Origin of the sequence: Microbacterium sp., assembly GCF_044340635.1 — a bacterium.
Taxonomy (GTDB): Bacteria; Actinomycetota; Actinomycetes; order Actinomycetales; family Microbacteriaceae; genus Microbacterium.
Map to the genome: position 1 here is coordinate 1 of NZ_JBIITF010000016.1, position 56,378 is coordinate 56,378.

53 protein-coding genes and 3 pseudogenes (1 of these 56 running past the window's edge) are annotated in these 56,378 nt (G+C 69.1%); 37 read left to right on the forward strand and 19 right to left on the reverse strand.

The genetic code is table 11. The features are described 5' to 3' along the window. Positions 1-1,209, forward strand: a 1,209-nt coding sequence (locus ACIQ0W_RS12950) for a DUF222 domain-containing protein (protein WP_396643136.1), incomplete at its 5' end; no start/stop codon positions are given. Positions 1,210-1,281: 72 nt separating this feature from the next. Here ACIQ0W_RS12950 and ACIQ0W_RS12955 read toward each other — a convergent pair. The 3 genes and pseudogenes from ACIQ0W_RS12955 to ACIQ0W_RS12965 all read right to left on the reverse strand — a co-directional run. Further along, positions 1,282-1,527, reverse strand: a pseudogene (locus ACIQ0W_RS12955) (DUF3237 family protein); the annotation flags it as partial. Positions 1,528-1,559: 32 nt separating this feature from the next. Then, positions 1,560-2,144, reverse strand: coding sequence for a nitroreductase family protein (locus ACIQ0W_RS12960; RefSeq protein ID WP_396643137.1), 585 nt, complete (start codon positions 2,142-2,144; stop codon positions 1,560-1,562). A gap of 104 nt (positions 2,145-2,248) precedes the next feature. After that, on the reverse strand, positions 2,249-2,833 hold the full coding sequence (locus ACIQ0W_RS12965) for a low molecular weight phosphatase family protein (RefSeq protein WP_396643138.1): 585 nt from the start codon (positions 2,831-2,833) through the stop codon (positions 2,249-2,251). Positions 2,834-3,200: 367 nt separating this feature from the next. Between ACIQ0W_RS12965 and rplM the strand changes: the two genes are divergently transcribed. Genes rplM through glmM form a run of 3 tightly spaced genes read left to right on the forward strand, consistent with a single transcriptional unit; the run spans position 3,201 to position 5,563 of the window. Continuing rightward, complete coding sequence (gene rplM, locus ACIQ0W_RS12970; protein WP_396643139.1) at positions 3,201-3,647, forward strand: 50S ribosomal protein L13; 447 nt, start codon at positions 3,201-3,203, stop codon at positions 3,645-3,647. A gap of 29 nt (positions 3,648-3,676) precedes the next feature. Then, entirely contained in the window at positions 3,677-4,180 is a 504-nt protein-coding gene (rpsI, locus tag ACIQ0W_RS12975) for a 30S ribosomal protein S9 (protein WP_396643141.1), read from the forward strand. Positions 4,181-4,198: 18 nt separating this feature from the next. Next, a complete protein-coding gene (gene glmM, locus ACIQ0W_RS12980; protein WP_396643142.1) occupies positions 4,199-5,563 on the forward strand; it encodes a phosphoglucosamine mutase in 1,365 nt (454 codons plus the stop codon). A gap of 40 nt (positions 5,564-5,603) precedes the next feature. Here glmM and ACIQ0W_RS12985 read toward each other — a convergent pair whose 3' ends face one another. Beyond that, a complete protein-coding gene (locus ACIQ0W_RS12985) occupies positions 5,604-6,755 on the reverse strand; it encodes a hypothetical protein (RefSeq protein ID WP_396643143.1) in 1,152 nt (383 codons plus the stop codon). 276 nt (positions 6,756-7,031) lie between these two features. Further along, complete coding sequence (locus ACIQ0W_RS12990; RefSeq protein WP_396643144.1) at positions 7,032-7,964, reverse strand: Ppx/GppA phosphatase family protein; 933 nt, start codon at positions 7,962-7,964, stop codon at positions 7,032-7,034. Between the two features lie 74 nt (positions 7,965-8,038). Between ACIQ0W_RS12990 and coaA the strand changes: the two genes are divergently transcribed. The 10 genes and pseudogenes from coaA (at position 8,039) to ACIQ0W_RS13040 (ending at position 16,766) form a co-directional block, all read left to right on the forward strand. Then, a complete protein-coding gene (gene coaA, locus ACIQ0W_RS12995; RefSeq protein ID WP_396643145.1) occupies positions 8,039-8,989 on the forward strand; it encodes a type I pantothenate kinase in 951 nt (316 codons plus the stop codon). Between the two features lie 45 nt (positions 8,990-9,034). Then, positions 9,035-10,885: a glutamine--fructose-6-phosphate transaminase (isomerizing) gene (gene glmS, locus ACIQ0W_RS13000; RefSeq protein WP_396643146.1), complete on the forward strand. Its 1,851-nt coding sequence runs from the start codon at positions 9,035-9,037 to the stop codon at positions 10,883-10,885. A gap of 164 nt (positions 10,886-11,049) precedes the next feature. Further along, a pseudogene (locus ACIQ0W_RS13005) lies at positions 11,050-11,406 on the forward strand (holo-ACP synthase); the annotation flags it as partial. Positions 11,407-11,546: 140 nt separating this feature from the next. Next, on the forward strand, positions 11,547-12,671 hold the full coding sequence (gene alr / locus ACIQ0W_RS13010; protein ID WP_396643148.1) for an alanine racemase: 1,125 nt from the start codon (positions 11,547-11,549) through the stop codon (positions 12,669-12,671). 43 nt (positions 12,672-12,714) lie between these two features. Next, a complete protein-coding gene (gene tsaE / locus ACIQ0W_RS13015) occupies positions 12,715-13,218 on the forward strand; it encodes a tRNA (adenosine(37)-N6)-threonylcarbamoyltransferase complex ATPase subunit type 1 TsaE (RefSeq protein WP_396643149.1) in 504 nt (167 codons plus the stop codon). Positions 13,219-13,268: 50 nt separating this feature from the next. Then, positions 13,269-13,676 carry a DUF6157 family protein gene (locus tag ACIQ0W_RS13020; protein WP_396643150.1) on the forward strand — a complete coding sequence of 136 codons (408 nt, stop codon included), beginning with the start codon at positions 13,269-13,271 and terminating at the stop codon, positions 13,674-13,676. Positions 13,677-13,706: 30 nt separating this feature from the next. Next, positions 13,707-14,372 carry a tRNA (adenosine(37)-N6)-threonylcarbamoyltransferase complex dimerization subunit type 1 TsaB gene (tsaB, locus tag ACIQ0W_RS13025; protein ID WP_396643151.1) on the forward strand — a complete coding sequence of 222 codons (666 nt, stop codon included), beginning with the start codon at positions 13,707-13,709 and terminating at the stop codon, positions 14,370-14,372. After that, positions 14,369-14,824: pseudogene (rimI, locus tag ACIQ0W_RS13030) on the forward strand (ribosomal protein S18-alanine N-acetyltransferase); the annotation flags it as partial. The gene tsaB and the pseudogene rimI, both read left to right, overlap by 4 nt. A gap of 143 nt (positions 14,825-14,967) precedes the next feature. After that, positions 14,968-16,101 (forward strand): tRNA (adenosine(37)-N6)-threonylcarbamoyltransferase complex transferase subunit TsaD, encoded by a 1,134-nt coding sequence (gene tsaD, locus ACIQ0W_RS13035; protein ID WP_396643152.1) that lies wholly within the window; start codon positions 14,968-14,970, stop codon positions 16,099-16,101. Continuing rightward, positions 16,098-16,766: a hypothetical protein gene (locus ACIQ0W_RS13040; protein ID WP_396643153.1), complete on the forward strand. Its 669-nt coding sequence runs from the start codon at positions 16,098-16,100 to the stop codon at positions 16,764-16,766. The genes tsaD and ACIQ0W_RS13040 overlap by 4 nt, the downstream gene beginning before the upstream one ends. A gap of 50 nt (positions 16,767-16,816) precedes the next feature. On the opposite strand, the gene ACIQ0W_RS13045 is transcribed toward ACIQ0W_RS13040, so the two are convergent. Further along, positions 16,817-18,007: an SAM-dependent methyltransferase gene (locus ACIQ0W_RS13045; RefSeq protein ID WP_396643154.1), complete on the reverse strand. Its 1,191-nt coding sequence runs from the start codon at positions 18,005-18,007 to the stop codon at positions 16,817-16,819. 223 nt (positions 18,008-18,230) lie between these two features. Here ACIQ0W_RS13045 and groES point away from each other — a divergent pair, with 223 nt between their 5' ends. From groES to ACIQ0W_RS13065, 4 genes are all read left to right on the forward strand, one after another. Further along, the gene (gene groES, locus ACIQ0W_RS13050) at positions 18,231-18,539 is read left to right on the forward strand and encodes a co-chaperone GroES (RefSeq protein ID WP_396643155.1); all 309 of its coding nucleotides are present in this window, start codon (positions 18,231-18,233) and stop codon (positions 18,537-18,539) included. Between the two features lie 286 nt (positions 18,540-18,825). Continuing rightward, positions 18,826-19,740, forward strand: coding sequence for an EamA family transporter RarD (gene rarD / locus ACIQ0W_RS13055; protein WP_396643195.1), 915 nt, complete (start codon positions 18,826-18,828; stop codon positions 19,738-19,740). Between the two features lie 186 nt (positions 19,741-19,926). After that, on the forward strand, positions 19,927-21,201 hold the full coding sequence (locus ACIQ0W_RS13060; protein WP_396643156.1) for an ABC transporter substrate-binding protein: 1,275 nt from the start codon (positions 19,927-19,929) through the stop codon (positions 21,199-21,201). Between the two features lie 314 nt (positions 21,202-21,515). Further along, positions 21,516-22,397 (forward strand): endonuclease domain-containing protein, encoded by an 882-nt coding sequence (locus ACIQ0W_RS13065; protein WP_396643157.1) that lies wholly within the window; start codon positions 21,516-21,518, stop codon positions 22,395-22,397. Positions 22,398-22,497: 100 nt separating this feature from the next. Here ACIQ0W_RS13065 and ACIQ0W_RS13070 read toward each other — a convergent pair whose 3' ends face one another. From ACIQ0W_RS13070 to ACIQ0W_RS13085, 4 genes are all read right to left on the reverse strand, one after another. Next, on the reverse strand, positions 22,498-23,253 hold the full coding sequence (locus ACIQ0W_RS13070) for an ABC transporter ATP-binding protein (RefSeq protein WP_396643158.1): 756 nt from the start codon (positions 23,251-23,253) through the stop codon (positions 22,498-22,500). Further along, a complete protein-coding gene (locus ACIQ0W_RS13075) occupies positions 23,250-24,167 on the reverse strand; it encodes an ABC transporter ATP-binding protein (RefSeq protein ID WP_396643196.1) in 918 nt (305 codons plus the stop codon). The genes ACIQ0W_RS13070 and ACIQ0W_RS13075 overlap by 4 nt, the downstream gene beginning before the upstream one ends. A 163-nt stretch (positions 24,168-24,330) precedes the next feature. Further along, on the reverse strand, positions 24,331-25,311 hold the full coding sequence (locus tag ACIQ0W_RS13080; protein ID WP_396643160.1) for a branched-chain amino acid ABC transporter permease: 981 nt from the start codon (positions 25,309-25,311) through the stop codon (positions 24,331-24,333). Between the two features lie 7 nt (positions 25,312-25,318). Next, positions 25,319-26,554, reverse strand: a complete 1,236-nt coding sequence (locus ACIQ0W_RS13085) for a branched-chain amino acid ABC transporter permease (protein ID WP_396643197.1) — start codon at positions 26,552-26,554, stop codon at positions 25,319-25,321. A gap of 331 nt (positions 26,555-26,885) precedes the next feature. Here ACIQ0W_RS13085 and guaB point away from each other — a divergent pair, with 331 nt between their 5' ends. From guaB to guaA, 7 genes are all read left to right on the forward strand, one after another. Continuing rightward, entirely contained in the window at positions 26,886-28,388 is a 1,503-nt protein-coding gene (guaB, locus tag ACIQ0W_RS13090) for an IMP dehydrogenase (RefSeq protein ID WP_396643161.1), read from the forward strand. Between the two features lie 30 nt (positions 28,389-28,418). After that, positions 28,419-29,054 (forward strand): TMEM175 family protein, encoded by a 636-nt coding sequence (locus ACIQ0W_RS13095; protein ID WP_396643162.1) that lies wholly within the window; start codon positions 28,419-28,421, stop codon positions 29,052-29,054. Positions 29,055-29,098: 44 nt separating this feature from the next. After that, positions 29,099-29,377, forward strand: a complete 279-nt coding sequence (locus ACIQ0W_RS13100; RefSeq protein ID WP_100809957.1) for a DUF2277 domain-containing protein — start codon at positions 29,099-29,101, stop codon at positions 29,375-29,377. Between the two features lie 132 nt (positions 29,378-29,509). After that, positions 29,510-30,628 carry a GuaB3 family IMP dehydrogenase-related protein gene (locus tag ACIQ0W_RS13105; protein WP_396643198.1) on the forward strand — a complete coding sequence of 373 codons (1,119 nt, stop codon included), beginning with the start codon at positions 29,510-29,512 and terminating at the stop codon, positions 30,626-30,628. Between the two features lie 105 nt (positions 30,629-30,733). Next, positions 30,734-31,528 (forward strand): SURF1 family cytochrome oxidase biogenesis protein, encoded by a 795-nt coding sequence (locus ACIQ0W_RS13110; RefSeq protein ID WP_396643199.1) that lies wholly within the window; start codon positions 30,734-30,736, stop codon positions 31,526-31,528. A gap of 81 nt (positions 31,529-31,609) precedes the next feature. Further along, complete coding sequence (locus tag ACIQ0W_RS13115) at positions 31,610-32,131, forward strand: DUF3817 domain-containing protein (RefSeq protein ID WP_396643164.1); 522 nt, start codon at positions 31,610-31,612, stop codon at positions 32,129-32,131. Next, positions 32,128-33,711 (forward strand): glutamine-hydrolyzing GMP synthase, encoded by a 1,584-nt coding sequence (gene guaA / locus ACIQ0W_RS13120; protein WP_396643165.1) that lies wholly within the window; start codon positions 32,128-32,130, stop codon positions 33,709-33,711. The genes ACIQ0W_RS13115 and guaA overlap by 4 nt, the downstream gene beginning before the upstream one ends. A gap of 36 nt (positions 33,712-33,747) precedes the next feature. Here guaA and ACIQ0W_RS13125 read toward each other — a convergent pair whose 3' ends face one another. From ACIQ0W_RS13125 to ACIQ0W_RS13135, 3 genes are all read right to left on the reverse strand, one after another. After that, a complete protein-coding gene (locus ACIQ0W_RS13125) occupies positions 33,748-35,487 on the reverse strand; it encodes a D-alanyl-D-alanine carboxypeptidase family protein (protein ID WP_396643166.1) in 1,740 nt (579 codons plus the stop codon). Positions 35,488-35,575: 88 nt separating this feature from the next. Continuing rightward, the gene (locus tag ACIQ0W_RS13130; RefSeq protein ID WP_396643167.1) at positions 35,576-36,811 is read right to left on the reverse strand and encodes a DNA polymerase domain-containing protein; all 1,236 of its coding nucleotides are present in this window, start codon (positions 36,809-36,811) and stop codon (positions 35,576-35,578) included. Between the two features lie 133 nt (positions 36,812-36,944). Further along, positions 36,945-37,865 carry a Bax inhibitor-1/YccA family protein gene (locus ACIQ0W_RS13135; protein WP_396643168.1) on the reverse strand — a complete coding sequence of 307 codons (921 nt, stop codon included), beginning with the start codon at positions 37,863-37,865 and terminating at the stop codon, positions 36,945-36,947. Positions 37,866-38,031: 166 nt separating this feature from the next. Here ACIQ0W_RS13135 and ACIQ0W_RS13140 point away from each other — a divergent pair, with 166 nt between their 5' ends. From ACIQ0W_RS13140 to ACIQ0W_RS13150, 3 genes are all read left to right on the forward strand, one after another. Next, positions 38,032-39,051 (forward strand): glycerophosphodiester phosphodiesterase family protein, encoded by a 1,020-nt coding sequence (locus tag ACIQ0W_RS13140; RefSeq protein ID WP_396643169.1) that lies wholly within the window; start codon positions 38,032-38,034, stop codon positions 39,049-39,051. Positions 39,052-39,226: 175 nt separating this feature from the next. Beyond that, on the forward strand, positions 39,227-40,021 hold the full coding sequence (locus tag ACIQ0W_RS13145) for an alpha/beta fold hydrolase (protein ID WP_396643170.1): 795 nt from the start codon (positions 39,227-39,229) through the stop codon (positions 40,019-40,021). Then, positions 40,018-40,698, forward strand: a complete 681-nt coding sequence (locus ACIQ0W_RS13150) for an esterase/lipase family protein (RefSeq protein WP_396643171.1) — start codon at positions 40,018-40,020, stop codon at positions 40,696-40,698. Before ACIQ0W_RS13145 ends, ACIQ0W_RS13150 begins: the two co-directional genes overlap by 4 nt. A 15-nt stretch (positions 40,699-40,713) precedes the next feature. Here the strand turns inward: ACIQ0W_RS13150 and ACIQ0W_RS13155 are convergent, their stop codons facing one another. Together ACIQ0W_RS13155 and ACIQ0W_RS13160 are read right to left on the reverse strand one after the other, a co-directional pair. Then, positions 40,714-41,124 (reverse strand): VOC family protein, encoded by a 411-nt coding sequence (locus ACIQ0W_RS13155; RefSeq protein ID WP_396643200.1) that lies wholly within the window; start codon positions 41,122-41,124, stop codon positions 40,714-40,716. Positions 41,125-41,177: 53 nt separating this feature from the next. Further along, positions 41,178-41,903 (reverse strand): DUF72 domain-containing protein, encoded by a 726-nt coding sequence (locus ACIQ0W_RS13160; RefSeq protein ID WP_396643172.1) that lies wholly within the window; start codon positions 41,901-41,903, stop codon positions 41,178-41,180. A gap of 168 nt (positions 41,904-42,071) precedes the next feature. Here ACIQ0W_RS13160 and ACIQ0W_RS13165 point away from each other — a divergent pair, with 168 nt between their 5' ends. Beyond that, entirely contained in the window at positions 42,072-42,806 is a 735-nt protein-coding gene (locus tag ACIQ0W_RS13165; protein ID WP_396643173.1) for a hypothetical protein, read from the forward strand. Positions 42,807-42,830: 24 nt separating this feature from the next. On the opposite strand, the gene ACIQ0W_RS13170 is transcribed toward ACIQ0W_RS13165, so the two are convergent. The 3 genes from ACIQ0W_RS13170 to ACIQ0W_RS13180 form a co-directional block, all read right to left on the reverse strand. Beyond that, on the reverse strand, positions 42,831-42,983 hold the full coding sequence (locus tag ACIQ0W_RS13170; RefSeq protein WP_396643174.1) for a hypothetical protein: 153 nt from the start codon (positions 42,981-42,983) through the stop codon (positions 42,831-42,833). A gap of 35 nt (positions 42,984-43,018) precedes the next feature. Then, on the reverse strand, positions 43,019-43,708 hold the full coding sequence (locus tag ACIQ0W_RS13175) for an HAD family hydrolase (protein ID WP_396643175.1): 690 nt from the start codon (positions 43,706-43,708) through the stop codon (positions 43,019-43,021). A gap of 129 nt (positions 43,709-43,837) precedes the next feature. Next, on the reverse strand, positions 43,838-44,425 hold the full coding sequence (locus ACIQ0W_RS13180) for a DoxX family protein (RefSeq protein WP_396643176.1): 588 nt from the start codon (positions 44,423-44,425) through the stop codon (positions 43,838-43,840). Between the two features lie 362 nt (positions 44,426-44,787). On the opposite strand from ACIQ0W_RS13180, the gene ACIQ0W_RS13185 reads away from it, so the two are divergent. The 5 genes from ACIQ0W_RS13185 to ACIQ0W_RS13205 are packed head-to-tail and all read left to right on the forward strand — an operon-like array spanning position 44,788 to position 51,572. Next, complete coding sequence (locus tag ACIQ0W_RS13185) at positions 44,788-45,810, forward strand: 3-oxoacyl-ACP synthase III (protein ID WP_396643177.1); 1,023 nt, start codon at positions 44,788-44,790, stop codon at positions 45,808-45,810. Between the two features lie 29 nt (positions 45,811-45,839). After that, positions 45,840-48,512 carry an alpha/beta fold hydrolase gene (locus tag ACIQ0W_RS13190; RefSeq protein WP_396643178.1) on the forward strand — a complete coding sequence of 891 codons (2,673 nt, stop codon included), beginning with the start codon at positions 45,840-45,842 and terminating at the stop codon, positions 48,510-48,512. Beyond that, positions 48,509-49,477: an NAD-dependent epimerase/dehydratase family protein gene (locus ACIQ0W_RS13195; RefSeq protein ID WP_396643179.1), complete on the forward strand. Its 969-nt coding sequence runs from the start codon at positions 48,509-48,511 to the stop codon at positions 49,475-49,477. The genes ACIQ0W_RS13190 and ACIQ0W_RS13195 overlap by 4 nt, the downstream gene beginning before the upstream one ends. A gap of 59 nt (positions 49,478-49,536) precedes the next feature. Next, positions 49,537-50,523, forward strand: a complete 987-nt coding sequence (locus tag ACIQ0W_RS13200) for an ABC transporter ATP-binding protein (RefSeq protein ID WP_396643180.1) — start codon at positions 49,537-49,539, stop codon at positions 50,521-50,523. Beyond that, positions 50,520-51,572, forward strand: a complete 1,053-nt coding sequence (locus ACIQ0W_RS13205) for an ABC transporter permease (protein ID WP_396643181.1) — start codon at positions 50,520-50,522, stop codon at positions 51,570-51,572. Before ACIQ0W_RS13200 ends, ACIQ0W_RS13205 begins: the two co-directional genes overlap by 4 nt. A 401-nt stretch (positions 51,573-51,973) precedes the next feature. On the opposite strand, the gene ACIQ0W_RS13210 is transcribed toward ACIQ0W_RS13205, so the two are convergent. Next, the gene (locus tag ACIQ0W_RS13210) at positions 51,974-53,257 is read right to left on the reverse strand and encodes a DUF222 domain-containing protein (RefSeq protein WP_396643182.1); all 1,284 of its coding nucleotides are present in this window, start codon (positions 53,255-53,257) and stop codon (positions 51,974-51,976) included. 204 nt (positions 53,258-53,461) lie between these two features. Here ACIQ0W_RS13210 and ACIQ0W_RS13215 point away from each other — a divergent pair, with 204 nt between their 5' ends. From ACIQ0W_RS13215 to ACIQ0W_RS13225, 3 genes are all read left to right on the forward strand, one after another. Beyond that, positions 53,462-54,256, forward strand: a complete 795-nt coding sequence (locus ACIQ0W_RS13215) for an SDR family oxidoreductase (protein ID WP_396643183.1) — start codon at positions 53,462-53,464, stop codon at positions 54,254-54,256. 76 nt (positions 54,257-54,332) lie between these two features. Beyond that, positions 54,333-55,466, forward strand: a complete 1,134-nt coding sequence (locus ACIQ0W_RS13220; protein ID WP_396643184.1) for a fatty acid desaturase family protein — start codon at positions 54,333-54,335, stop codon at positions 55,464-55,466. 105 nt (positions 55,467-55,571) lie between these two features. Continuing rightward, positions 55,572-56,378: the 5' portion of a sensor histidine kinase gene (locus ACIQ0W_RS13225; protein ID WP_396643185.1), read on the forward strand. The gene runs 417 nt beyond the window's last position; 807 of the gene's 1,224 nt are visible here — the first part of the coding sequence; the start codon lies at positions 55,572-55,574; its stop codon lies beyond the right edge, outside the window.

Consider the following 56,378-nt stretch of genomic DNA (forward strand, 5'->3'; position numbering starts at 1 on the left):
GTGCGTCGCGAGCGCTCGATGACGTCGGGGGAGTGGCTGCCGGCGGCGCTCCCGGCGGTGCGCGAGGCGATGATCGCGGGTGCGGTGGGGAGCGACGGTGTGGCTGCGGCATCCGTGCTGGTGGAGGCATCCGGTCGGGTCGATCGCGACGCGCTGCTGCTGGCAGACGCGGCCGTCGGGGACGCGGCGTGCGGGATCACGCGCGATGTCGGGACGGGTGCGGTCGAGACCGGCCCGCATGCGTCGGCGAACGAGTTGCGGGTGTTGGCGCAGGTGTGGGCGAGTGTGCTCGATCAGGATGGCGCGGAGCCGGTCGAGGCGTCGGCGATGCGACGGCGCGGTCTGACGGTCGGGCCCGTGCGCGATGGGCTGGCGCGGGTCAGCGGAGATGTGCTGGCGGAGGTCGCTGCGCAGTGGCAGCGCACCTGCGACGCGCTATCGAACCCCAAGGTGCGCGGCGGGGTCGGGGTGGGGTTCGGTGTTGGGGTCGGGTTCGCGCCGGACGGTGCTGATGATGATGGTGCTGGCGGCGGTGGCGGTAGTGGTGCTGGCGGTCTGGACGATGCGATCGCCGACCCCCGCGACACCCGGACGCGCGCGCAGAAGATGCACGACGCGCTCGCGACGTCGCTCGACGTCGCGGCTCGGTCGGGCGAGCTTCCGACAGTTGGTGGCGGTGCGCCGACGCTCGTCGTCTATGCCCGCGAAGAGGACGTCCGTGCGGGCGAGGGGTGGGCCGAGCTCGAGGGCATCGATGTGCCTGTGGGTATCGGGGTGGCGGAGCGGGTCGCGTGCTGTGGGAGCGTCCAGCGTGTCACCTGCGACGACCGGGGCCGGATCGTGAGTCTTGGTGTGGTGGATCGGGTCTTCAATGCGATTCAGCGCAAGGCGATCAGTCTGCGCGACGGTGGGTGTGTGATCCCGGGCTGCCATGTACCGGCCGGGTGGTGTGAAATCCACCACGCGACAGACCATGCGCTGGGTGGACCGACGCATACGGACAACGGTGTCTTGCTGTGTTGGCACCACCACAGGACCTTGGCGACATCTGGATGGTCGGTGATGATGATCGACGGGGTGCCGCACGTCCGCGGACCCGCCTGGTGGGATCCGGAGCGAAGATGGCGACCGACCGCGGGGTCGCGACTTCGGCAACGGGTTCGCGTCGGAGCGGCGGCTCGGTATCGAGAAAGCGCCGGAACGGGATGATGGCTTTGGTCGGAGCGGATGAGGGCGTCAACCTGAGCGGATGAGGGCGTCAGTCGGAGCCCGGTGCGAGCGTCAGTCGATGACGAAGACGTCCAGTCGCACGCCCAACGGCGCCCGCTCGCCGACCCCGACGAACATCCGCGAATTCAGCCACTCCCACGGACCGGCCGACGCGAAGATCTGCGGCTGCGAACGGAAATAGACCCGCGACGGATCGACCCGCTCACCCTTCGCGATGCGATCCAGGTCCTCTGCGGAACCGGCGCGAAGCCCACGATTGTCGACATACATCCGCACGCCGTCCTCGGTCTCGATGCCGTACTTCGCCTCGCTCGCTCACCGACCGGCGGTTAGGCGCCGACCAGCACCAGATCGCTCACCGAGTGCCGCGTGCGCGGGGCGAGCTCACGCTCACGCGCGTCCTCGTCGACCTCATTGATGTCGCCCAGCGCACCCACCGACATGACCGTCAGGGGCACGAAGCGGGACTCGAGCCGGAACGCATCCGCGATCGCCTTGCCGTCGAAACCACCCATCTGGTGGGTGTGCAGACCACTCGCGTGCGCCTGCACCGTGAAGTGCGCGGCGGCCTGGCCGAGATCATAGGCAGCCATGCGCTGCGCCTTGCCGTCCTCGGTCTCGGTCTCGGCGACGAACACGACGAGAGCGGATGCTGCCGCCGTCCACGACTGGTTGAACCCGCGCAGGGCAGTGTGCACCGTCTCGAACTCGGGCGTTCCGCGACGCGCGACGATGAACCGCCACGGCTGCGTGTTGTTCGCCGACGGAGTCCACCGCGCCGCCTCGAGCGCGCTCTGCAGAGCGGACTCGTCGAGCGGAGCATCCGCGTCGTACACCCGCGTGCTCCACCGCTCAGACAGCACGTCCAGGATCGGGGCCTCGGTCAGTGCGGGGTTCGCGTGCGCGGTGATCATGGTTCTCCTGGTGGTGCGGGTGCGTTCAGAACGGGGAAGTGCTCCCCACCCGCAAACCCCCTGCCGGGCGCAACTATTCCCGTGAATGGATCCGGATGGGGCGCTCAGGCGAGAGCGATCCGCAACACCCGCACGACCTCGTCCACCGCGGGCACCAACTGCGACGCCGACAACTCGTACGTCTTCCACGAGCGGCGGTACGGGTCGATCACGTCGTCGTCGGCAGCATCCGCCGGCGGTTCCACCTCGCTCCGCATCGCGGACACCTGAGCCACCGCCAGGCGAAGCGCGTCACGCGGATCCGTCGCGTCGGCGACAGCCCGGGAGATCGACACATCGGTCGCGTGCCGTGCCAGCCGCGCGAACTCGCGGACGGTGAAGGTCGCGCGCATCCGGCGTGGCGAGAGATCGACGATCGCCCGCCGATGCTCGCGCGACATGGCGAAGATCAGGTCGGGAGTCCTCAGCAACCCCTCGGTCAGGTGGCGCGCCCGATGCGCGGCGGCATCCGGAACGCCCAGATCGTCGGCGAGCCGCTGCGCCTCGGGCGTCATGCCCGACCCGACGAGCGCCCGCGTACCCGCACTGCTCACCCGCACATCGAGCGGCGCGAGGTGCTCGCGCAACAGTGATTCGGCCAGGGGCGAGCGACAGATGTTTCCCGTGCACACCGTCAGCAACTCCAGCATGACGAGGGGCCTCCCGGGTGACGTGGCAGCGTGCCCACCGAGCCTAGCGGTGACGGCTAAACACCTGTGCTGCGACGACACCCCCCGCGTCAGAGGGTGTATCGCGGCACGAGAGGTGTCTCGGGGGGCCGAGGGGGTGAGGGGGCCGCGGGTCGCCGCGGATTACGCAGACCGCCGCGTTTGGCCGCCGCGTTTGGCCGCGGGCACCGCCTGCGCTAAGCTGATTCCTTGGTGCCTGTGCCCTGCTGGCCTGGTTACCGCGAACGTGAGCCCTCCACTGGCTCGTTGCCCGGACATCCGTCTGGAGACAACAACCCCGGAGCGGGATTCACGAACATCTCCGTTCGAACAAGAAAGCAGCACTACTGTGACGCGCACGTACACCCCCAAGGCTGGCGAGATCCAGCGCGAGTGGCTCATCATCGACGCGACCGACGTCGTTCTCGGCCGCCTCGCAAGCCACGCTGCAGCGCTTCTGCGCGGCAAGCACAAGCCCACCTTCGCCAACCACATGGACACCGGCGACTTCGTGATCATCATCAACGCCGACAAGGTCGCGCTGACGGGTCAGAAGCTCGAGAAGAAGAAGGCCTACCGCCACTCGGGCTACCCGGGTGGACTCAAGTCCGTCACCTACGGCGAGCTCATGGACAAGAACCCCGAGCGTGCCGTCGAAAAGGCGATCCGCGGGATGCTTCCCAAGAACAGCATCGGACGCGCACAGCTGGGCAAGCTCAAGGTCTACCGGGGTGCCGAGCACCCCCACGCGGCCCAACAGCCCAAGACGTACACCCTCGACCAGGTCGCCCAGTAAGCGCCGCACTCACTTCAAAGGACATACTCGTGGCGAACATCTCCGACTCCACTTCCTCGACTGACGAGGCCCCCCAGAGCTACTCGACCGAGACGCCCGCTGACCAGACGGCAGCAGCCGTCGCAGCCGAGCGTCCCGTCCTGACCGTTCCCGGCGCAGCCGTGGGCCGTCGCAAGCAGGCCATCGCCCGCGTGCGCATCGTCCCCGGCTCGGGCACGATCACGGTCAACGGCCGCGCGTTCGAGGACTACTTCCCGAACAAGCTGCACCAGCAGCTCGTCACCGACCCGTTCACGGTTCTCAACCTCACCGACGCCTACGACGTCATCGCCCGCATCTCGGGCGGTGGACCTTCGGGTCAGGCCGGCGCACTGCGCCTCGGCATCGCGCGTTCGCTCAACGAGATCGACGTCGAGAACAACCGCGCCACCCTCAAGAAGGCCGGATTCCTCTCGCGCGACGCTCGCGTCAAGGAGCGCAAGAAGGCCGGACTCAAGAAGGCCCGTAAGGCGCCTCAGTACTCGAAGCGCTAACCAGCGGTCAGCGCTCCGATGCCACTTTTTGGCACGGACGGCGTTCGGGGTCTCGCAAACGGGACCCTGACCGCCGACCTTGCACTTTCGCTTGCCCAGGCGACAGCAGTCGTCCTCGGTCAAGGTCGCACCGCCGAAGCACGGCGTGCGCAGGGACGTCGCCTGACCGCCGTCGTCGCTCGCGATCCGCGCGTGTCGGGGGAATTCCTGACTGCCGCCGTCGCCGCGGGACTCGCCTCTTCGGGAGTCGACGTGCTCGAGGCCGGCGTTCTGCCGACCCCGGCTCTCGCCTTCCTCGTGGCCGACCGCGACGCCGACTTCGGCGTCATGGTTTCGGCCTCGCACAACCCGGCACCCGATAACGGCATCAAGATCTTCGCCCGCGGCGGGATGAAGCTGCCCGACGCCGTCGAGCAGCGCATCGAGCAGGCGATGTCGGGCCCCAAGCTCCAGCCCACGGGCGCGGATGTCGGGCGCATCGTGCGCTTCTCGGATGCCGAAGACCGCTACGTCATGCACCTGCTGGCGTCACTGCCGCAGCGCCTCGAGGGTGTGAAGGTCGTTCTGGACTGCGCCCACGGCGCGGCATCCGGTGTCTCGCCCGAAACCTTCCGCGACGCGGGCGCCGAGCTGGTCGTGATCGGTGCCGACCCCGACGGCTGCAACATCAACGACGGCGTCGGCTCGACACACCTCGATGTGCTCGCCGCCGCCGTGCTCGAGCATGGCGCGGACATCGGCATCGCCCACGACGGCGACGCCGACCGCTGCCTCGCGGTCGATGCTTCGGGCGCTGTCGTCGACGGCGACCGGATCATGGCGATCCTTGCGGCATCGCTCCACGAGCGCGGGCGCCTGCGCGATGACACACTGGTCGCGACGGTCATGAGCAACCTGGGCCTGCATCGGGCGATGTCGGAGCGAGGCATCCGCGTCCTCCAGACCGCCGTCGGCGACCGCTACGTGCTCGAAGAGATGAGTCGCGGCGGGTATTCGCTGGGCGGCGAACAGTCCGGGCACCTGATCATGAGCGACTACGCCACGACCGGTGACGGACTGCTGACGGGTCTGCACCTCGTGGCCGAGATGGCGCGCACGGGCAAGACCCTCGCCGAGCTGGCCTCGATCATGACGGTCTTCCCGCAGGTGCTCGTCAACGTGCGCGACGTCGACCGTTCGCGGGCCAACACAGACCCGGACGTCGTCGCTGCCGTGGCCGCGGCATCCGCTGCTCTGGGCGACTCGGGACGCGTGCTGCTGCGTCCCTCGGGTACCGAACCACTCGTGCGCGTGATGGTCGAGGCCGCCGACGAAGAGACGGCTCACCGCCACGCAGACGAGCTGGCCGATGTGGTGCGCTCGGCGCTGGCGCTGGCGCTGTAGCGGGAGGCTTCGCGAGACCGTTTCGCGTTCTCAGGCGTTCTCAGGCGTTCTCGCCGTCGGGCGGCGTGAACATGATCAGGCTGCACCCGCCCGCGGCCGGCATCTCGGCTTCGAGCCTGCCGCCGATGGCGCTCACCTGGCGGCGCAGGTTGTCCAGGCCCGGGGGCTCGTCCATACCGGCGCCCCCGGTGCCGTCGTTCGTCAGCGCGACGCGCACCATTCCGGCGACCACGCCGACCGTGATGTCGATGCGCTGCGCGTGACAGAACTCCAGCGCATTCAGAACACCCTCGATGATCGTCTGGAGCAGGATGGCGCGTCGCTCGATGGTCCGCGAACCCGTACCCGTCGCGGCCAGAACCTCGGCGGAGTCACTGACTCTCAGCCGCACGGCGATGGGGTTCGGCACCGTCGAGATGAAGGCGCGAACGGCGGGGATCAGCCCGTGTTCGAGCGCCTCGGGGTAGCTGAACAGCGCCAAGCCCCTCTGGCCGGCGATCCCGACATCCGCCAACTCGTGTCGCACGGACTGCAAGCGCAGTCTGACAAAGGGGTCCGCGTCGGCGGCGATCTCGGCGATCTCGGCGATCACGTGCCGGAATCGCTCTCTCAGCGCCTCGTGTGTGTTCAATGCCAGCCTGTGACGACCCCGTGCCTGCGTGCGCAGCATCTGGACGAGCGCCTGGGAACTCTGCGCCGCGGGCAGGTGGGAAGTGCGTTCCGCCCGGCGGACGCGCTGCTGCGAACGCGTCACGAAGAGCGCGAACGCGATGATCAAGCTGATCATGGTGCCGGCGACCGCGGCATCGGCGAGCGCGGGCACCACATCGTGCTGCGAATAGACGCCGATCGCGATCTGCATCACCGCGCGGAGCGCCGCGACCCCCACCCCGGCCGTGAGGACCAGGGCCGCCGCGGGCAGGGCGCGACGCGTCTCGATGCGCAGCTGGCTGACGATGACGAGGGTCGAGATCACGGTCAGCAGGTTGATGAAGATGCGCCGGCCCAGATCCCACCCGAACGGCACCGGTTCGCCGAGCGCCATGTCGCCGATGCCGAGCACGATGACGGCCTGTGCCGTGGCAGCGAGCGCGACAGCACCGCCCAGCACTCCGACGGTGATGACCATCGTGCGCATGTCTGCGTGACGGTCGGCCGTGGTCAGCGCCTTGTTCCGTTGCGCCTGCGTCACGGCGAGCGGGATGGAGGCGGTCTCGGGTTCTTTCGAGGCTGTGGTCGCGGGGCCCTCGGCGGTTCGATCTCGCGGAGGAGCGGTGGCGCGGCCGGAGCTAGAGGGGGCGCGGCCAGGGCTGGAGGGGGCGCGGCCAGGGCTGGAGGTGGCGCGGCGTTCGTCGGTCGACACGTGGTACCTCCGAGATGGCTGGCGGGACTGGCGTCCCCCCGCCGAGGCCGATTCTAGCGCCCCTGTGCCGATATTCCGCACAGTGCACGCTATTGCGCTGCTCGGTCAGCCCCAGGTCAGCGACTCGATATACCGCAGCAGCACGCCCTCGCGGAGGGCCCACGGACTCACTTCGAGTTCGTCGACGCGCAGGGCCGTCATCGCCTCGTGCAATACGACCGCTCCCGCGACGATCTGCATCGTGCGGTCGGCGGTGATCCCCGGCAGTTCCTGCCGCGCGCTCGCGGGCAGGCGCGCGAGCCGCGGAATCCAGGATGCGAGGGCGGCGCGGGGGAGGACCATCCGGTCGATGCCCGACCAGCCCGGCATGGGATACCCGGCGAGTTTCGCGAGCGAGCGGATGGCCTTCGAGGATCCGACGACGTGGTCGGGCTTGGGGAGTGCGCGGAATTCGCGGGCGACCGGCGCGAGCACGTCGGCGGCATGTGCACGCAGGCGATCGACCGCGGCCTCGCCGGGCGGATCGTCGGGAAGGAACCCCAACGTCATCCGTCCGGCACCCAGGGGGACGGATGCCGCGAGCTCCGGTAGCTCATCCGAACCCGACGCCAACTCGAGCGAGCCCCCGCCGATATCGAAGAGCAGGATGCGTCCGGCCGACCAGCCGAACCACCGACGGACCGCGAGGAACGTGAACCGCGCCTCGGTCTCGCCACCGAGCACCTGGAGGGGCTGACCGAGCGCCGCCTCGATCCGTTCGATGACCTCGGCGCCGTTCGTCGCCTCGCGCACCGCCGAGGTGGCGGTCGCCAGCAACTCGTCGACGGCCTCGGCGGCGGCACGATCGCGCGCCTCGGCCACGGCAGCCTCGAGCGCTCGGATGCCGTCTTCCGTGATCGATCCGTCCGGCGCGACGTACCGCATCAGCCGCAGCACGGTGCGGTGGCTCGTCGTGCCGAGAGGCCGTCCCCCGGGTCGCGCATCGGCGACCAGCAGGTGGACGGTGTTCGAGCCGATGTCGAGGACTCCCAGGCGCACCGGTGAAGCGTAGCGCGGTCGAGGTATCCGTCTGCGCGGCCGGGCTCCGTCGACCGGCGCGATAGCATCGAACGGTGCCCGCCGAGGAGACCACGACCACGTCACTGCTGACTCCCTACCGTGAAATCGAACGCGCCGAATGGGCGCGGGCGGCGGCCGGGATGGCTCAGCCGCTGTCCGAGAAAGAGATCGTCCAGCTGCGCGGGCTCGGCGACCGCCTCGACGTCGACGAGGTACGCGACGTCTACCTTCCCCTCAGCAGGCTCCTGAGCCTGTACGCCAACGCGACGAAGCGACTCGGCGTCGACACGAGCGGGTTCCTCGGCGAACCCGACACCACGACGCCCTTCGTCGTCGCCGTCGCGGGTTCGGTCGCGGTCGGAAAGTCGACGATCGCCCGCCTGCTGCGCGAGCTGATGAGCCGCTGGCCCGGCACCCCGCGCGTCGAGCTGGTGACGACGGACGGCTTCCTGTTCCCCAACGCCGAACTCGAACGCCGGGGCCTGATGAGCCGCAAGGGCTTTCCCGAGTCCTACGACCGCCGCGCCCTGATCCGCTTCCTGACCCAGGTCAAGAGCGGCGCATCCGAGGTCCGAGCGCCCTTCTATTCGCACATGCGGTACGACATCGTGCCCGACGCGAGCGTCGTCGTCCGGCGCCCCGACGTCGTGATCGTCGAGGGTCTGAACGTCCTGCAGCCGCCGGCTTCGCCGAACGACGTCGCCGTGAGCGAGCTGTTCGACTTCGCCGTCTACGTCGACGCCGAACCCGAGCACATCGCGCGATGGTTCGTCGAGCGCTTCCTGGCACTCCGGCGCGGCGCGTTCGCCAATCCCACGTCGTATTTCAACGTCTTCGCGCACCTGAGCGACGAAGAGGCGGTCGAGACGGCCATGAAGTACTGGGACGAGATCAACATGCCGAACCTCGTCGAGAACGTCATGCCGACACGGCACCGGGCGACCCTCATCCTGCAGAAGGGGCCGGAACACGCCGTCGACCGGGTGTTCCTCCGCAAGCTGTAGGCGCTCGGGCCTGGCGCACAGCCGCGCCGACTTAGGATGTCCCTCATGTGTGGAATCGTCGGATACGTCGGCCCGAGGCCGAGCCAGGCCATCCTTCTCGCCGGGCTCGCGCGTCTCGAATACCGCGGTTACGACTCCGCCGGGATCGCCGTCATCGACGGCACGGGTGAGCTCGGGATGCGAAAGCGCGCGGGCAAGCTGAGCGTCCTCAGCGAGAACCTGGCCGCGGACCCGCTCCCCGCGGGCACGACCGGGATCGGACATACGCGTTGGGCGACCCACGGTGGCCCGACCGATGTGAACGCGCACCCGCAGCTCGCCGACGACGACCGCCTGGCGGTCATCCACAACGGCATCATCGAGAACTTCTCGGAACTCAAGGCCGAACTGCTTGCGGAGGGTTACGCCTTCCAGAGCGAGACCGACACCGAGGTCGCCGCTGTTCTGCTCGGGCGTGAATACCGCAAGACCGAGAACCTCACCGCCGCTTTCCGTGCCACCGTCGCCCGGCTGGACGGTGCCTTCACTCTGCTCGCGATGCACGAGGACCACCCGGACCTCGTCGTCGGTGCCCGCCGCAACTCGCCACTCGTGATCGGGCTCGGAGAGGGCGAAAACTTCCTCGGGTCGGATGTCGCGGCATTCGTCGAGCACACACGCCGGGCCCTCGCGATCGGGCAGGACCAGATCGTCGCCATCACTCCGGACGGTGTCTCGGTGACCGATTTCTTCGGATCGCCGGTCGAGGTCGAGCCGTTCGAAGTGATGTGGGATGCCTCGGCCGCGGAGAAGGGCGGATGGTCGTCGTTCATGGCGAAGGAGGTCTCGGAAGAGCCCGAAGCCGTCGCCAAGACCCTCCTGGGTCGGACCCGCGACGGCCAGGTCGTCATCCCCGAACTCGATGGGCTCGATGAGCTCTTCGCCGGCATTTCGCGCATCGTCGTCATCGCGTGCGGCACGGCCGCCTACGCGGGTCTCGTCGGCAAGTACGCGCTCGAGCAGTGGGCCCGCATCCCCGTCGACGTCGAGCTCGCGCACGAGTTCCGCTACCGCGACCCGGTGATCGACGCCAGTACCCTCGTGGTCTCGATCAGCCAGTCGGGCGAAACGATGGACACGCTCATGGCGGTCAAGTACGCGCGCGAACGCGGCGCCAAGACGCTGTCGATCTGCAACACCCAGGGCGCGACGATCCCGCGCGAGTCCGACGCGATCGTCTACACGCACGCCGGACCCGAGGTGGCTGTGGCATCCACCAAGGCCTTCGTCGCCCAGATCACCGCGCTGTACCTGCTCGCCCTGCACGTCGGACGCGTGCGGGGCGCCCTCAGCGCGACCGAGGCGGCGCAGCAGGTGCTCGAGCTCGAGGCCGTGCCCTCGAAGATCGCGCAGATCCTTGAGCGCGAGCAGCCGCGCATCGAGCAGCTCGCGCACTGGATGGCCGACACCCGCTCGGTGTTGTTCCTCGGGCGTCACGTGGGCTACCCGATCGCCCTCGAGGGCGCGCTCAAGCTCAAGGAGTTGGCCTACATTCACGCCGAGGGCTTCGCCGCCGGCGAGCTCAAGCACGGGCCGATCGCGCTGATCGAGCCCGGACAGCCCGTGTTCGTGATCGTGCCCTCGCCGCGCGAGTCCGCGTTGCTGCACGCGAAGGTCGTCTCGAACATCCAGGAGATCCGGGCCCGCGGCGCACGCGTCATCGCGATCGCGGAAGAAGGGGATGCTGCCGTGCTGCCCTTCGCCGACGAGGTGCTGCGCATCCCGCTCGCCTCGCCCTTGTTCGAGCCGCTGCTCGCGGTCGTGCCGCTGCACATCTTCGCGATGGGCCTCGCGACGGCGAAAGGCCTCGACGTCGACCAGCCCCGCAACCTCGCGAAGTCCGTCACCGTCGAGTAGCCCGCGGCCGGCGTCGCGCGCGTCGAAACGCCGGCGCATCGGTCGATCCGGGTCGGCTCGGTGGATCTGTCCCGCCGAGTCAGCCCAAAACGACCGAGTCGCGCGCGGCGCCGCGCGGGCGGGGTGCGGGGATAGGGTGGCGAGGTGAAGTTCGGAGCCCACGCGTGATCGTCGGGATCGGCGTGGACATCGTCGACATCCCCCGCTTCGAGCGCACGCTCGATCGCACGCCGCGTCTGCTCGAGCGCCTGTTCTCACCGACCGAACGGATGCTGCGCCCCCGGTCGCTCGCCGCGCGCTACGCCGCGAAAGAGGCGCTGATCAAGGCCCTCGGCGGCTCCGACGGGGTGCACTGGACCGAGATCGAGGTCACACCCGAGGCATCCGGACGTCCCTGGTTCACCCTCGTCGGCTCGACCGCCGACGTCGTCGCCGCGCGGGGCATCACGGCGATCCACCTTTCGATGTCGCACGACGCAGGGCTCGCGACGGCGTACGTCGTCGCGGAGTCGGATGTCCCGGCATCCGCCGTCGCCGCCGCACAGCCCTCATCCGCACCGGACACATCGACACAGCCCCCACCCACCCAACCCCCACCCACCCAACCCCCATCGACACAGCCCCCACCCACCCAGCCCTCATCGACCCCTGAGGAGACCCCGTGACCCAGCTGCCGGCCGGCGTCATGCGCGAGGCCCTCATCGATGTCGGTGCGATCACCGCCAACACGCGTCACCTTCGCCGGCTGACGGGCGTCGAGGTCATCGCCGTCGTCAAAGCCGACGGGTACGGCCACGGCGCCGCGCGCGCGGCGGTCGCGGCCCTCGAGGGCGGGGCGACGCGACTGGGGGTCGCCGACGTCTCGGAGGCGCTCGCGCTGCGCCGCGCCGGAGTGATGGCCCCGATCGTCGCCTGGCTGCACGCGCCGGGAGCGTCGTTCGCCGAGGCGGCGTCGGTCGGGGTCGAGCTCGGCATCTCGAGCTTCGATCAACTGCTGCAGGCGGCGGCCGCGGCATCCGTCGACCGTCCCGTCGGCGTGCACCTGAAGCTCGAGACCGGGCTTTCGCGCAACGGCATCGCGCCGGGGGACTGGAACGTCGTGTTCGTCGAGGCCGCGCGCCTCGAGCGCATCGGCAAGCTGCGCGTCGTCGGGCTGTTCAGCCACCTCTCGAACGCGAGCCGCGAAGACGACCTCGCGGCGCTCGCGACGTTCGAGGGCGGGGTCGTCGCCGCCGCGGGCCTCGGCCTCAACCCGCCGCTTCGACACATCGCCGCAACGCACGCGGCAATCGACCTGCCCGAGGCGCGCCTGAACTGCGTGCGCGTCGGCATCGGTCTGTACGGCCTGTCGCCGTTCGCCGGGCGGTCGTCGGCCGAGCTCGGCCTGCGTCCCGCCATGACGCTCCGCGGAGCGGTTGCGGCCGTCCGCCGGGTGCCCGCGGGGCAGGGCGTGTCGTACGGCTACGACCACCGAACAACCGCGCCGACGACCCTCGCGCTCGTCCCGCTCGGGTATGCGGACGGTGTGCCGCGCGCGGCATCCGGTCGCGGACCCGTGACGATCGGCGGCACACGCCTGCGTATCGCGGGACGCATCGCGATGGACCAGTTCGTCGTCGATGCGGGCGACACCCCGGTCGCGGTGGGGGACGAGGTCGTGCTGTTTGGTGACCCGACGCTCGGCGTGCCCGCGGCGGATGAGTGGGCGGATGCCTCGGGCACCATCAACTACGAGATCGTGACGCGGATCGGGCCACGGGTGCCGCGCCGGCAGGTGTCGTCGTGAGCGTGCTCGTCGTGAGCGGGCTCGTCGTGAGCGGAGTGCGGTCATGACCGTCGCGGATGACCTTCTCGGCCGCCACGACATCGTGAGCGCCGACGACATGGAGCAGCTCGGGCGTCGGCTCGGCGCCGGGCTCGTCGCGGGGGACCTGCTCGTGCTGACGGGGCCGCTCGGCGCGGGCAAGACGACACTGACGCGCGGAATCGCGGAGGGACTCGGCGTGCGGGGGCCGATCCAGAGCCCGACGTTCGTGATCGCGCGGACGCATCCGTCCCTCGTCGGGGGTCCACCGCTCGTGCACGCCGACGCGTATCGCCTGGGCTCGGCCCTCGAGCTCGACGACCTCGACATCGACGCGGACGGCTCGGTCGTGGTCGTCGAGTGGGGACGCGGGATGGCCGAGGGGCTCCGCGAGGTGTGGTGGGAGCTCGAAATCGAGCGGCCCCTCGGCGGGCGGGGTGCCGACACGATGTGCGGCGATCTGTCCCGTTCGACCGAGGCCCTGGACGACGACGCGCCGCGCGTCGTGACGATCTCGCGCCGCCCCTAGCGCCCGCCAGGGGCTGGACGGATGTCGGGGGTGCGGTCGAAGATCGACCCATGCACACGACGAACTACTTCGACACGTTCATCGCGGTCGCGGAAGACACCGCGGCCGTGGCGGCGGCCGAGCCGCCCACGCGCGCGACGCCGACCATCGCCGAGCTGACCTACCGCATGATCGCCGAGAATCCCTACCGGTACACCTCGGACGACGTGATCTTCGCGGTCTGGGCCGATCGGCGCGACGTCGCGCCCGAAGAGCGCGAGTCGGCACGTGCGGAGTTCTTCGCGAAGGGTCAGCCGTGCATGCGCTCGAGCGACCTCGGCAAACGCTACGGATGGGGCGTGCACACGGATGCGGAGGGACGAATCGCGCTCGTGCCGGTGGAGTCCGCGGAGTACGCGCGGCTGGTGGCCGGGGAGGGCGGTGTCACGGTCACCCGGGCGATGCGCTCGAAGCGCTGAGTCTGCCCGCCCCCGACTACCCTGGAGGGCGTGATCCTCGCCATCGACACCTCCCTCGGCTCTGCCGTCGCGGTCGTCGACCTCGACGGGATCACGCGGGGCGAAGCCGCGAGCCCCGATGCGCTCGGCCACGCCGAGATCATCGGCACGCTGATCGCGGGCGCCCTGGCCGAGGCATCCGTCGACCCCGGTGACGTCACGCACGTGGCCGCGGGCATGGGGCCGGGGCCCTTCACCGGCTTGCGCATCGGCATCGCCGCAGCGCGCACCTTCGCGTTGGCCCGCGCCGTGCCGGTCGTCGCGGTCGCGAGCCACGACGCCGCGGCGCTGTCCGAGTTCGAGGCGGATGCATCCGGTCCGATCGCGATCGTCACCGACGCTCGCCGCCGCGAGTTCGCCTACACGGTGTACGCGGGGTTGGCCGAGGGGCTTCCGGTCCGGACCACCGAACCCGCGCTCGCCCCGCGCGACGACCTCGACGCGCGCCTGCTCTCGCTCGGCCTGCCCGCGCACCCCATCCGGCGCGTCGATGTCACGTCGATCTCCGCGGGAGCACTCGGTCGCATGGCGGGACGGATGCTCGCTGCCGGAATCGCCGCGGACACGACCCCCGACGCCGACGCATCCGCCGAGCCCCTCTATTTGCGCTCGCCCGATGTGACCCTCGCTCACGCACCCAAGCGGGTGGGCGTATGACGCTGCGGACGGCCACCCCCGACGACCTCGACGCGATCATGGCGCTCGAGCGCGCCTCGTTCCCGACCGACGCGTGGTCGGACGCGATGATGCGCGAAGAGCTCGCCTCCCGCCACGGCCGCTACCTCGTGCTCGAAGAGGCCGGGCGCCTGATCGGCTACGGCGGCATCCGTGCGGTGCAGGGCGGGACGGATGCGGACATCCAGACCATCGCGCTCGTCGCAGGCGCGCGGGGGCGCGGGCGGGGGCGCGGGCTGCTGCGCTCTCTGCTGACCGAGGCGGGGGAGCGCAGGGTACTCGAGGTGTTCCTCGAGGTGCGGGCCGACAACCCGGTTGCGCAGGCGCTGTATGTGTCGGAGGGGTTCGTCGAGATCGCCCGGCGCCCGAACTACTACCAACCCGACGGGATCGACGCGATCGTGATGCGCCTGGACCTGCGCGGGTGGCTCGCGGAGCGTTCCCGTGTGGACGCCGTCGATCCGGCGTCGGAGATCCGGTCGGGGTCGGCGTCAGAAGCCCCGGATGCTCCGACCCTCGCCGGATCTCCGACGCTCGATCGCGTGCCCGGCGCCGCATCCGAGGCGGGGGCGTGCACATGAGCCCCGCAATCGCGAACCACGAGCCCCTCGTGCTCGGCATCGAGACCAGCTGCGACGAGACCGGCATCGGCATCGTCCGGGGCCGCACCCTCCTCAGCAACACCATCGCGAGCAGCATGGACGAGCACGCCCGCTTCGGCGGGGTTGTACCCGAGGTCGCCGCGCGGGCGCATCTCGAGGCGCTCGGCCCCGCGATCCAGGCTGCCGTCGCCGAGGCGGGCATTCGGCTCGACGATCTCGACGCCGTCGCGGTCACGAGTGGCCCGGGACTCGCGGGCGCGCTCATGGTCGGCGTCGGTGCCGCGAAGGCCCTCGCGATAGCCCTCGACAAGCCCCTGTACGCGGTCAACCACCTCGTCGGCCACATCGCGGCGGACCTCCTGGACCCCGACGCGCCGCCCCTCGAATACCCGACCGTCGCATTGCTCGTCTCGGGCGGGCACACCTCGCTGCTGCTCGTGCGCGACCTGACGAGCGACGTCGAACTGCTCGGCGAAACCATCGACGACGCCGCGGGCGAAGCCTTCGACAAGGTCGCCCGACTGCTCGGCCTTCCCTACCCGGGCGGACCCGAGATCGACCGAGCAGCTCGCACCGGAGATCCCCGCGCGATCGCGTTCCCGCGCGGACTGTCCCGCGCATCGGATCGTGAGAAGCACCGTTACGACTTCTCGTTCTCGGGCCTCAAGACCGCCGTCGCGCGCTGGACGGAGCAGCGCGAGGCCGCGGGTGAAGACGTGCCGATCGCGGATGTCGCCGCTTCCTTCCGCGAGGCGGTCATCGATGTGCTCGTCACGAAAGCCCTCGACGCCTGTGCGCAGTACGGTGTGCCCCGCCTGCTGCTCGGCGGCGGCGTGATCGCCAATCGCCGCCTTCGCGAGGTCGCGCTGGCTCGCGGCGAGGAGGCGGGCGTGGCCGTTCGCATCCCCCCGCTCTCGCTCTGCACCGACAACGGGGCCATGATCGCCGCGCTCGCCGCCGAGCTGATCGCGTCGGGCCGCACACCGTCGACGCTCGAGTTCGGCGCCGACTCGACCCTGCCCGTCACCCAGATTCAGGTCGCCGCAGGGGACGTTTCGACCGAGCCCGTTTCGACCGGAGCCGTCGCGGTAGAACGGGTGCGCGCATGAACGATGAGTCGACGGATGCCGTGGCCCCCGCGCCCACCCGACGCTCCATGCAGGCCGCCCGGCCCGTGCCGCCACCGCTGCCCGTGGCCGAGCCCGTCACCGTGTCGCGGGGCGTCCCCGCCGGTGATCATTCCGAGCCCGGTGGCAACCCGCACAGCGACCGCCGCGCCAGGTTCGCTCCCGTTGACTCGAGCGCTCCCGTCGACCCGACCGCTCCCGTCGATCCCAGCGCTCCCGTCGATCCCACCGTTCCTGCTGAGGCCGCCGTTTCTGCTGAGGCCGCCGGCACCGCGCCGCGCGCCGCCGCGCCCGCCACCGCCACCGAGACAGAGCCAGAGACAGAGACAGAGACAGAGACAGAGCCAGAGACAGAGCCCGACCCCGACCCCGAGCGAGAGCTCGCCTGGGCCCCGCCCACCCCGCGCCGCCCGCCCGCCCTCGCCGGATGGGCGCTCGCGGTCGCGATCATCGGGCTGATCGTCTCGTTCGTCGTCGGCTGGGGGTTCCCCGTCGGCATCATCGCGATCATCACGGCGATCGCGGCGCTGCGCCGGTCGGGCGGCAGACGTCAGGCTGCGGCGTGGGCCCTGGCCCTCGGCATCCTGTCGATCCTGTACAGCGCGCTCTGGATCGCCGTCGCGCTGGGCAGGGGGCCCCTGTTCTGACGTATCGCTCATCGAGCGAGCCGTGGGCGAGTCGAAACGCCGGAAGTACGCTAGACGCGGTCGGCGAGCACCGCGATGCGCGTCGATCCGATACGCGTCAGCAGCAGCGTTCCGGATGCATCGCCCTTGAGCCCGAGCTTCGTGCGCAGAACGGCCGGGTCGACGTCCACGCCGCGCTTCTTGATCTCGAGCCGACCGATGCCGCGCTCGCGCAGTGCCCGCGCCAGCTTCTTCACATCGGCGGGCAGCTGCTCGCGCACGCGGAAGCTCGACACGAACGGGCTCGTCAGTGCGGCGTCGCCGGTCAGGTAGGCGATCCCGGGCGCGATCGGCCCCGCCTCCAACGCCCTGGCGACGTCGCCGACGAGTCGCGCGCGGATGACCGACCCGGCCGGTTCGTGAATGAACGTGCCGAGGGGATGCACCGGCTCATCCTCGCTGTCGGCCGGCGCGGTCAGTTCGTGCGATTGACCGTCGGTCATGACGACGGCGGCTCGGGTGATACCCGGCCGTGCGAGCTCGCCCGACCAGAGCACGAGTTCGAGCGTCGAGCCATCCGCGGTGATCCACTGCGCTTCGGCGAACGACGGCAGGCGCTCGCGGTCGAAGCCGGGGCCGAGTTTCACGCCCGTCGGCTTCTGAGTCGCGAGCGCGAACGCCCAGTCGAGCGACGGCGAATAGTCCTCGGGACGCGAGAGGCGGGATGTCTCGGTGTGGCCGGCGGTTCGACGTGCCGGGTCCAGCCAAACGCCCGCGAAGCCCGTGACATCCACGTCCTCCGCCTGGGCGTGGCGTACTTCCGCCGCCGAGCCGAAAGGCGCGAGGTTGTACGCCGCGATCGCGGCCGTGACCTCGTCGGTGTCCACCGCGAGGATGTTCATGCCGATGCCGGCGAACCCGAGGGCGTCGCCGCCGATCCCGCTGCCGAGGTCGGCGACGCTTGCCAGCCCCGCGTCACGGAATCGCCCGGCGTGCAGGGCGGCGACGGGCAGCCGCGTCGACTGCTCGAGGCCGGCGCGGGTGAACAGCATGCGGGCCGCGAGGGGCCCGAACTTCGACTCTGCACGCGTCCGCAGGCGAGCCTGGCCGACGACGGCCGACACCAGGTCGGGGGAGTGCCCGGCGGCGCGCAGGCGCGTCACCTCGCGGGCGACGTCGGCGGATGTCGTCACGGCCGGGGTCAGATCGAGCAGCCGCAGCCCCTCGGGCGTCAGCAGCGCCCTCAGTTCGGCCGTCTCCACCCGTCCAGCCTAAGCGCGAGGGTCGCGAACCCGCAGACTCGGTCGATTCGGGCCGACTCGGCGGATCGGTTCTGCGGGCTGAGCCCGAATCGACCGAGTTGCACCCCAGGCATCCGCCCTCGCTGGCACTCGCGTTGCGTGAGTGCCAGCGGTTGCCTACACTGGCATTAGCACTCTCGCATCGAGGTTGCTAATCAGTCTTGGATCAAGAAAGAGGTAGACCGTGACGGTTTCCACTCAGGTTTCCATCAAGCCGCTCGAGGACCGCATCGTCATCCGCCAGGTCGAGGCGGAGCAGACGACGGCTTCTGGCCTGGTCATCCCCGACACCGCGAAGGAGAAGCCCCAGGAGGGCGAGGTCGTCGCGGTGGGCCCGGGTCGGATCGACGACAACGGCAACCGCATCCCGCTCGACGTCGCCGTCGGCGACCGCGTGATCTACAGCAAGTACGGCGGCACCGAGGTCAAGTTCGGTGGCGACGACCTGCTCGTGCTCTCGGCCCGCGACGTGCTCGCGGTCGTCGTTCGCTGAGCGACTGACACACACGAAGGACCGGATGCTTCGGCATCCGGTCCTTCGTCGTTCCACGGGTGTTCCGCGGGTGATCTGCGGTCGCCCCCGACGCCCGTAGGCTGTTGAGGTGCCACAGGATCCGCTCGAGACTCCCCGCGGGTCGGGCGGACCCACCGCCGCGAGCACCGACGCGAGCACCGACGCGAGCACCGACGCGAGCAGGAGCACCGCCGCGAGCAGGAGCACTGCCGCGAGCACCGCTGCCGAGACAGCCGCCGCCGCCGAGACAGCAGCGGTCGCCGAGGTGCGCGAACGCAGCATCGGCGTCGCGTCGGCCATGGGTGCCTATCTCATCTGGGGCTTCCTGCCCCTGTACTTCCTGTTGCTCGTGCCGACCGGGCCCTGGGAGATCGTGGCCTGGCGCATCCTGCTGGCCTTCGTCTTCTGCGTCCTGCTGTTGACGATCACGCGTGCATGGCCCGCGTTCGGCCGGATCGTGCGACAGCCGCGGCTGCTGCTGCTGACGGCGATCGCCGGCGTCGTCATCTATGTCAACTGGCAGGTCTACATCCTCGCCACGCTGACCGGGCACGTGATCGAGACGAGTCTCGGATACTTCATCAACCCGATCGTGACGGTGCTGCTCGGAGTGCTCGTTCTGCGCGAGCGGTTGCGGCTGACCCAGTGGATCGCGATCGGCATCAGCCTCGTCGCGGTGCTCGTCATCGTCCTCGGCTACGGCGCATTCCCCTGGGTGTCGCTGACCTTGGCTTTCTCTTTCGGGATCTACGGCCTCATCAAGAAGCAGGTCGGTCCCGCGGTCGATGCGGTGGGCGGCCTGACGCTCGAGTCGTTCTGGTTGCTGCCCGTCGCGATCGTGCAGCTCATCATCGTCGGAGTGACGACGGGTATCACGATGGGTACGGTCAGCCCGGTGCACACGGTGCTGCTCTCGCTCGCCGGGATCATCACCGCGGTCCCCTTGCTGCTGTTCGCCGCCGGGGCCAGGCGGGTGCCGCTCACCGCGATCGGCCTTCTGCAGTTCATCGCGCCGGTGCTGCAGTTCATCATCGGGGCGTGGGTGCTCGGTGAACCCATGCCGCTCGAGCGATGGATCGGCTTCGGACTCGTCTGGGTCGCGCTGATCATCCTCTCCGTGGACTCCGTGCTGTTCTCCCGCCGCGGTCGTGGCGTTTCGGATGTCGCTTCCCTCACGTGATCGTTCCCGCGAACTCCCCGCCGCAAACTGCCCGCCGTTCGGGGGATGGGAGCGTTATCACGCTGTGACCGTACTGTTTCACATCGTTAACGCACCGCAACATCGCGGAGACGCCGCGCCGCATAGTGTGAAGCCAATAGGGTCGGCTTCAGCCCGGCCCGGAGTTCGTCCACAGCTAGGAGCAATATGAACTTCTTCTCCCGTTCGCGTACGGGCAAGGTCCTCGGCGGTATCGCCGTGGTCGGTGTCAGCGCGCTGGTTCTCGCAGGTTGTGCCGGTAGCGGTGGAGACACCGAGTCGTCTTCCGCTGCACCCGCCGGCGATGACCTCGCCCTCAAGATCGGCACGGCGCTGCCGCAGACCGGAAACCTCGCCTTCCTCGGCCCGCCCGAAGAGGCCGGCGTCGCGTACGCCGCGTCGCAGATCAACGAGGTCTCGGCCGACACCGGTCTGACCCTCGATGTCGTCTACGGCGACTCGGGTGACACCGACAACAAGGCATACGAGACCGAGATCCCCCGCCTGCTGGGCGAGGATGTTTCGGCCATCATCGGTGCCGCATCGTCGGGTACGTCCCTGCAGTTCATCGACCAGGTCGTCGGCGCCGGAGTCATCCAGTTCTCGCCCGCCAACACCTCGGATGCCTTCACCACGTACGAGGACGACGGGCTGTACTTCCGTACCGCTCCCTCCGACGTTCTGCAGGGCGAGGTTCTCGGTAACCTGATCGCCGAGGACGGCAACCAGACCCTCGGTCTGATCGTCCTCAACGACTCGTACGGCACCGGACTCGCCAAGTACGTGACCGAGGCCTTCGAGGCCGCGGGCGGCGAGGTCGTTGCGGCCCCGACGTACAACACGGGTGACGCGACGTTCGACGCTCAGATCAGCGAGGTCCTCGCGGCCGACCCCGACGCGATCGCCCTGATCACGTTCGACGAGGTCTCGACCATGCTGCCGAGCCTGTTCGGTCAGATTCCCGCCGACAAGCTGTACTTCGTCGACGGCAACCTGAAGAACTTCGCAGACGCCTTCCCGGCCGGTTCCCTCACGGGCGCCAAGGGCACGCTCCCGGGCCTGTCGATCGACTCGATCGCGGACTTCACGGGCGAGCTCGACGCGTTCCTCGAAGCCGAAGGTACCGCAGCGCTCGAGGACTACAGCTACGCTGCCGAGTCCTACGACGCGACCATCCTGCTGGCTCTCGCCGCCCTCGCTGCCGGTTCGACCGACAGCGCGGCCATGGCCGAGAAGCTCATGGAGGTCTCGGGTGGTTCCGGCGAGGGCGAGACGTGCTCCTCCTACGCGGAGTGCGCCGACATCATCCTCGGTGGCGGAGTTGCCGACTACGACGGCATCTCGGGTCCGATTACGTTCGATGAGGTCGGCGACCCGACCGAGGCGTCGATCGGCATCTACGAGTTCGGTGAGGACAACACCTACACGGCATACATGGGCTAAAACCCACGCATGTGGCCTCGGGGCCCCGGTCTTCGGACCGGGGCCCCTTGTCGTGCGCATGCCCCGGTCTTCGGACGGGGGCCCCTTGTCGTGCGCGTGCCCCGGTCTGTCGACACTTCTCCGGTGAAAAAGGGTCTGCGGGCCTGGCAAGCACGCCCGCAGAGCCCGGAGCGCGCTTTCGACCGGAGTACTGTCCTCTCCGGGCCACCAACGTCACACACGGTACGTCCTCCCCAGAACCCCTTCCCGTGCCAACATCCCCCGTTGCGGACCGACGCGGGTCAGGTCGGTGAACTGCGCGCAAAGCTGCGTAGGTGCTCGCCCTCCATCCGGATCACGTCTACGTCCACGCCGACCTCACGTCCGCGGGCCTCTCGCAGGGCAGCATCACCCAACTGGTGCGCAGCGGTGGCATCCTGCGAGCGCGGCGGGACACCTATCTGCATCCCGCGTCCTCGGTCGCGGGGGTGACCGCTGCGCGATCCGGCGGCCGGGTGGCGTGCACGAGCCTGCTGGCCGAATACGGAGTATTCGTTCTGGAGAAGCGGACCGTGCACGTTCAGGTTCCCTCCCACGCGACCCGGCTGCGGCCTCCGACGGGGGTTCGACTGCACTGGGCCCCTCTGCACCGTGCTCCGTCCCCGCGCTCGCTGCGCGTGGAGATCTTCGACGCGCTCCTGCAGTCCGTGATCTGCCAATCGCCGCGCGCAGCAGTCGCGACGCTTGACAGCGCTCTGCATCTCGGCGTGATCGACGAGGACGGACTCGACGAACTGTTCCGGTTGGTGCCGCGCCGCCGCCGCGCACTTCGGGCCCTGGTGGATGGCCAGTGTGAATCCGGCCCCGAGACGTTCGTGCGACTCTTGCTTCGTGCTCTCGGTCTGCGGTTCCAGTGCCAGGTGTGGATCGACGGGGTCGGCCGAGTGGACTTCGTGGTCGAGGGCTGGCTCGTTATCGAGTGCGACAGTCGTGCCCATCATGGCGGTTGGGAAGCGCAGGTGGCGGACCGCCGACGGGACCTGGCTTTGGCCGCCCTCGGCTACGCCAGCATCCGTCCGATAGCGGCGGACATCTTCGCCGACACGCCCGCGCTCGGCCGGGTCATCATCGGCATGCTTCAGCGACTCGGACCCCGGACGGACAGTTCTCCGGCAAGACCTGCGCCGCGGGCCCGGCTAAGGTCGGCCCGGGCCTGATCTGCCTCTTTGTTCCGGAGTTGTGTCAGGGAGGGCGGGGCGGAACGGAGAGGGACCGGATGCCGAGGCATCCGGTCCCTCTCCGTTCAGAGCCTGCGGGTCAGGTGCCGAGGGTGCCCAGGTACAGCTCGGTGACCTTCGGGTCGCCGAGCAGCTCGCGGCCCGTGCCGGTGTAGGCGTCGCGGCCCTGGTCGAGCACGTAGCCGCGGTCGCAGATCTGCAGGCAGCGCCGCGCGTTCTGCTCGACCATGATGCAGGTCACGCCTGCCTTGTTGATCTCGGAGACGCGGATGAACGCTTCGTCCTGCCGGACGGGGGAGAGACCCGCGGACGGTTCGTCGAGCAGCAGGACCTTCGGGTCCATCATCAAAGCGCGGCTCATCGCCACCATCTGACGCTCACCACCCGAGAGCGAACCCGCGCGCTGCTTGAGGCGCTTGCCCAGCTCGGCGAAGATGCTGGTGACGAACTCGAGGCGCTCCTTGTACGCCGACGGGCGCTGGTAGAGGCCCATCTGCAGATTCTCTTCGATCGTCAGCGTCGGGAACACATTGTTCGTCTGCGGGATGAACCCGACCCCTCGCGCGACGAGCTTGTTCGCCCGGAGCCCGGTGATGTCGTCGCCCTGCAGCGTGATCGATCCCTCGCGCACGTTGACCTGTCCGAAGATCGCCTTCAACAGCGTCGACTTGCCGGCGCCGTTCGGGCCGATGATGCCGATCAACTCGCCCTGGTTCGCGACCAGCGAGCAGCCGTTCAGGATGTTGACGCCCGGCAGGTAACCGGCGTGCACGTTGTCGACGAAGACGACGGGGGTCTCGGTGGCTACGGCGCCGTCTGTGGAGCGTGTGCTCATGAGCGATTCTCCTCGTCTTCGGCAACGCCCTCGTCGACCAGCAGGGTCGCGCTCGCCTGAGCGGATGCCGCGGCATCCGTCGTCGGATCGGCCTCGATCGCCGTGATGCGACCCGTGACGACACCCAGGTCGAGCTCCTGGTGCGCTCCGAGGTAGGCGTCGATGACCGCAGGATTGCGCATGACACTGTGGGGATCACCCTCGGCCACAACCTTGCCCTCGGCCATGACGACGACCCAGTCGGCGATGTGGCGCACCATGTGCATGTCGTGCTCGACGAAGAGGACGGTCATGCCCTCTTCCTTGAGGTCGAGGATGTGGTCGAGGAGCGACTGCGTCAGGGCGGGGTTGACCCCGGCCATCGGCTCGTCGAGCATCACCAGCGTCGGGCGGGTCATGAGCGCCCGCGCCATCTCGAGGAGCTTGCGCTGCCCGCCCGAGAGGCTTGCGGCGAAGTCCGACGACTTGGCGTCGAGCTTGAACTTCTTCAGCAGCACCATGGCCTGGCTGTCGATGCTCGAATCCTGCTTGCGCCAGATCGCGGGGATGAGCGCCTGCCAGAACTTCTCGCCGCGCTGACCCGTCGCCCCGAGCTTCATGTTCTCGAGAACCGTCAGGAGCCCCAGAGCTTTCGTCAACTGGAACGTCCGCACCAGACCCATACGTGCCACCCGGAAGGCGGGGACGCCCGACAGCGACTTGCCATCGAAGCTCCACGTGCCCTCGTCGGGCTTGTCGAACCCCGTGAGTAGGTTGAACAGCGTCGTCTTGCCGGCACCGTTCGGTCCGATCAGCGCCGTGATGGCGCCGCGGGGGATCTCGAGGTGTTCGACGTCGACGGCCGTGACACCACCGAAGGTGCGGCGAACGCCGTCGGCGATGATGATCGGATCGACCTTTTTCGCACCCGGCACGGCCTCGCCGACGTGAAGTCCCGTCGTCTTGGGACGCTCGACGGGCGCCGTGAGAGGCGCGCCCGAAGCCGCCTCGCCGAGCTGGCCGGTCGTGGCGTGCTCGGCACCCGACTGCCCGCTCAGCGACTGCCCGTTACTTGATTGCCCGTTACTTGACTGCCCATTATTTGACAAAGGTCAGCTCCTTCTTGTTGCCGAGGATTCCCTGCGGCATGAAGATCACGAGCAGCATGAGGGCGACGCCGACGAGGATGAATCGGAGCGTTCCGGCCTGGATCTGCGACATGAAGGGAAGGACCCCGGCCGAGACGAGCGCCGGGAGGAAGTTGCTCAGGAAGGTCTGCAGCACCCAGAAGATGAGCGAACCGAGCAGGGGGCCGAAAACCGTCGCCGCGCCGCCGAGCAAGAGCGCCGTCCAGACGAAGAACGTCAGCGAGGTGACGTACACGCCGGGGCTGACGGCCGACGGCAGGGCGTAGACGATGCCGCCCGCCGCTGCGAGCACACCGCCCAGCACGAGCGACTGCATCTTGTACGCGTAGACGTTCTTGCCGAGCGCGCGCACGGCGTCTTCGTCCTCGCGGACACCCTTCAGCACGCGACCCCAGGGGCTGCGCATCAGCATCCAGACCACCAGCACGGCGAATCCGAGCGTCAGAAGGCCCATGATGCGGACCCACCACTGCGTTTCGTTGTAGGTGAAGGGGCCGAAGCCGTACGTGCCCTCGGGGAGGGGGTTCGACGCGCGGAAGCTCGAGTGATAGCCGCTCAGGCCGTCGGCCGAACCGGTGTACTCATCGAACGCGGTGGTCAGGAACAGCAGACGCACGACCTCCGCAGCGGCGATCGTTACGATGGCGAGGTAGTCGCCGCGTAGACGGAGCGTCGGGATGCCGAGGATGACGGCGAAGATCGCGGATGCCACGAGGCCGGCGATCGCCGCTACCCACCATTCGAGACCGAAGGTGAGCACGCCGATGGCGTACCCGTAGGCGCCGATGGCCATGAAGCCGGCGATACCCATGTTGATCAGGCCGGTGTAGCCGAAGTGCACCGCAAGGCCGAGGGCCGCGAGTGCGTAGCCGATCGTCGCGGGGCTGAGGATCGACGAGGCGGAGTTCGAGAGGATCTGGAGCAGGTCCATGGTGCGCCTAACCTATTCTCTCGCGTCGGCCGAGGATGCCCTGTGGTCGGAACAACAGGATCACGATGAGGATGAAGAGCGCGCTCGCGTACTTCAGGTCGGCGGGGATCCAGAGGCTCGACACCTCGACGAGGAGCCCGACGATGATGGCGCCGACGAGAGCGCCGTAGGCCGTGCCGAGACCACCGAGGATGACAGCGGCGAACATCAGCAGCAGCACCTGCGAGCCCATGTCCCACTTGATGCCGGGGCGGTAGTAGGCGTACAGGATGCCCGCGAGGCCCGCGAGCCCGCCCGCGATGACCCACACGATCCGGACGACGAAGTCGACGTCGATTCCGGATGCCGCGGCCAACGACGGGTTGTCGGAGATCGCCCGGGTCGCCTTGCCCAGGCGGCTCCGCGTGAGCCAGACCGCGAACGCGATGATGACGATGACGGAGATGGCGATCGAGACCATGTCGATGATGCTCATCTGCACCGACCCGAACAGGGGGATCTTGGGCTCGGAGGCGTAGGGGAGCTGGCTCGTGCCGCCCCCGATGAAGAACTGGAAGGTGTAGCGGAGGGCGAGCGACAGACCGATGCTGACGATCATGAGCTGAACCACGCCCACCCGCCGTCGGCGCAGGGGTCTCCACAGGATCATGTCCAGCACGAGCCCGAGGCCCGCGCTCAGGATCACCGCCAGCGGGAAGCCGAGCCACACCGGCAGCGCGAGGCTTGCCGGCCCAACGAGTGTGAGCGCCACGACGGCGCCGAAGGTGACCATCTCGCCGTGCGCGAAGTTGGAGATACCCGTGGTGCCGAACACGAGCGACAGGCCGACGGCAGCAAGGGCGAGCATGAGACCGAAGCTCAGGCCCTGCACGATGCGCTGGATGAGCTGGTCGGCGAAGCTCGTGACGCTGCGTTCACCCTCACCGATGAAGAAGTTGACCGTGACGCGCCCTCCGGCGCCCATCTCGACTTCCTGCTCGTTGGGGGTGTCGTCCTCGTCGTTGACGACCGCGATGCCCTCGGGCAGCGTGTCTTCGTCGAGGGTGACGGTGTAGGTCTCGCCGCGCTCGGGCACGCCGACACGCCACTGACCCTCGGCATCCGTCTCGACTTCCTGCTCGCCGCCGGGGCCGTCGATGACGAGGCGGATGCCCTCGAGCGGCTCGCCGTCGAGCTGCACGTTCCCGCTGATGCGGTACGGGTCATCCTCGGCCGCGAAAGCGGGGGAAGCGGTCAGGCTCATCAGCGCGAAGAGCACACCGAAGAGCGCTCCTATGGTGAGCAGAGTCCCCCCGCGGGAACGTCTCGCCGTAGCGGTCGTGGGACTCACAGATCCTCCAGTCGGGCACCATTAACCGATGGTCGCGTCGCATCGGCATTGATGGACGACGGTACGAGCGTAATGTGTCGGCATTGTTTCGCCCATCGCTCAAACGTCAGCCGTTACCGATGCGCAATGGGAACGCTCCCGGAGGAATGTTCGCACACCTGCGCCGCTTAGACTTCATCAAGCGGATGCGTCGCACACGATCGCGGCGTTCTGCACCCCGATCTCACCGCACGAGGAGCGCGACATGCCCGATTACGATCCGTTCGGTTTTGTCGGACTGACGTACGACGATGTGCTGCTGCTGCCCGGCCACACCGACGTGATTCCGAGCGAGGCAGACACGTCGTCTCAGCTGACACGACGGATCACGGTGGCGACGCCCCTGGTGTCGTCGGCGATGGACACGGTGACGGAAGCCCGCATGGCGATCGCGATCGCGCGCGAGGGTGGCCTGGGCATCCTGCACCGCAATCTCTCCATCGAGGATCAAGCCGCACAGGTGGACCGGGTCAAGCGCAGCGAGTCCGGCATGATCACCGACCCGATCACCACCCGCCCCGACGCGACGGTCGAAGAGGTCGACGCGCAGTGCGCGCAGTACCAGATCTCGGGCCTGCCCGTCGTGGACGACGATGGACGGCTCGTCGGCATCATCACGAACCGCGACATGCGCTTCGTCTCCGGCTTCGAGCGCCAGACCACGCTCGTCCGCGATGTGATGACGAGCGAGGGCCTCATCACCGCCAAGGTCGGCATCGGCGCGAACGACGTCATCGCGACGTTCGCCAAGCACCGCGTCGAGAAGCTGCCGCTCATCGACGATGACGGCAAGCTCGCGGGCCTCATCACCATCAAGGACTTCGACAAGAGCGAGAAGTACCCCCTCGCGACGAAGGACGACCAGGGTCGCCTGCGCGTCGGCGCGGCGATCGGATTCTTCGGCGATGCGTGGGAGCGCGCCGAGGCGCTCCGCGACGCCGGGGTCGACGTGCTGGTCGTCGACACCGCCAACGGCCAGTCGGCCGGCGTGATCGACATCATCACGCGGCTGCGGGCCGACGCATCCTTCGCCCACATCGACATCATCGGCGGCAACGTCGCCACCCGCGAGGGCGCGCAGGCGCTCATCGACGCGGGCGTGGACGCGGTCAAGGTCGGCGTCGGGCCGGGCTCGATCTGCACCACGCGCGTCGTGGCGGGCGTCGGCGTGCCGCAGGTCACCGCCGTGTACGAGGCGTCCCTCGCCGCACGTCCCGCCGGTGTGCCGGTCATCGCCGACGGCGGCCTGCAGTACTCGGGCGACATCGCCAAGGCCCTCGTCGCCGGAGCCGACACCGTCATGCTCGGCTCGCTCCTGGCCGGGACCGACGAGTCGCCGGGCGAGATCGTCTTCCAGGGCGGCAAGCAGTTCAAGCAGTACCGGGGCATGGGATCGCTCGGCGCGCTGCAGACCCGCGGCAAGAAAACGTCCTACTCGAAGGACCGTTACTTCCAGGCGGATGTCCCCTCGGATGACAAGCTCATCCCCGAGGGCATCGAGGGGCAGGTCGCGTACCGCGGTCCGGTCTCGGCCGTCGCGTACCAGCTCGTCGGGGGACTCCGCCAGTCGATGTTCTACGTCGGCGCGCGGACGATCGATGAGCTGAAGGCCAAGGGCAAGTTCGTCCGCATCACGTCGGCCGGGTTGAAGGAGTCGCACCCGCACGACGTGCAGATCATCGTCGAGGCGCCCAACTACAAGAAGTAGTCTCGCTTCGGCGTCGCTACGCTGGGCGGCATGATCCGCGGAATGATCCGGCAACGGCGGCACCCGGCGGCGACCCAGGGCACGAGTCGCCTCGAGGGGTTCACCGACGGGGTCTTCGCGATCGCGGCCACCCTGCTCGTGCTCGACCTCACGAGCTACGCCCTCGGTCCGATCACGTCCGATGCCGAGATGTGGGCGGCCCTCGGCGGCATGTGGGAGTTGTTCGTCAACTTCGTTCTGAGCTTTTTCCTGCTCTGCCTGCTGTGGATGACCCACGTCCAGCAGTTCGAGCACGTGGCTCGGGTCGACGCCACGATCGTCTGGCTGAACAACGGTCGCCTGCTGTTCATCGTGCTCGTGCCTTTTGCGACGAGCCTGACGACCGAGTACTCGGAGTGGACGGCCGGCCGGATGCTCATGCCGCTGACGTTCTCCTTCGCCATCCTCTGCAGCTACCTGCAGTGGATGTGGGCCGTCCGGCACCGCGCGATCATGCTGCCCGACCTGTCGGACGCCGATGCGAAGGCTTATGGACGCGCTGCGCTGAGTGCCATGGTCATCTCCGCGGGCGTGGTCGTGCTGTCGCCGTTCATCGGATCGATCGCGTTCGCCCTGTTCCTGCTCGATCCGGTCGGGACGCGTTTGTTTGGCGGCAAGAACAGCTGACATCGAACCGTGACGGATGTCCCGACCGGGCGTATTTTGTACGCATGTGCCGGAACATCCGAACCCTTCACAACTTCGAGCCCGCGGCATCGCACGACGAAGTCCACGCCGCGGCTCTGCAGTATGTCCGCAAGATCGCGGGCACGACGAAGCCGTCGAAGGCCAATCAGGAGGCCTTCGATCGCGCCGTGCACGAGATCGCCCACATCACGGGCCACCTGCTCGAGGACCTGGTCGCCGTGACCCCGCCGAAGAACCGCGAAGAAGAGGCGGCCAAGGCACGAGCCCGAGCCGTCGCATCCGGCCGCTACTCGGTCGCCTGAACGCCCCGCGCGGGTCGAACTGTCACAAACCGCTCGATATCCGCGGCGGATCGAGCAGTTCGTGACAGTTCGACGCGCGGCAATCCGCCCGGGGGCGGTGTCGGGGTCAGCCGGTAGGCTGGGCGGGTGAGCATGGAGATCGAACTGGGGCGCGCCAAGCGAGCGCGACGCGCATACACCTTCGACGACATCGCGGTGGTGCCGTCTCGACGCACGCGCAACCCCGAGGATGTCTCGACCGCCTGGTCGATCGACGCCTTCCAGTTCGACATCCCGGTGCTGGGCGCCCCGATGGACTCGGTCGTCAGCCCCACGACCGCCATCATGCTGGGCCAGCTCGGCGGCCTCGGTGTCCTCGACCTCGAAGGACTGTGGACGCGCTACGAAGATCCCGAGCCGCTGCTCGCCGAGATCGCCGGTCGTGAAGACGGCGACGCAACGCTCCGGATGCAGGAGCTGTACTCCGAGCCCATCAAGCCCGAGCTCGTCACCGCGCGTCTCGCCGAGATCCGCGAGGCCGGTGTCACGGTCGCGGGTTCTCTGACGCCCCAGCGCACGCAGGAGCTGTACGAGACCGTCGTCGCCGCCGGTGTCGACATCTTCGTCATCCGTGGCACGACCGTCTCGGCCGAGCACGTCTCGAGCGTCTCGGCTCCCCTCAACCTCAAGAAGTTCATCTACGACCTCGATGTCCCCGTGATCGTCGGGGGAGCTGCGACCTACACGGCCGCGCTGCACCTGATGCGCACCGGCGCCGCGGGTGTCCTCGTCGGGTTCGGCGGGGGCGCGGCGTCGACGACGCGCGTCACCCTCGGCATCCACGCCCCCATGGCCACCGCCGTCGCCGACGTCACCGGCGCTCGCCGCGACTACCTCGACGAGTCGGGCGGACGCTACGTGCACGTCATAGCCGATGGGGGAGTCGGAACCTCGGGTGACATCGTCAAGGCCCTCGCCATGGGTGCGGACGCCGTCATGCTCGGCGTTGCGCTCGCGCGGGCGACGGATGCCCCGGGGCAGGGTTTCCACTGGGGACCCGAGGCGCACCACCCGAAGCTGCCCCGCGGCCACCGCGTCCGCGTCGACCAGGTCGCCTCGCTCGAGGGCATCCTCTACGGTCCCGCGCCCGTCGCGGACGGCACGGCGAACCTCATCGGGGCCCTCCGCAAGTCCATGGCGACCACGGGCTACTCCGACCTCAAGGAATTCCAGCGCGTGGAAGTCGTGGTCGCGCCCTACTCCGCGGTGTGACCTGACCCGCCGGATGAATTCGTGAGCGGTGTGAGCGCGGCGCCCGGTCCCGGGGCCTCGGCCCCCGACGAGCCCGAGGTGTTCCCGCCGACGCTGCGAGAAGTCATGCTGCGTCCGCAGTGGCTCCTGATGCTCGGCCTGTGCCTGCTCGTCGCCGGTGCGTTCGCATGGCTGGGCCAGTGGCAGCTGGAACGTGCGATCGACTCCGACCCGCCCGCCGTCGGCGCGACGGAGGAGGTCCGTCCGCTCGATGAGGTGGTCGAACCCGGTGCGTACCTCGAGGAGCCGCTCGTCGGCCAGCAGGTCACGACCACCGGTACCTGGGTGCCCGAAGACTTCCTGGTCGTGACATCGCGCTTCAACGACGGCGTCGAGGGGTATTGGGTCACGGGTCAGCTGCGCATCGAGGGCACGCTCTACCCGACCTCGATCGCCGCCGCGATCGGATGGGCGCCCACCCTCGAGCGGGCGGAGGCCGCGGCGTCCGAACTGTCCGAGAGCGCCGCAACGACGGCGGCCGGCCTCGCAACCCAGGTGATGGGCCGCGTGATATCCGACGAGGGACCGCAACTGCCGCCGCGCGGCGCGGATCCCCACGAGATGACACGGATGTCGCCCGCAGCCTTGCTCAGCGAATGGCACGACATCGATCGGCTGATGGTCTACCGCCCCTACCTCGCCCTGCTCGAGCCGGGCGGGACCGCCGAGGACGCCGGGCTGGTACCGATCTCATCCCGGGCGCCCGATGAGGCCTCGACGGTCAACTGGCTCAACATCTTCTACGCCGCCGAGTGGGCCGTGTTCGCGGGCTTCGCGTTCTACCTCTGGTACCGCCTCGCGCGCGACGCGTGGGAGAAGGAACTCGAAGATCTGGAAGACGCCCGGGCCGAGGCATCCTGAGCCGTCCGGCGACATGCCGGTATCCACCGAGGTCGCACTCGCGCGAAACTCGTGCCCGTCTGGCGTCGGTAGACTGGGGCCATGCCACGTGCCCCCAAACTCGCCTCGTTTCCGGCGATCCGGGGGGCGCTGAAGTTCTACCAGATCGCGTCGATCATCACGGGTGTCGGGCTGCTGCTGCTCGTCGCCGAGATGATCCTGAAGTACACCCCGATCCACCTCGAGCTCTTCCTCGGCGGATCCGGCGGCTTCCTCTGGTTCGCGACCGTCATCGCCGGCGTCGACTGCGAGTGGTACTCGCTCTTCTTCCCCGGCAGCGCCTGCGAAATGGTCTCGACGGGGGACGGCATCAACGTCTCGCTCGCGATCCTCGTCGCGCACGGCTGGTTCTACGTCGTCTACCTCTTCGCGTGCTTCCGTATCTGGAGCCTGATGCGCTGGCCGTTCCTGCGCTTCATCGTGCTCGCCCTCGGCGGCATCGTCCCGCTCCTGTCGTTCTTCATGGAGACCCGCGTCGCGCGTGAGGTGCGTTCGTACCTCGCCGAGCGCGAGGCATCCGAAGCTCCAGCCGTTGCCGTCTCGACCCCGGAAGGCCCCCGTTGACCGAAGCCACAGAAACCTCGCAGCGACCTGTCCTGGTCGTCGACTTCGGCGCCCAGTACGCGCAGCTGATCGCCCGGCGCGTGCGCGAGGCCGGCGTCTACAGCGAGATCGTGCCGCACACCGCCACCGCCGCCGAGATCGCGGCGCGCAACCCGGTCGGCCTGATCCTGTCGGGTGGACCGTCGTCGGTGTACGAGCCCGGGGCTCCGGCGCTCGACCCCGGGGTGTTCGACCTCGATGTGCCGACGCTCGGCATCTGCTACGGCTTCCAGGTCATGGCCCAGGCCCTCGGCGGCGAGGTCGCGAACACCGGCCTGCGTGAATACGGGGCGACGGATGCCGCGGTCACGGGCGACGGGGGAGTTCTGCTCGCCGGCCAGCCCGCCGCGCAGAACGTGTGGATGAGCCACGGCGACCAGGTCTCGCGCGCACCCGACGGCTTCGCGGTGCTCGCCTCGACGACGGCGACCCCGGTTGCCGCGTTCGGCAGTGACGAGCGCCGGATGTACGGGGTGCAGTGGCATCCCGAGGTCAAGCACACCGACCACGGCCAGCGCGTGATCGAGAACTTCCTGCACCGTGCCGCGGGTCTGCCCGCGGACTGGAACAGCGGAAACGTCATCGCCGAGCAGGTCGCGCGCATCCGCGCCCAGATCGGGTCGGCGCGGGTCATCTGCGGTCTGTCGGGCGGCGTCGACTCCGCCGTGGCCGCCGCCATCGTCCACGAGGCCGTGGGTGACCAGCTCGTGTGCATCTTCGTCGACCACGGGTTGCTCCGAAAGGGCGAGCGCGAGCAGGTCGAGAACGACTATGTCGCCTCCACGGGCGTCCGCCTCGTCACCGTCGACGCGCGGGAGAAGTTCCTGACCGCGCTCGCGGGAGTCTCGGACCCGGAGCAGAAGCGCAAGATCATCGGGCGCGAGTTCATCCGTGCCTTCGAGGCCGCCGAGAAGGACCTCGTGCTCGAGGCCGCGGCCGACGGCGAGCCGATCCGCTTCCTCGTACAGGGCACGCTGTACCCCGACGTCGTCGAGTCCGGCGGAGGCTCCGGTACCGCGAACATCAAGTCGCACCACAATGTCGGCGGCCTGCCCGAAGATCTGCAGTTCGAGCTCGTCGAGCCGCTGCGCACCCTGTTCAAGGACGAGGTGCGGGCCATCGGCCGCGAGCTCGGCCTGCCCGAGGTGATCGTCGGCCGACAGCCCTTTCCGGGGCCGGGCCTCGGCATCCGGATCGTCGGTGAGGTTACCGCTGACCGCCTCGAGATCCTGCGTGACGCCGACGCCATCGCCCGCGAAGAGCTGACTCGCGCCGGCCTCGACGCCGAGATCTGGCAGTGCCCCGTCGTGCTGCTCGCCGATGTGCGCTCGGTCGGTGTGCAGGGCGACGGCCGCACCTACGGCCATCCGATCGTCCTGCGGCCCGTCTCGTCCGAGGACGCGATGACCGCGGACTGGACCCGCCTGCCCTACGACGTGCTGTCGAAGATCTCGAACCGCATCACCAACGAGGTGCGCGAGGTCAACCGCGTCGTGCTCGACGTCACGTCGAAGCCGCCGGGCACCATCGAGTGGGAGTGAGCTGACGCGGGGCTTCGGGCCCTCAGCCGGACGACCTCAGTACGTCGGCGCGGGAGGCGCGCCGAGGTAGTCCTCATAGGTTGCGACTCCGCCGTCGTGCATCTCGCGGGCGGTGATGCGTCCGACGTAGCGGTAGTGCCAGGGCTCCCACACGTATCCGGTGGTCGCCGTGTATCCCCGCGGGTAGCGCTGGATGAAGCCGTATCGCCAGGCGTTGGCCGCGAGCCATTGCCCGGCGGGCGTGTATCCGAAGCACTCGGCGACATCGCATCCCTGGCCGAAAGCGGCGATGTCTGCGGCGAGCCCGGCCTGGTGCTCGGAGTGGCCGGGGCGTGCCGCGATCGTGTCCGCGTACGCTTGGCCGCCGCGGGCTCTCTGCGAGTTGTACGTCGCCACCTGGGTGGAGTAGCTGCGGTATCCGCTTGCGACGCGGAGCGCATGACCGGCCGCGCCCGCATCCGCGAACATCCACTGCAGGTGCGAGGCGGCTTCGGAGCGCACGCCGATCGGGTGGAGATCGGGTGGTGTGTAGGACGGCGGACGGAGCGCGTTGCGTTTGTTGACCAGCACATCCGTGCTGTTGGGGTCCGTCGTCGAACCGAAGGTGGGGGTGGTTCCGCGTGGGTCGAAGTCGCCGCACGCGAGCCACGAATTCGAGCCGGTTCCGTTGTTCAGCCCCAGCACGCAGATGTTCACGGGCCCGCTACGGGTGAGAGGCGGCAGCCGTAGGTCCACACCCTTGTTGTAGACGCCGTACGCCGCGAGTTGCGGGGTGCCGGCGGTCGCATACGGCGACGCCGTGAGGGTGCTGTTCTGGAACACGGCGATGCGCACCGGCTCGCCCAGGTTCGAGCGATCGAACACGTACCCGCTGATCGAGAACGATCCGTTGGCGTTCATCGACAACTGGACGGATCCCTCGGGGTTGTGCGCGGGGACGACGATGCTCACCTGCTGGCACCCGATGACGATATCGCCACCGGGAGCGCGGTCCCGCGCGCGCACGCACACGGTGTGGTCGCCGGTCGCCACGGGGAACGCCGCCGCAAAAGCGTGTCGGCCGGGGACCCCGTAGGCGTACAGGTAGGAACTGTCGAGACCGGCGCGAATCGGGCCGCTGACGCGACCGTCCACCGATATCTCGACGTCGATGCTCGCGGAGAGCTCGGAGTGGTCGAAAGCCCACCCGACGACGATGAGGTGCCCGCTCTCGGGGGCAGCCTGAACGGCGAAGTCGCCCTGGGGCCAATCCTGCGCGGCCCGTGCGGGGATCGAAACGGTCTGGCAGGGTGCGTGGGTGTCCGCACCCGCGCCGACGTTGGCGTAGACGACGCACACCTCGTGGTCACCCGGGGCGAGTGACACGGCGGTCCAGAACGCGTGGCGCCCGGGAATCCCGTAGGCGTAGAGGTAGTCGGAGGGCAGGTTGGCCATCGCGTAGGTGAAGAGCATCCCGTCCACCAGGACGTTCGCGCGAATCGCGGCGCCGAAGTCGCTGCTGTCGAACACCCAGCCCATGACCTGCACGGTGCCGCGGGGATCGACGGAGAGCCCCACATCGCCCTGCGGCGACCCCTCGACCGGAGTGGTGTTCGCGGGCGCCTCCGTCGCTGCCGGGTCCGTCGCTGTCGCCTCCGTCGCTGTCGCCTCCGTCGGGCTCACCGCCGCGGCGGGCGTCGTGAATTCGGCCGGCGCCGCGACCGCGACAGCGGTGGAAGGCGTGACGAGAGACAACGCCACAGCCGCGAAGATCGCGGCGGCGAAACGATGGGTCATGGCTTCCCCTTGCTGACCGATGCGCTCAAACTAGCAGTCGACATCATCGGGGCGCGAGGTCAACCCCATCGTGCTCCTCGACCATGGGTCAGGAGCGACCGGGCCAGGTGCGACCCGCCCACGGGTCGTAGTCGGCCAGCAGGGGGCCCTGCTCGGGACGCTCCTCCTCCGGCACGTGTTGCAGATTGACCCGCACGCGGTACCAGAGCGACGAACTGCCGCGCATCCCGTCGACGAGTTCGTCGGCCGGGTGCAGATCCGCCGCCGCGGAGGGATGCGCCGCCCTCCACCGCTCGAGTGCTTCCAGCGCCTCGGCCTTGGTCTTCGTGCGCGCCACCTCGATCAGCGGCATCGTCGAGACCCGGCGCCCGGACCCGTCGCCCGCACGCGGCGGCTTCTCGGCGGGCCCCAGGCTTTCCGAGAGCGCGAGCAACCCGTCGAGCGTCCCCGGCGCGTCATCGATCCCCGCGTGCGGATCGCCGATGTCCCGGAACCGCGGCACGACGGTCGCGACGGTGAACTCCTCGGGCCGGCGCGTCCGCAGCTCATCCCAGCCGAGCGGGGTCGACACGCGCGCATCCGGCAGGGGACGGATCGAGTACGCGGATGCCACGGTCCGGTCTTTCGCGTTCTGGTTGAAGTCGACGAAGACGCTCTCCCCGCGCTCTTCCTTCCACCAGCGCGCGGTCGCAAGGCCCGGTGCCCGCGCCTCGACCTCGCGGGCCAGCGCCTCGGCGGCGCCGCGCAACTCGCGAAACGTCCAGCGCGGCTCGATACGCACCAGGATGTGCAGCCCGCGCGAGCCCGACGTCTTCGGCCACCCCACCAGGCCGTGGTCGGCCAGCACCTCGCCCGCGATCATCGCAACGTCGACGATCTGCTCCCACGCCACCCCCGACATGGGGTCGAGGTCGATGCGCAGCTCGTCGGGGTGCTCGAGGTCCTCGGCGCGCACCGGATGCGGGTTCAGGTCGAGGCATCCGAGGTTCGCGATCCAGGCGAGGCCCGCCGCATCCCGCACGACGGCCTCTTCGGCGGAGGTCCCCGACGCGTATCGGAGGGTCGCGGTGTCGATGAAGTCGGGGTGATTCTCGGGCACGCGCTTCTGGAAGAAAGCTTCGGCGCCGATGCCTTTGACGAACCGCTTGAGCACCATCGGCCGACCGCCGGCACCCCGCAGCGCTCCGTCCGCCACGGCCAGGTAGTACCGGACGACATCGAGCTTGGTGTGCCCCGGCTCGGGGAAGACGATCTTGCTCGGGTTGCTGACGCGCACCTCGTGGCCGTCGATGTCGAGGATCTCAGCGGGAGCGGAAGAAGCCATCACCTCAGGCTAGGTGGGACGGATAGCTCGGGCCAGACCCGCTCGTGCCGACCCCGCACGAAATCGTGCGAGCCCGACGGCAGCGAAAAGGGGGCCGCCCGAGAACCGGACGACCCCCTTCACGAAAGCGGTGCTAGTTGCTGCTGCGGGCGATCGCGATGATGCGCAGGATCTCGACGTACAGCCACACGACCGTCACCATGATGCCGAAGGCGCCCATCCAGGCGAACTGACGGGGGGCGCCGTTGCGGACGCCCTGCTGGATCTGGTCGAAGTCGAGCACGAGCGAGTAAGCGGCCAGGATGACCACGAACACGCCGATCAGGACGCCCCACGGAATGCCGAAGAGCGGGCTCGGCTCGCTACGGAGGCCGAAGGCGCTGTCGGAGACGCCGGTCCACATGAGCACCAGGTTCAGCAGCGAGAAGGCCAGGTATCCGACCATCGCGATGAGGAAGATCTTGGTCGCCTTCTTCGACGCGCGGACCTTGCCGCTCGCGAACAGTGCCAGGGTCACACCGACGACCGCGAGGGTCGCGAGGGTGGCCTGGACGACGATGCCCTCGAACTGGAACTCGAAGATCGCCGAGATGCCGCCGATGAACAGGCCCTCGAGCGCCGCATAGGCGAAGATCAGCGCGGGGCGGATCTTCTTGCGCGACGTGAAGATGATGACCATCGCGAGGACGAAGCCACCGAGGCCACCGATGACGAGCGGCAGGATGTTCTGGCTGGTCGACTCGGCGGGAGAGAGGGCGCCGAGCGTCCAGACCCAGCCGACGACGGCGGTCACGAGAAGGATGGCGAAGAGGCCGACGGTCTTGACGACCGTGTCTTCGACCGTCATGCGGTCGGTCTGGTGGGCTCCGGCGGCGGGGGCGGCGTACGCGCCCTCCATCTGGGCCTGAGCGCCGACGTCGAGGCCTGCGCGCGAGGCGGAAGCCGTCGACGACGCACCACGGAGGTTCGCGGCCTGCGATCCACCGGGGTAGGTCTGTACGGCGCGGGGGTCCTGGAACGCCGGGTTGTTGAACGCGGGGTTGTTGAGGGCCATGGCCTGGCTCACACTCCAAAATCGGGGTCCACAGCGGTGTGCTGTTTATCAACGATATCCGACGCCCACCGGGCGGTCACGGTCCTCGGCTGTGAGAGGGCTATGAGGGGCGCCCCGCATCCGTCATTCGCGCGGTCGGGCGGATGCCCGCGGATAGCCTGGAACCATGCGTCTCGACCGCTCGCTCGGCCGCCCCCTCGTGATCGGTCACCGTGGTGCCCCCGGGTATCGCCCCGAGCACAGCCGGTCCTCGTACGACCTGGCCGTGGCCATGGGTGTGGACGCGGTCGAACCCGACGTCGTGCCGACGCGCGACGGCGTGCTGGTCGTGCGGCATGAGAACGAGATCTCGGGAACGACGGATGTCGGGGCCCGACCTGAGTTCGCCGATCGCCGGACGACGAAGACCGTGGACGGCACAGCCTTGACCGGCTGGTTCACCGAGGACTTCACGTGGGCCGAGCTCTCGACGCTGAAGTGTCGCGAGCGGCTGCCGAAGATCCGTCCCGCCAGTGCGAGCTTCGACGATCAACAGCCGATCCTGCGCTTGGCGGACGTGCTCGACCTGGTTCGCGCGGCGTCCGTGGAGCAGGATCGTGAGATCGGCGTCGTGCTCGAGATCAAGCACGCGACGTACTTCGAGGGCGTGGGTCTCGATGTCGTACCGCTCGTCGAAGCAGAACTGCAGAGAAGCGGATGGGCCGACTCGGCCGCACTCGTAATCGAGTCGTTCGAATCGACCGTGCTCGAGCGCCTCCGAGCGGGCGGGTTGCGTGCGCAATACGTCTATCTGATCGAGGCGGGCGGGCGACCCTGGGATCTCGTGGCCGCACGGGGCGAGGACGCCCCGACCTACCGCCAGACCGTCCAGCCGGCGGGGCTCGATGCGCTGATCGGGCGGTTCGAGGGGATCAGCGTCGACAAGCGCGTGATCCTGGCGCCGAACAAGCTCGGGCGGATGACGGGGCCGACACCGGTGGTCGCGGATGCCCATGCCCGCGGCCTCAAGGTCTTCACGTGGACATGCCGGCCCGAGAACACATTTCTCGTCGCCGACTTCCGCGGTCGCGGCGGCGCGAGTGCGCTGGGTGATTACGAGGCCGAGTGGCAGGTCATCCGGGATGCCGGGGTGGACGGCGTGTTCGTCGACCACCCCGACCTCGGGATGGACGTGTTCGCGCGCTGACGCGAGCACATCCGTCGATCACATGGCGCCGAATGTGTTCTCGATATCGGCCATCTCCATGGCCGCCGTCGCCTCGATGAGCGCGCGCAGCGGCGATCCTGTCTGCACTCGTATCCGCGGATGAACCGCGGGTCAACCCCGCACACGGCGACCCCGCACCTGTCAGGCTCGGTCCATGCGGCAGACCGAGTTCGACATCGATGGCGGGCGCTTTCGCGCGTACTCCTCCATCGCGCCGCGAACCGGCGGCTCGCACTTCGATGCTGACCTGCCCGTCGTGCTGATCCACGGGATCGGGATGTCGCAGCGCTACTTCGTCCGTCTGCACGACGAGTTCGCCCGCACGCGCGACGTGCACTCGATCGATCTGCCCGGCTTCGGACGGTTCGGTCGCCCGCGCGAGCCGTTCGAGCAGGAACGAATGGCACGGGCGCTCGCCGAGGTCCTCGTGCAACTGAACGTTCCCCGTGCCGTGCTCGTGGGGCATTCGATGGGTGCGCAGTGGGTCGTCGAACTCGCCCGGCAGCGCCCGGACCTCGCCGCGGGTGTCGTGCTGATCGGGCCGGTCGCGGACGACGAGCATCGGACGCTTCGAGCCCAGAGCGTCGCGCTCGCCCTCGACACGCTGGGTGAATTGCCCCTCGTCAACTCGATCGTGTTCGCGGACTACATCCGGTGCGGAATGCCCTGGTACCTGACCCAGCTGCGCCACATGATGGCGTACCCGACCGAGGAACGGGTCGCCGAGCTCAGCGCCCCGGTGCTCGTTCTGCGCGGAGGGAACGACCCCGTCGCCGGCCTTGAGTGGTGCCGACGGCTGCGCGATCGGGCTCGGGACGGCTCGCTCGTCAACGTGCCCGGGCACCGACATGTCGTGCAGTTTGCGGGGGCGCGAGCCGTGGCGTCCGCGATCGACGCTTTCCTCGCACAAAATCACCGGGTCGACCGCGAACGCGAGCCGACGATATGACGCCGCGCCGCGTGTCACAGGTGTCGATGCTCGGTGCCTGGGTGCGCGATTATGCGTACGCCGTCCTCCGTCAGATCCGTGCGGCGTTCGATCGAACGGACCCCTCGGCATTCCACGCCGGACCCCGCACACCGATCGTCGTGCTGCCGGGCATCTACGAGTCGTGGCGGTTCATGCTGCCGCTCATCTCGGCGATGCACGAGCGGGGCCATCCGATCCACGTCATCGACGTGCTGCGCCGCAACGGACGGCCGGTGACCGACTCGGCGGTCGATGTGCTCGCGTACCTGCGGGAGCACGAGCTGCGCGGCGCGGTCATCGTCGCGCACAGCAAGGGTGGGCTGATCGGGAAGCAGGCGATGATCTCGGGCGCGATGCCCGAGCACGTCACCGGGATGCTCGCGATCGCGACGCCTTTCGCCGGGTCGACCTACGCGCGGTTCTTCCTGGGCCGGGCGCTGCGTGGGTTCTCGCCGCGCGACGCGACCATCCGTGCGCTGCTGCTCGAGACAGCCGTCGACGCGCGCATCGTGTCGGTCTACGGTCGCTTCGACCCGCACATTCCGGGCGGCAGCGCTCTGCCCGGGGCTCGCAACGTGGTGCTCGACATGATGGGGCACTTCCGCGTGCTCGCGGACCCCCGCATCCTCGAGGAGCTCGAGACACTCACGGGTTGAGCCCGGTCCCGCGACTCAGCGCTTGTTCTCCTGCACGCGGATCATGTTGCCGGCGGGGTCGCGGAAGGCGCAGTCGCGCACGCCGTAGTCCTGATCGATCGGCTCCTGCACGATCTCCGCGCCGCGTGACTCGAGCGTCGCGAACAGGCTGTCGAGATCGTCGGTGGCGAGGTTCACCCCGAAATACGTGCCCTTCGCGATGAGTTCGAGCAGCACGCGCCCCTCGTCCTCGGTGACGCCCGGATTCGCCGCGGGCGGGTGCAGCACGATCGCGGTGTCGGGCTGACCGACCGGGCCCACGGTGATCCAGCGCAGGTTCTCGTAGCGCACGCGCCGCAGAAGCGCCAGGTCGCGCAGTTCGGCGGGGTGGGCGTCGTCACGCTGACATGGTGTCAGCCCCGTGGCCGGGATGTCGAGGGGTGGCAGGGGTCATACATCGCGGCGAGCGGCAACCTGCTGGCCGACTTGACCGCCAACGTTCACGCGGTGAGCGCGGTGCGCAACGATCGGGCGTTGCGCACCGCGTTTCCGTCTCCGTCGTTGTTGAAGAAGGCCCAGACGCGTCGCCCCTGACCCTCCCACTCCCGGATGCGATCCGCCCACCACGCGAGCGCGTCGTCGGAATACGAACCCCCGTAGAGCGCGTGGTCGTCGGGGCCGTGCAACCGCACGTAGACCAGGTCGGCGGTGGCGCGCAGGATGCAGGGCAGCCCCGCGCCGCTCATGACGCAGTACGCCGCTCCTCGCCGCTCCAGCAGGCGGAAGACATCCTCGTCATTCCAGGACGGATGCCGGAACTCGAGCGTCGGCTGCGTCCACGGCGGCAGCTGGGCGAGAAACCAATCCAAACGATCGTCGTCGCGTTGCATCGTCGGCGGAAGCTGCACGATCAGAGGCCCCCGACGGCCGGCGAGTTCGTGGAGCCCTGCTGACATCCGCTCGATCCAGCGTTCCGGCTCGAGCAGCCGACGCGCGTGCGTCAACCCGCGCGGCGCTTTGACCGCCATCTCGAACCCGTCAGGCAGACGCCGGCGCCACGAGGCGAACGTCGCCGGGGGCGGCCACCGGTAGAACGAGGCGTTCAGCTCGACCGTGTCGAACTCCTCGACATAGCGTGCCAGCCGCTCGCGCTGCGGGAGGCCGGGACGGTAGAGAACCCCGTCCCAGTGCTCGTAGCTCCACCCCGAGGTGCCGATGCGTGCCATGGAACCAGTCAGCCACGAACCGACGTGGGGCGCGACGGGGTTGATTCCGCGGTTGTCGGACCATAATGTCCGACCCCGCGGGGCGTCCCAGGGTGCCGGATACTAGCTGCCCCAGCAGCTCGGCGATAGGCCGGCGAGGGCGGACCGGGTGGTGTTCATACTTACCGGATGCTGACACCGCTCACCCGTCGGGGAGGCCGCGTGCTGCGGGCCCTGTTCGCGGGGCTTCTGCTGCTGCGACGCCCGCGCCCCATCCACGTTCGTGGTCGCGTGCTCGAGGGGCATATCACGTGGCTGCCCGGCGCCGAGCCCTCCGGCATCGCCTGGGTGGATGAGGCACCATCCGTGCCCGTTGCTGTCGTCGCGCGCCTCTCGCGCTCGGTCGGTCTGCCGTGGCTGCTGCCCGACGTGATCGGGCTCGCTTTGCGGATCGATGCGGGGGATCTGCCCGCCGACATCGAGCTCGCTTCGACGGGCCGTGGTGTGCCCGGCCGGTTCATGCTTGCGGTGCAGAGGTCGGCATCGCGGGCCTGGTTCGGCACCCTGTTCCCGTACCGCTCATCGCGCGGACCGGTGCTCCTCAGTGCTCGGCAGACCTCGGACGGCACCCTGCCCGCCCGGGGCGACGCGCTCGACGCCGTGCTGACCCGTGCGGGCTGGGGCCTTCGGCTGTACCACGCGACGCCGACCGGCCTGTGGCATCCGTTCGCCGACGTCTCGCTCCGCATGCGTGCGGGGGCGGACGATGCCGCGAACCACGGCACGAGTCAGGACGATGCGGGCCTGCGGTTCGATTCGGTGCGCAATGCCCTGCCGGGAGCGGGCACGTACCCGTGGGTGCGATCGCTCCGTCAGCCGTCGTATCGTCTCGTGCAGGGAACGGATGGCGTGACCCCGGGCTGAGGCGACGCGCGAGAGGCCGTGAGGTCAGTTGCCCTCGTCGATGACCGCGTCTTCGGCGTCCTCCATGGCCGCTGCGCCCTCTTCGGGCGACTCCGAGCCGGCGTCCGCGGCGGCATCGTCCGTCTGCTGCGGCTGCTCGTCGGCGTCGCGTGCTGATTCTGGGGTGGATTCGTTCATGTCGTGCTCCTTTATCGAGGATGTGGTGGGGGTGCTCAGATTTCGTAGGTGCTCGCCACGATAGGGCTCTCTTCGAGGTGTGCGAGCAGATCCGCGACATCGTCGTACACGGCGGCGGCGCCTGCTTCGAGAAGTTCTGCCGAGCTGTACCCGCCGCTGCGCACACCGATACTCCGGACACCCGCGCGGGCTGCGGAGTAGATGTCCCACACCGAATCTCCCACCAGCAGTGCCCGGTCGGGAGTGACCTCGGCCCGTTCGACGGCGATGTTGACGAGGTCGGGTTCGGGTTTGGCCGCCTCGACGTCTTCGCCGGAGGTGACCGCGTCCACGGCATCCGCAACATCGAGCACGGCGAGGAGCGCGTCCAGCTCTTCCTGCGGTGCCGAGGTCGCCAGGACGACACGATGACCGCGCCGCGAGAGTTCGTCCAGCAGTTCCCGGGCGGACGCGAACGGACGGAGGCGGTCCGACATCTCCGAATAGTTCCGCGCGTGAGCCTGCTTCACAGCGTCACTGAGATCCGCTGCATGATCCCCGAGCAGGCGTTCCAAGAGCTTGCCGGAGTCCATCCCGATCGAGCGGTGGATGCGCCACACCGCGACCGGATGCCCCGCTTCGGCGAACGCCCTGTCCCAGGCATCGATATGCAGGTAGTTCGAGTCGACGAGGGTTCCATCGATGTCGAACAGGACGGCGATCGGGTCGGCGGGGGTCGGGGACATGCTTCAAGCAAACAACATGACAGCGGCGATGCCGAGGGGCTGGCGCAATAGTCCCGAGTGTGCGACCTCACCCACGGGAGCGCGCCGCACCTGGACGGGATCCAGATGCGGCGCGCTCAGGGAGTGGACTCAGATGAGCCAGGGCTGGCTGCGCACAATGGCGAGCTTGCGCCATGGAACTCCGAAGCCCCAGGTGTCGCCGGCGTAGGTCGCGGCGACCGCGATCAGGGCGAGGGCGTAGATGATGTGGTAATCCACGAGCGGGTTGGTCGACGATGTGAGTGCTGCGAACGGCCACTCGGCCAGGTACATGAACACCATGATGACCGAGCCGGCGACTGCGCTCACACGGAGGCCGATTCCGAGGATGACGGCGACGCCGATTCCGAGCATGCCGGCCATGAACAGCACGTCGGTGAGAGGGCTGGCGATGCTGGCGAAGAAGCCCTTGAGGGGTCCGACCACGGCGTCGCTGTTGAGGAAGCCCTGGCTGGGCGTTCCGCCGTTGATCCAGGCCCGCTCGGGCGGGGTCGAGAAGCCGAGGCCCAACGTCTTGTCGAGGAAGGCCCACAGGAAGATGAATCCGGTTCCGAGCCGGAGGAGCGCGAGGGCGTAGCGGCCGGGACCCGTGACGCGGACGTCGTCCTCGCTCGAAAGCGCGCGAGTCTGGGTGGAACCGGCCGGGGAAGTGTTGGTACGTGCGCTGGTGATCGTCACCGGGTGCTCCTCAATAGTGTTCCCCGGCACATCTGTTGGAGCGCCGGGGCTGATGAGCCAACGCTCTCGCAGGCGACGACGATGAAGTAGTGCCGAACGTCCCGTCGCGCGTCGTCAGGGCCGACTTGCCTCGTGATGACCTCGCGCGTGACGTCTGACAGTTTGCGGCCGGTCGACGGGGCACGATCCGCAGGCGCGCGAAGGCGTTTCCGGGTGGATGCGATAGGTGCGGGTCAATGCGCCTTGACGACTCGCGAGGGTCCACCGCGTAGGTACTCGGAAACGCAACCCCCGCCAACACACAGACAGAGTGAGGTAAAACCATATGAGGGGGAATGTAACGACCTCCTGAAGGAGACTCTGTGCCCGGCAATGCCACCTCTCGCTTCAGCAACGTCGCGTTGCTCTCTGTCGCGAGCGTTCTTCCCGGTCGTGTGACGACCTCCGACGACATCGAAGACCGCCTCGCCCCGTCGCTGAAACGCCTGAAGCTCCGCAGCGGGCTGCTCAAACGCGTCGCCGGGGTGCTCGAGCGCCGCAACTGGGCCGCGGGCGAGACGGTCGACGACGCCACGATCACGGCCGGCCAGCGTGCGCTCGCGGAAGCGGGCGTTGATGCGTCCGAGGTCGGCCTGCTGATCAACACCTCCGTCACGCGGACGAATCTCGAGCCATCCGTCGCCGTCGCTCTGCACCACGGCCTCGACCTGCCGAGCTCCGCCGTGAACTTCGATATCGCGAACGCCTGTCTCGGCTTCATCAACGGCATGTCGCTCGCCGCGACGATGATCGAATCCGGTCAGATCCGCTACGCCATCGTGGTTGCCGGAGAAGACGCGGACGAGATCCAGATCAACACGATCGAGCGCCTCCTGCTCGCCGAGAGCGATCGTGACGGCTTCATGAGCGAGTTCGCTTCTCTCACGCTCGGTTCGGGCTCTGCCGCAGCCGTGCTCGGCCGTGCCGACGAGCACCCGGAGGGCCACCGCATCCTCGGCGGTGTCACGCGAGCCGCGACCGAGTTCCACCGGCTCTGCGTCGGCAGCGTCGACGGCATGTTCACGGACGCGAAGGCGCTCCTCAAGGGCGGGCTCGACCTGGTCGTCTCGGCCTGGAAGGACGCCGCGACCGAGTGGGATTGGAAATCGATGAACCGGTACATCACGCACCAGGTCTCGTCGATCCACACGCATGCGATCGTGAAGGCGGTGAATCTGGACGCCTCCCGCGTCCCGACGACCTTCCCGCACTACGGAAACATCGGTCCCGCGTCCGTTCCGATCACGCTGGTCGAAGAGCAGGCGTCGCTCCGCAAGGGCGATCGAGTGCTGCTGATGGGTGTCGGCTCGGGTTTGAACACGGCCATGATGGAACTCGCCTGGTGAACGACGCGGTCTCGCGGACGCTCGCAGGGTTGCCTGATTTCGACATCCGCTTCAGCCGCACCCGCCTGGTTCGCGATCGGACATCGGATGTCTCGCGCGAGTGGCACTATCTCGACACCGGCGACGAGCTGGAGCGTCTCGCCCGTGCGGGCGGCGTCGAGGTCGTCGGGACGATCCTTGCCGTGCACGGCAACCCGACCTGGTCGTATCTGTGGCGTCGCCTTGCGTCGGCCTCGCTCCGGGCCGCCGAAGCGGGTCAGCCGGCCTGGCGCGTGATCGCGGTCGACCAGCTCGACATGGGCTTCTCGGCGCGCACCGGCACGACCCGGACACTGCCGCAGCGCGTGACCGATCTCGCCGACTTCACGGACGACCTGGGCCTTGGGGGCCCGGTCATCACGCTCGGCCACGACTGGGGCGGTGTCATCTCGCTGGGCTGGGCGATCGATCACCCCGAGCTCCTCGCCGGGGTCATCACGCTCAACACGGCCGTGCACCACCCGGACGGGGTGCCGATCCCGGCCCCGCTGCGCCTCGCCGGCGCTCGCGGTGTGCTCGCGGCGTCGACGGTCGCCACCCCCGCGTTTCTCGAGACGACGCTCTCGCTCGCGCACCCGCCGCTGGCTCCGGAGGTGAAGGACGCCTTCCGAGCGCCCTATCGTTCGGCCGCGCAGCGGCACGGCATCGGCGCGTTCGTCGCGGACATCCCGGTGGATGCGTCGCACGGGAGCTTCGCGGAATTGCAGCGCATCGCCGCCGGTGTCGCCGAGCTCGAGGTGCCGGCTCTGCTTGTGTGGGGCCCGAAGGATCCGATCTTCGGCGACCGCTACCTCGACGACCTGATCGACCGGCTGCCGCACGCCGACGTGCACCGCTTCGAGGGTGCCGGGCACCTGATCGCCGAGGACCGGCCCTACGCCGACACGATCCTGACGTGGCTCGGCGACAACGCCGCCGCGCTGATTCCCGGACACAATGGTGGGCCGGATGTCTCGGGCGCGGATGTCTCGACCGCTGCGGATTCTGACGCCGAGTCGTTCACCCCGTTGTGGGCCGCGCTCGAGGCACGACGCGACGACGACGATGTCGCGATCATCGACATGGCTGCACGCGGAGGTTCCGCGCGCCGCGTGAGCTGGCGGCAGCTCGACGACCGCGTCCGGAGTCTGGCGGCCGGTTTCGCCCGTGTCGGGGTGCGGAGGGGGCAGCGCGTCTCGGTGCTCGTCCCGCCGGGGCCCACCCTCACCGCTGTCGTCTACGCGTGTCTGCGCCTCGGCGCGGTCGTGGTCGTGGCCGACGCCGGGCTCGGCGTGCGCGGCTTGTCGCGCGCGGTGCGCGGCGCCTGGCCGGATGTCGTCATCGGCGAACTCCCGGGGCTCTCTGCGGCACGCGTTCTGGGTTGGCCTGGCGCGCGCATCTCGGTCGAGCGCCTGGCCGCGGCATCCGAACGACTTCTCGGTGTCTCGCATGATCTCGCAAACGTGGCCGCGTTGGGCGCCGCGGCCCTCCGGGCGGGCGTTCCGATGCCCCCCGAACCTGCGCCGGACGACCCCGCGGCGATCCTGTTCACGTCGGGCTCGACGGGCCCGGCGAAGGGCGTCGCATACACGCATCGTCAGCTCTCGGCGCTTCGCGATGTGCTCGCGGCTCACTTCGACGTGGGTGCGGACACGGGGCTCGTCACCGGTTTCGCGCCGTTCGCCCTGCTGGGACCCGCGCTCGGTACCCGATCGGCGACGCCCGATATGGATGTCTCGGCACCGCGGACCCTCACCGCGCGGGCCGTCGCGGCAGCGGTCCGAGCCTCCGATGCGCGCATCGTCTTCCTCTCGCCCGCGGCGATCCTGAATGTCGTCACCACCGCCGGCGACCTGTCCGGCGACGATCGTCGCGCGCTCGAGGGCGTCCGCACCTTCCTGTCGACCGGCGCTCCCGTCGGCGAACCGCTGCTGGCCGCGGCGGCTGAGCTGATGCCCAACGCCGAGCCCCACACTCCCTACGGCATGACCGAATGCCTGCTCGTCACGGACGTGACCCTCGCGGGCATCCGCGCCGTGTCGAACGCCGCGGACCGGGGTGTGTGCGTCGGCTCGCCCATCGGGTCGAACCGGGTGCTCATCAGCGCCTTGGACGCCGAAGGTCGCGCGGTCGGCGCGCCGAGCGACGAGCCCGGCGTGTTGGGCGAGGTCGTCGTGTCGGCCGCGCACCTGAAGACGTCGTACGACCGGCTCTGGCTGACCGACCGCGGCGCGGTGTGCGAAACGCCTCGCGAGGGTCGCTGGCATCGGACGGGCGATGTGGGGCACCTCGATGCCGAGGGTCGGCTGTGGATCGAGGGGCGTCTTCCCCACGTTCTCGCCACGGCCGATGGCCCCGTTGCGCCGGTCGGGCCCGAGCAACAGATCGAGGGTGCGGCAGGGGTGCGCCGCGCGGCGGTCGTCGGGGTCGGTCCGGAGGGGCTTCGCCAGGCCGTGGCCGTCGTCGAGGTTGCCGTCGAGGTCGTGCCCTCCGCCGCACGCCCCGGTTTGGCTTCGCCCGAGTTGACGGCGGACGTTCGGGCACGCACCGCCCTGCCCCTGGTCGCGGTGCTGGTCGTGCCTCACCTGCCCACCGACATCCGTCACAACTCCAAGATCGACCGCACGCGTCTGTCCGAGTGGGCGGAGCGCACGCTCGCGGGCGGACGGATGACCCGGCCGTGATCGTCGCGGTCACGGGAGCGTCCGGATACCTCGGCCGCGCCGTTGCTGCCGAGCTCGTCGCATCCGGGCACCACGTCCGCACCCTGCAGCGGCGGCCCTCGGGGGTCGAGGGGGTCACCGACATCCTGGGCTCGATCACCGACCCCGATGCTGTTTCGCGCCTCGTCGACGGGGCCGAGGGGATCGTTCATCTCGCCGCGAAGGTGTCGCTGGCGGGCGACCCCGCGGAGTTCCGTGCTGTGAACGTCGAGGGGACGCGGGCCGTGCTCGATGCCGCCGCGCGGGCCGGAGTATCCCGGTTCGTGCAGGTGTCGTCGCCGTCTGTGGCGCACGCGGGTTCTGCGCTCGCCGGGGTGGGCGCGGAGCCGGCCTCACCTGCCGATGCGCGTGGAGAGTACGCGCGTACGAAGGCCGAAGCCGAGCTGATCGCGCTCGGCCGCGACTCGGACGCGATGCGCATTGTCGCGGTGCGCCCGCACCTCGTGTGGGGCCCGGGGGACACGCAGTTGGTGGGCCGGATCCTCGACCGCGCGCGCCGGGGACGCCTGCCTCTGCTCGACGGCGGACGGGCCCTCCTCGACTCGACCTACGTCGACAACGCCGCGACCGGGATCGTCGCCGCGCTCCACCGGGCCGACACCGCGCGCGGACGGGCGTTCGTGATCACGAACGGCGAACCGCGCCCCGTCGGTGAACTGCTTGCGGGCATCTGCCTGGCGTCGGGCGCGCGTCCCCCGCGATGGAGCATCCCCGCGGGCGTCGCGCGCGCGGCGGGATCGCTGATCGAACGGGTTTGGGCGCTCCGGCCGGGCGAGGACGAACCCCCGATGACGCGCTTCTTGGCCGAGCAGCTCTCGACCGCGCATTGGTTCGACCAGCGCGAGACGCGGCGGGCCCTGGACTGGGCTCCGTCGGTCAGCATCGACGAGGGGCTCCGCCGACTCGCGGCGCACGCCACTTCCTGAACGTTCGCCGCGCCCGACGCTGCTCGAGCACGGGCGGGCGGCGTGCGTAGGCTGACCCCATGACGCCCGGTATCGAGGTCACCTCCGTCCGCCGCTCATTCGCCGAGGTTCAGGCCGTCCGCGATGCGACACTCGTTGCGCACCCCGGCCGGGTGACGGCACTCGTCGGACCGAACGGGTCGGGCAAGACGACGCTGCTGCTGATGCTCGCCTCGCTGCTCAGCCCCGATGCGGGCGAGGTGCGAATCGGGGGAGTGGACCCCGTCTCGGATCCCCAGGGGGCCCGCGCGTTGCTCGGTTGGATGCCCGACGCGCTGGGGGCCTGGCCCTCGCTGACCGCCCGCGAGACGCTCGTGACGACCGCTCGGCTCTACCGGATCCCGCACGAGCGGGCCGCGGCTCGGGCCGGCGAACTGATCGAGCTGGTCGGGCTCGGCGAACTCGCGGACGCCCCGGCCCGAGTCCTGTCGCGCGGGCAGAAGCAGCGCTTGGGTCTGGCCCGTGCTCTCGTCCACGAGCCGAGTGTGCTGCTCCTCGACGAACCGGCCTCGGGACTCGACCCCCGGGCGCGCGTCGAGCTGCGACACCTGCTGCGCCGGCTCGCGGCAGAGGGCCGCACGATCCTCGTCTCCAGCCACGTGCTCTCGGAGCTCGAAGAGGTCGCGGACGACGCCGTCTTCATGGTGCGCGGCGAGACCGTCGGCGCGGATCGTGTAGCCGCTGCCGCATCCCGGCTCAGCGACTGGCGCGTGCGGTTCACCGCGGCGGGCGGTGCGGGCGCGGATGCCGTGGGTCGCATCGTCGCGGCCTTGCCGGAGATCGATGGGGCATCCGTGCGCAGTGAGCGCCGCGACATCCTGATCCCGTTCGCGTCGGAATCGGATGCGGCGGCCGCTCTGGCGCGCCTCGTCGCGGCCGGCCTGCCGGTCGCGGAGTTCGCGCCCGCCACCGGTGCCCTCGAGCGGACCTTCCTCGACCTCGGAGAGGATCTCGATGCGGGCCCCGGCAACAGGCCGGGCACCGAGCGAGGGGAGGCGCAGTCATGAAGAACTTCGTCTCGGGCACCGCCACGGTCGCCGCCCTCGAGCTGCGGCAGCGCGTGCGGAGCGTCGCGTGGTACGTGCTGCTGTCGCTGTTCGCCGTGATCCTGCTCGTGGTGTCGCTGCTCGCGAGCATGGTCTTCTCGGGGTCGACGGACCAGTTCCGCGGCGCCTACTCGGTCGTCGTCTACATCGTGCTGTTGCTCGTGACGTTCGTCAGTCCGGCGCTGAGCGGCAACGCGATCAACGGCGACCGCGACCAGGCGACGCTCGCACCGGTGCAGGTCACCCTCGTCTCGACCGCCCAGATCCTGACCGGTAAGTTCGTGGCCGCGTGGGCGACGGGTCTGGCGTTCGCGCTCGTGGCCGTGCCCTTCATCGTGTTCATGTCGCTCGCGGGCGATGTGCCGGCGGGCGTGGTCGCGGTCTCGCTCGCGGTGCTCGTCGTCGAGATCGGCGTCATCGCCGCCCTCGGGGTCGGGTTCTCGGGCATCCTGAACCGTCCGCTCTTCTCGGTTGCGACGACCTATCTCGTCGTGGCGGCGTTGACGATCGGCACCGTTATCGCTTTCGGTCTGGGCGGCGCGGCCGTGCGCACCGAGGTGACGGACCGCTACCGGACCTACATCTACAACTCCGAAGGTCTGACGACGACCAATCCGCCCACCTGTGGTCCGTGGCAGGAGTCGCAACGTGAGACGCCCCGGTTCGATCACGTGTGGTGGATCCTGGCCGCCAACCCGTTCGTGATCTTGGCCGATGCCACCCCGATCGCCTTCTCTCGGGAGGGGTACCCCGTCGACACGTTCGGCCAGATCGCATGGGGCGTGCGTGCTGCTCAGCTGCCGCCCGAGGGTTCGTCGTGGGACGAGTGCGACCCGCGGGCCGGGCTCGCCCCGGGCGAGACGCCCGAAGAGGTCTATTCGCGCACGGTGCCGAGTTGGTTCGCGGGCCTCGCCATGCAGATCGTGCTCGCGGGCGGCGTGCTCATATGGGCCGGGATGCGCACCCGCACACCCGCGAAACGTCTGCCCCGCGGCAGCCGCATCGCGTAGCGCGTTTTGCTGAACCCGGTATCGGGTCAGTCGCGGATCAGCGCACGCTGAGGCGCAACGGGTCACTTCGACAAGCTCAGTGACCGAGAAGGCGCACGCTCCCTGGGTCCGTCGACGGGAACACCGGAACCTCGCGAGGTGGAGGGCAGGGCAAAGCGGGTCACTTCGACAAGCTCAGTGACCGAGAAGGCGCACGCTCCCTGAGCCCGTCGACGGGAACACCGGAACCTCGTGAGGTGGAGGGCGGGGCAAAGCGGGTCACTTCGACAAGCTCAGTGACCGAGAAGGCGCACGCTCCCTGAGTCCGTCGACGGGAACACCGGAACCTCGCGAGGTGGAGGGCGGGGCAAAGCGGGTCACTTCGACAAGCTCAGTGACCGAGAAGGCACAGCGGCGTGCCCCTAGAACGGGGGTGGATCCGTGTTCGGGACGAATTGGATCGCCGAGGGCGGCTTGTCGATGTAGACGTGCCCACCCGGCGAGGTCCACTCCAGAACTCCGCCGCCGAGCTGGCGGACCGTCCAGGCTGTTTCGCCTTTCAGGGTGTGGTGTCGTGTGCAGAGGCACGCAAGGTTGCAGACATCCGTGGCGCCGCCGAGGGCGTAGTCGAGGGTGTGATCCCGGTCGCACCGGTGTGCGGGTTGTCGGCATCCGGGGAATCGGCAGTGCTGATCCCGCGCGCGGAGGAACCTCTTCATATCCGCCGAGGGCGTGTAGCGGTCGACGGCGAGCACACACCCCGTGATCGGGTCAGCCAGGACCCGGTCCCATCCCGTGGCGTGTCCGGCCAATGCGCGGGCCGTGTCGGGATCGATCGGACACCGGCCCACGAGCTCGGCGGGCTCGTCCGTCACGCCAGCCAGCGCCAAGGCGGGAACGGTGACGTTCACGATCCCGCGAATCGCGCCCAGACCGCCCACCCCGTCGGAGAGACCGGCACCCGTTTCCACGGAAGGCGTCGTGGTGAGCAGCATGTCCGCTACCAGGTCTGCCCGGATCTGGTCCAGGGTTCGCGTGTCCGTCGGGTCGGTGTTCTTGATCGCCCGGGCCTGCTGCGTGATGCGGTCGTGCATCGCGTGTGCCAACACCGCGGGCTGGGTTGAAATGAACTCCGCCATGCCGTCGCCTATGTCCCGCACACACGCGCCCCGTGACGCGCGTGCATCCTTGTGACGCTCCGCGAGCGGACGCGGCTGCAGCGACTCGGCGAGCCGCGCGAGCGCGGCGCCGAGGCGTCCGGGCGTTGTCCCCTCGGCCCTGATGAGCGCTTCGGTTTCGAACTTCCCGCGCGCTTCTGGGTCGGTGAGAGGGAGTCCGTGTTCCCTGATCACCGCAACATGCGCACCGGTGATCCGTCCCTCGTCCCACGCCTCGAACGTGGCCGGGAACGACTCCTCCAATACCGCGGCGTCGTTCATGCGGCGTTGCACGGTGCGGTCGGACATGTTCATTGCGGCGCCAAGTTCTGCCGCCAAGGCACGATACGGCAGCTCTGCTTCGCGGGAGGAGGGGGACGCCAGTTCCGCGACCCGGCGCGCACCGACGTGCGCGGCTTTCGCGAACACTCGCGCGAGCGCGGCTTCCGTACGCGCGTTCGCGCGCCGGGCGTCGAGGCCCTCCCCAGCGAGTTCGCGCGCGATCGCGTCCACCCCCGTCGTTTCGACGTCGTCATAGTTCGAATGCATGTTCGAAACTCTACGGACGACCACCGACATCCGAACCCCGAAAAGCCCCCGAATCACGCCGAAATCGCGGCGAAAAGATGAGAGTTCTCACATCTCACGACGCCTCGTAATCGCGGCCGCACGGGAGGAGAAAGCGGCGTCGGGACCTGCACAGACTCTGTCAACCCCATACCGCACGGTTTTCGTCCGGACGATCCTCGGTGCATGACATTCCAACCCACTCGCGCAATCGTGACCGGCTCCGATTCGGGTATCGGCAAGGCGACCGCTGTCGCGCTCGCCGCGGCCGGAATGGACGTCGGTGTCACCTGGCACTCGGATGAGGAAGGCGCCCGCGGCACCGCACGCGAAGTCGAGGCGCTCGGTCGGCGGGCGGTGGTGCGCAGACTCGATACCTCGGACATCCCCGCGTGTGGCGACGTCGTCGACGAGCTGACGGCCGAACTCGGTGGGCTCGACGTGTTCGTGAACAACGCCGGCACGGGCGACAACGCACCGTTCCTCGACCTGACCCTCGAACAGTGGCGCCACACGGTGAGCGTCGACCTCGAGGGGGCCTTCGTCTGCCTGCAGCGCGCAGCCCGGCACATGGTCGGGGGCGACGGCGGCCGGCTCATCGCGATCACGAGCGTCCACGAGCATCAGCCCCGGGTCGGCTCGGCGGCGTACGACGCTGCCAAGCACGGTCTCGGCGGCCTCATGAAGACCATCGCCCTCGAGCTCGGACGCGAGGGCATCACGGCCAACGCGGTCGCTCCGGGCGAGATCGCGACACCCATGACCGGGCAGGAAGACGAGGATCCGCGAGGCACGGATCGTCCGGGTGTACCGCTCGGTCGGCCGGGCGATGCCGGCGAGATCGCTGCGGTCGTCGCGTTCCTCGCGTCACCCGCGGCGTCGTACGTGACGGGTGCCTCATACGCCGTGGACGGCGGGATGCTGCAGATGGGGCCTCAGGCCGGGTCACACATCGAATCGGATGACTGGCGCCAGGCCTGACCCGCTACCGGGGTAGCGGGTCGAATGCGCTCCCTGGCGGGACGCGCTCGAGGGAGGCTGTCCGTAGCGTTTTGATATGGCTACTCAGGGGACCCTTGACCGCGCGACCGGGATCGGTCCGACCTCGACAGGCGTGCGCACCACGGTTCCGCGACGGGTCGCGCCCGGGGGAGCGCAGGAGCGCAACGGCAGCACTTACGCCGAACTTGCGAGCACCATCAAGGGCATGGGGTTGATGGAGCGCCGCCGGGGCTGGTATCTGGTTCGCAGTCTGATCCTGCTCGCCGGCTATGTCGGCGGATTCGTGGCGTTGTTCAGTCTGGGCTCGTCACCGTGGCAGCTTCTGGTGGCCGTCTTCTTCGCGGTGCTGTTCACCCAGACGGCCTTCCTCGCGCACGATGGCGCGCACAAGCAGATCTTCGCCTCGGGAAAACGCAACGAATGGGTCTCGCGCATCTTCGGGAACCTTCTGGTCGGCCTGAGCTACGGGTGGTGGATGAACAAGCATTCCAAGCACCACGCGAACCCGAACAAGGTCGGTAAGGACGGCGACATCATGCCCGGTGCCATCGTCTTCACACAGGAGGATGCTGCGAAGCACACCGGCTGGCGCGCGGCGATCATGGCGCGGCAGCACTGGTTCTTCTTCCCGATCCTCACGCTCGCCGGGGTCGACCTGCACATCAATGCGGTGAAGGCCGTGGTCGGCCGCGAACCCGTCAAGGCCCGCGGCCTGGAGGCGGCGCTGCTCGCCATCCGTTTGATCGGATTCCCGATCCTGGTTCTGCTCGCGGCGGGGCCGCTGATGGGACTTGCATTCATGGGGGTGCAGCTCGCGATCTTCGGTGTCTACATGGGAGGCAGCTTCGCCCCCAATCACAAGGGCATGGCGATCATCCCGAAGGACATGTCGATCGACTTCCTGCGCCGGCAGACACTGACGTCGCGCAACATCAGCGGTGGCCCGCTGGTGGCGACCGGCATGGGCGGACTGAACTTCCAGATCGAACACCACCTCTTTCCCAGCATGCCGAGCGTGAACCTGAGCCGGGCCCGACCCGTCGTGCGCGCCTTCTGTGCCGCGGAGGGGATCGCGTACACCGAGACAACCCTGGTCGGGTCGTACCGGATCGTGCTGAGGTACCTGCAGAAGGTCGGGCTGAAGTACGCCGATCCCTTCGACTGCCCTCTGTCGACCCAGCTGCGCTGACGCGGTGGCTACGATTTCGGCCGCGTGACGGTTTTCGTCCGCGTACCATTTCGACCGCGTGACGGTTTTCGGCCGCGTACCATTTCGGCCGCGTACCATTTCGGCATGGTCACCCCCAGGCTCTCCCGCCGCCGCGAGGCGTGGTTGCGCATTGCGGCGGCAGCGGCGGCGATCGTCCTGGTCGTGGTCTCGGTCGCCCTGGGCGCCAGCCTCTACGACGGCCTCCTGCTGGTGCTGTTCGTCGGGGTGCTCGCCCAGGTCGCGTCGCTTCCCCTCGCGCTGATCCGCCCTCGAGTCGCCGCGATGCTCTCGATCGCCGGGGCACTGGTGATCATGGGGTCCGCCCACGCCGGAGCGGCGCCCTGGCCGTGGGCGGTGACGACGATGATCACCCAGGCGCTGGTCCTGGCCGCTCTGGGATATCGCGCCAGCTGGCTGCTCGGTGCTGGGACATTGATCGGGGTTGTCGCGCTGTCGGGTGTGCTGGCGCTTCTCGTCGTCCCGTCGCGCGATCAGGAATCGGTGGCGGTCAATCTCGTGGTCTTCGCCTGCATCGGGGGGATCGCCGTCGCCGTCGGCAACCTGGCGCGCGAGTGGCAGGCGGTCGGCCAGCAGTTGGTGCGTGAGCGTCGGCTGACCGAGGATGAGCGCGCGCGGCGATTGGTCGCCGAGGAGAAGACGCGGATCGCCCGTGAGCTGCACGACATCGTCGCGCACAGCATGTCGACCATCACGATCCAGGCCACGAGCGCCCAGGCGCGGCTGCCGCAGGTGGACGCCCCCACTCGGCACGAGTTCGACGAGATCGCCGCGCTGAGCCGCAAGGCGCTGAGCGAGATGCGCTCGCTGCTCGGGGTGCTGCGCGAGCCGGACGTCCCGATCGCCCGCACCCCTCAACCCCGGCTCTCGGGC

Bases quoted from the DNA above. Each gene is read 5' to 3' on its own strand.
- ACIQ0W_RS13070 (WP_396643158.1), bottom strand. From the start codon at position 23,253: ATGAGCACACGCTCCACAGACGGCGCCGTAGCCACCGAGACCCCCGTC.
- ACIQ0W_RS13170 (WP_396643174.1), bottom strand. From the start codon at position 42,983: ATGAACGAATCCACCCCAGAATCAGCACGCGACGCCGACGAGCAGCCG.
- ACIQ0W_RS13220 (WP_396643184.1), top strand. From the start codon at position 54,333: ATGGCTACTCAGGGGACCCTTGACCGCGCGACCGGGATCGGTCCGACC.
- ACIQ0W_RS13205 (WP_396643181.1), top strand. From the start codon at position 50,520: ATGAAGAACTTCGTCTCGGGCACCGCCACGGTCGCCGCCCTCGAGCTG.
- ACIQ0W_RS13175 (WP_396643175.1), bottom strand. From the start codon at position 43,708: ATGTCCCCGACCCCCGCCGACCCGATCGCCGTCCTGTTCGACATCGAT.
- ACIQ0W_RS13105 (WP_396643198.1), top strand. From the start codon at position 29,510: ATGGAGATCGAACTGGGGCGCGCCAAGCGAGCGCGACGCGCATACACC.
- guaB (WP_396643161.1), top strand. From the start codon at position 26,886: ATGCCCGATTACGATCCGTTCGGTTTTGTCGGACTGACGTACGACGAT.
- ACIQ0W_RS13150 (WP_396643171.1), top strand. From the start codon at position 40,018: ATGACGCCGCGCCGCGTGTCACAGGTGTCGATGCTCGGTGCCTGGGTG.
- ACIQ0W_RS13160 (WP_396643172.1), bottom strand. From the start codon at position 41,903: ATGGCACGCATCGGCACCTCGGGGTGGAGCTACGAGCACTGGGACGGG.
- ACIQ0W_RS13095 (WP_396643162.1), top strand. From the start codon at position 28,419: ATGATCCGCGGAATGATCCGGCAACGGCGGCACCCGGCGGCGACCCAG.
- ACIQ0W_RS13215 (WP_396643183.1), top strand. From the start codon at position 53,462: ATGACATTCCAACCCACTCGCGCAATCGTGACCGGCTCCGATTCGGGT.
- glmM (WP_396643142.1), top strand. From the start codon at position 4,199: ATGCCACTTTTTGGCACGGACGGCGTTCGGGGTCTCGCAAACGGGACC.
- ACIQ0W_RS13060 (WP_396643156.1), top strand. From the start codon at position 19,927: ATGAACTTCTTCTCCCGTTCGCGTACGGGCAAGGTCCTCGGCGGTATC.
- ACIQ0W_RS13130 (WP_396643167.1), bottom strand. From the start codon at position 36,811: ATGGCTTCTTCCGCTCCCGCTGAGATCCTCGACATCGACGGCCACGAG.
- glmS (WP_396643146.1), top strand. From the start codon at position 9,035: ATGTGTGGAATCGTCGGATACGTCGGCCCGAGGCCGAGCCAGGCCATC.
- ACIQ0W_RS13135 (WP_396643168.1), bottom strand. From the start codon at position 37,865: ATGGCCCTCAACAACCCCGCGTTCAACAACCCGGCGTTCCAGGACCCC.
- ACIQ0W_RS13100 (WP_100809957.1), top strand. From the start codon at position 29,099: ATGTGCCGGAACATCCGAACCCTTCACAACTTCGAGCCCGCGGCATCG.
- ACIQ0W_RS13110 (WP_396643199.1), top strand. From the start codon at position 30,734: ATGCTGCGTCCGCAGTGGCTCCTGATGCTCGGCCTGTGCCTGCTCGTC.
- tsaD (WP_396643152.1), top strand. From the start codon at position 14,968: ATGAGCCCCGCAATCGCGAACCACGAGCCCCTCGTGCTCGGCATCGAG.
- ACIQ0W_RS13020 (WP_396643150.1), top strand. From the start codon at position 13,269: ATGCACACGACGAACTACTTCGACACGTTCATCGCGGTCGCGGAAGAC.
- ACIQ0W_RS13085 (WP_396643197.1), bottom strand. From the start codon at position 26,554: ATGAGCCTGACCGCTTCCCCCGCTTTCGCGGCCGAGGATGACCCGTAC.
- ACIQ0W_RS13115 (WP_396643164.1), top strand. From the start codon at position 31,610: ATGCCACGTGCCCCCAAACTCGCCTCGTTTCCGGCGATCCGGGGGGCG.
- ACIQ0W_RS13080 (WP_396643160.1), bottom strand. From the start codon at position 25,311: ATGGACCTGCTCCAGATCCTCTCGAACTCCGCCTCGTCGATCCTCAGC.
- ACIQ0W_RS12965 (WP_396643138.1), bottom strand. From the start codon at position 2,833: ATGCTGGAGTTGCTGACGGTGTGCACGGGAAACATCTGTCGCTCGCCC.
- ACIQ0W_RS13140 (WP_396643169.1), top strand. From the start codon at position 38,032: ATGCGTCTCGACCGCTCGCTCGGCCGCCCCCTCGTGATCGGTCACCGT.
- ACIQ0W_RS13125 (WP_396643166.1), bottom strand. From the start codon at position 35,487: ATGACCCATCGTTTCGCCGCCGCGATCTTCGCGGCTGTGGCGTTGTCT.
- ACIQ0W_RS12960 (WP_396643137.1), bottom strand. From the start codon at position 2,144: ATGATCACCGCGCACGCGAACCCCGCACTGACCGAGGCCCCGATCCTG.
- ACIQ0W_RS13040 (WP_396643153.1), top strand. From the start codon at position 16,098: ATGAACGATGAGTCGACGGATGCCGTGGCCCCCGCGCCCACCCGACGC.
- ACIQ0W_RS13145 (WP_396643170.1), top strand. From the start codon at position 39,227: ATGCGGCAGACCGAGTTCGACATCGATGGCGGGCGCTTTCGCGCGTAC.
- ACIQ0W_RS13165 (WP_396643173.1), top strand. From the start codon at position 42,072: ATGCTGACACCGCTCACCCGTCGGGGAGGCCGCGTGCTGCGGGCCCTG.
- ACIQ0W_RS13200 (WP_396643180.1), top strand. From the start codon at position 49,537: ATGACGCCCGGTATCGAGGTCACCTCCGTCCGCCGCTCATTCGCCGAG.
- tsaE (WP_396643149.1), top strand. From the start codon at position 12,715: ATGACCGTCGCGGATGACCTTCTCGGCCGCCACGACATCGTGAGCGCC.
- ACIQ0W_RS13210 (WP_396643182.1), bottom strand. From the start codon at position 53,257: ATGCATTCGAACTATGACGACGTCGAAACGACGGGGGTGGACGCGATC.